60 protein-coding genes (2 of these 60 only partly in view) are annotated in these 54,232 nt (G+C 67.6%); 32 read left to right on the top strand and 28 right to left on the bottom strand.

What is annotated here, in order from left to right; genetic code table 11:
• The 5 genes in view from Q0Q48_RS03005 to Q0Q48_RS02985 are tightly spaced (at most 29 nt apart) and all read left to right on the top strand, a layout consistent with a single transcriptional unit that may run on beyond the window.
• Positions 1-1,088: the 3' portion of an aminotransferase class I/II-fold pyridoxal phosphate-dependent enzyme gene (locus Q0Q48_RS03005; RefSeq protein ID WP_295133705.1), read on the top strand. The gene continues 118 nt to the left of window position 1, outside the view; only the last 1,088 of its 1,206 coding nucleotides appear in the window; its start codon lies beyond the left edge, outside the window; it ends in the stop codon at positions 1,086-1,088.
• 15 nt (positions 1,089-1,103) lie between these two features.
• Positions 1,104-3,980 (top strand): DNA translocase FtsK, encoded by a 2,877-nt coding sequence (locus tag Q0Q48_RS03000; protein WP_295133702.1) that lies wholly within the window; start codon positions 1,104-1,106, stop codon positions 3,978-3,980.
• Between the two features lie 29 nt (positions 3,981-4,009).
• Positions 4,010-5,731 carry an MlaD family protein gene (locus Q0Q48_RS02995; RefSeq protein WP_295133699.1) on the top strand — a complete coding sequence of 574 codons (1,722 nt, stop codon included), beginning with the start codon at positions 4,010-4,012 and terminating at the stop codon, positions 5,729-5,731.
• A complete protein-coding gene (locus Q0Q48_RS02990; protein ID WP_295133696.1) occupies positions 5,728-6,321 on the top strand; it encodes a membrane integrity-associated transporter subunit PqiC in 594 nt (197 codons plus the stop codon). The genes Q0Q48_RS02995 and Q0Q48_RS02990 overlap by 4 nt, the downstream gene beginning before the upstream one ends.
• Positions 6,322-6,325: 4 nt before the next feature.
• A complete protein-coding gene (locus Q0Q48_RS02985) occupies positions 6,326-7,693 on the top strand; it encodes a paraquat-inducible protein A (protein WP_295133693.1) in 1,368 nt (455 codons plus the stop codon).
• On the opposite strand, the gene Q0Q48_RS02980 is transcribed toward Q0Q48_RS02985, so the two are convergent.
• Positions 7,680-8,405 (bottom strand): DUF2490 domain-containing protein, encoded by a 726-nt coding sequence (locus Q0Q48_RS02980; protein ID WP_295133690.1) that lies wholly within the window; start codon positions 8,403-8,405, stop codon positions 7,680-7,682. The genes Q0Q48_RS02985 and Q0Q48_RS02980 overlap by 14 nt on opposite strands.
• Before the next feature lie 70 nt (positions 8,406-8,475).
• On the opposite strand from Q0Q48_RS02980, the gene Q0Q48_RS02975 reads away from it, so the two are divergent.
• From Q0Q48_RS02975 to leuD (Q0Q48_RS02925), 11 genes are all read left to right on the top strand, one after another.
• Positions 8,476-9,357 carry a polysaccharide deacetylase gene (locus Q0Q48_RS02975; RefSeq protein WP_295133687.1) on the top strand — a complete coding sequence of 294 codons (882 nt, stop codon included), beginning with the start codon at positions 8,476-8,478 and terminating at the stop codon, positions 9,355-9,357.
• Positions 9,358-9,359: 2 nt separating this feature from the next.
• Positions 9,360-9,689 (top strand): hypothetical protein, encoded by a 330-nt coding sequence (locus tag Q0Q48_RS02970; protein ID WP_295133683.1) that lies wholly within the window; start codon positions 9,360-9,362, stop codon positions 9,687-9,689.
• Positions 9,682-10,677 (top strand): GTP-binding protein, encoded by a 996-nt coding sequence (locus Q0Q48_RS02965; protein ID WP_295133680.1) that lies wholly within the window; start codon positions 9,682-9,684, stop codon positions 10,675-10,677. The genes Q0Q48_RS02970 and Q0Q48_RS02965 overlap by 8 nt, the downstream gene beginning before the upstream one ends.
• A gap of 108 nt (positions 10,678-10,785) precedes the next feature.
• Positions 10,786-11,775, top strand: coding sequence for an ABC transporter substrate-binding protein (locus Q0Q48_RS02960; RefSeq protein WP_295133677.1), 990 nt, complete (start codon positions 10,786-10,788; stop codon positions 11,773-11,775).
• The gene (locus tag Q0Q48_RS02955; protein ID WP_295133673.1) at positions 11,772-12,632 is read left to right on the top strand and encodes an ABC transporter ATP-binding protein; all 861 of its coding nucleotides are present in this window, start codon (positions 11,772-11,774) and stop codon (positions 12,630-12,632) included. The genes Q0Q48_RS02960 and Q0Q48_RS02955 overlap by 4 nt, the downstream gene beginning before the upstream one ends.
• Positions 12,629-13,378 (top strand): ABC transporter permease, encoded by a 750-nt coding sequence (locus Q0Q48_RS02950; protein ID WP_295133670.1) that lies wholly within the window; start codon positions 12,629-12,631, stop codon positions 13,376-13,378. The genes Q0Q48_RS02955 and Q0Q48_RS02950 overlap by 4 nt, the downstream gene beginning before the upstream one ends.
• Positions 13,375-14,154, top strand: coding sequence for an ABC transporter permease subunit (locus Q0Q48_RS02945; RefSeq protein ID WP_295133667.1), 780 nt, complete (start codon positions 13,375-13,377; stop codon positions 14,152-14,154). The genes Q0Q48_RS02950 and Q0Q48_RS02945 overlap by 4 nt, the downstream gene beginning before the upstream one ends.
• Entirely contained in the window at positions 14,151-14,939 is a 789-nt protein-coding gene (locus tag Q0Q48_RS02940; protein ID WP_295133664.1) for a GntR family transcriptional regulator, read from the top strand. Before Q0Q48_RS02945 ends, Q0Q48_RS02940 begins: the two co-directional genes overlap by 4 nt.
• 14 nt (positions 14,940-14,953) lie before the next feature.
• Positions 14,954-15,823: an isocitrate lyase/PEP mutase family protein gene (locus Q0Q48_RS02935; protein ID WP_295133661.1), complete on the top strand. Its 870-nt coding sequence runs from the start codon at positions 14,954-14,956 to the stop codon at positions 15,821-15,823.
• Between the two features lie 32 nt (positions 15,824-15,855).
• Complete coding sequence (gene leuC, locus Q0Q48_RS02930; RefSeq protein WP_295133658.1) at positions 15,856-17,256, top strand: 3-isopropylmalate dehydratase large subunit; 1,401 nt, start codon at positions 15,856-15,858, stop codon at positions 17,254-17,256.
• Between the two features lie 12 nt (positions 17,257-17,268).
• Positions 17,269-17,871 carry a 3-isopropylmalate dehydratase small subunit gene (gene leuD / locus Q0Q48_RS02925; RefSeq protein ID WP_295133656.1) on the top strand — a complete coding sequence of 201 codons (603 nt, stop codon included), beginning with the start codon at positions 17,269-17,271 and terminating at the stop codon, positions 17,869-17,871.
• A gap of 9 nt (positions 17,872-17,880) precedes the next feature.
• On the opposite strand, the gene Q0Q48_RS02920 is transcribed toward leuD (Q0Q48_RS02925), so the two are convergent.
• From Q0Q48_RS02920 to Q0Q48_RS02885, 8 genes are all read right to left on the bottom strand, one after another.
• Positions 17,881-18,711, bottom strand: coding sequence for a hypothetical protein (locus Q0Q48_RS02920; RefSeq protein ID WP_295133653.1), 831 nt, complete (start codon positions 18,709-18,711; stop codon positions 17,881-17,883).
• 22 nt (positions 18,712-18,733) lie between these two features.
• Positions 18,734-19,375 carry an imidazole glycerol phosphate synthase subunit HisH gene (gene hisH / locus Q0Q48_RS02915; protein ID WP_295133650.1) on the bottom strand — a complete coding sequence of 214 codons (642 nt, stop codon included), beginning with the start codon at positions 19,373-19,375 and terminating at the stop codon, positions 18,734-18,736.
• A gap of 8 nt (positions 19,376-19,383) precedes the next feature.
• Entirely contained in the window at positions 19,384-20,013 is a 630-nt protein-coding gene (gene hisB / locus Q0Q48_RS02910) for an imidazoleglycerol-phosphate dehydratase HisB (protein ID WP_295133647.1), read from the bottom strand.
• Between the two features lie 8 nt (positions 20,014-20,021).
• The gene (locus Q0Q48_RS02905; RefSeq protein ID WP_295133644.1) at positions 20,022-20,930 is read right to left on the bottom strand and encodes a DMT family transporter; all 909 of its coding nucleotides are present in this window, start codon (positions 20,928-20,930) and stop codon (positions 20,022-20,024) included.
• Positions 20,931-21,136: 206 nt separating this feature from the next.
• Positions 21,137-22,408, bottom strand: a complete 1,272-nt coding sequence (locus Q0Q48_RS02900) for an acyl-CoA dehydrogenase family protein (protein WP_295133641.1) — start codon at positions 22,406-22,408, stop codon at positions 21,137-21,139.
• Between the two features lie 28 nt (positions 22,409-22,436).
• Positions 22,437-23,690, bottom strand: a complete 1,254-nt coding sequence (locus tag Q0Q48_RS02895) for a HAMP domain-containing sensor histidine kinase (RefSeq protein ID WP_295133639.1) — start codon at positions 23,688-23,690, stop codon at positions 22,437-22,439.
• 1 nt (position 23,691) lies between these two features.
• Entirely contained in the window at positions 23,692-24,384 is a 693-nt protein-coding gene (locus Q0Q48_RS02890) for a response regulator (RefSeq protein WP_295133636.1), read from the bottom strand.
• Positions 24,385-24,426: 42 nt separating this feature from the next.
• On the bottom strand, positions 24,427-24,894 hold the full coding sequence (locus Q0Q48_RS02885) for a Spy/CpxP family protein refolding chaperone (RefSeq protein ID WP_295133633.1): 468 nt from the start codon (positions 24,892-24,894) through the stop codon (positions 24,427-24,429).
• A gap of 105 nt (positions 24,895-24,999) precedes the next feature.
• On the opposite strand from Q0Q48_RS02885, the gene Q0Q48_RS02880 reads away from it, so the two are divergent.
• On the top strand, positions 25,000-25,548 hold the full coding sequence (locus Q0Q48_RS02880) for a GNAT family N-acetyltransferase (protein ID WP_295133631.1): 549 nt from the start codon (positions 25,000-25,002) through the stop codon (positions 25,546-25,548).
• Here Q0Q48_RS02880 and hisN read toward each other — a convergent pair.
• A complete protein-coding gene (gene hisN / locus Q0Q48_RS02875; RefSeq protein WP_295133628.1) occupies positions 25,515-26,285 on the bottom strand; it encodes a histidinol-phosphatase in 771 nt (256 codons plus the stop codon). The two genes, Q0Q48_RS02880 and hisN, sit on opposite strands and share 34 nt — an antisense overlap.
• Positions 26,286-26,816, bottom strand: a complete 531-nt coding sequence (locus Q0Q48_RS02870; RefSeq protein ID WP_295133623.1) for a cytochrome c family protein — start codon at positions 26,814-26,816, stop codon at positions 26,286-26,288.
• Between the two features lie 174 nt (positions 26,817-26,990).
• On the opposite strand from Q0Q48_RS02870, the gene Q0Q48_RS02865 reads away from it, so the two are divergent.
• The 3 genes from Q0Q48_RS02865 to Q0Q48_RS02855 are packed head-to-tail and all read left to right on the top strand — an operon-like array spanning position 26,991 to position 29,490.
• Positions 26,991-27,899, top strand: coding sequence for a prephenate dehydratase (locus tag Q0Q48_RS02865; RefSeq protein WP_295133620.1), 909 nt, complete (start codon positions 26,991-26,993; stop codon positions 27,897-27,899).
• An 8-nt stretch (positions 27,900-27,907) separates the two neighbouring features.
• The gene (gene rpe / locus Q0Q48_RS02860; protein WP_295133617.1) at positions 27,908-28,570 is read left to right on the top strand and encodes a ribulose-phosphate 3-epimerase; all 663 of its coding nucleotides are present in this window, start codon (positions 27,908-27,910) and stop codon (positions 28,568-28,570) included.
• On the top strand, positions 28,567-29,490 hold the full coding sequence (locus tag Q0Q48_RS02855) for a glutathione S-transferase family protein (RefSeq protein WP_295133614.1): 924 nt from the start codon (positions 28,567-28,569) through the stop codon (positions 29,488-29,490). Before rpe ends, Q0Q48_RS02855 begins: the two co-directional genes overlap by 4 nt.
• Here Q0Q48_RS02855 and Q0Q48_RS02850 read toward each other — a convergent pair.
• Positions 29,487-30,380 (bottom strand): sugar phosphate isomerase/epimerase, encoded by an 894-nt coding sequence (locus Q0Q48_RS02850; protein WP_295133611.1) that lies wholly within the window; start codon positions 30,378-30,380, stop codon positions 29,487-29,489. The genes Q0Q48_RS02855 and Q0Q48_RS02850 overlap by 4 nt on opposite strands.
• 63 nt (positions 30,381-30,443) lie before the next feature.
• On the opposite strand from Q0Q48_RS02850, the gene Q0Q48_RS02845 reads away from it, so the two are divergent.
• The gene (locus Q0Q48_RS02845) at positions 30,444-32,126 is read left to right on the top strand and encodes a helicase HerA-like domain-containing protein (protein ID WP_295133608.1); all 1,683 of its coding nucleotides are present in this window, start codon (positions 30,444-30,446) and stop codon (positions 32,124-32,126) included.
• A gap of 25 nt (positions 32,127-32,151) precedes the next feature.
• Here the strand turns inward: Q0Q48_RS02845 and leuB are convergent, their stop codons facing one another.
• The 9 genes from leuB to ffh form a co-directional block, all read right to left on the bottom strand.
• Complete coding sequence (gene leuB / locus Q0Q48_RS02840) at positions 32,152-33,270, bottom strand: 3-isopropylmalate dehydrogenase (protein ID WP_295133605.1); 1,119 nt, start codon at positions 33,268-33,270, stop codon at positions 32,152-32,154.
• 34 nt (positions 33,271-33,304) lie between these two features.
• Positions 33,305-33,919 carry a 3-isopropylmalate dehydratase small subunit gene (gene leuD, locus Q0Q48_RS02835; protein WP_295133602.1) on the bottom strand — a complete coding sequence of 205 codons (615 nt, stop codon included), beginning with the start codon at positions 33,917-33,919 and terminating at the stop codon, positions 33,305-33,307.
• A gap of 61 nt (positions 33,920-33,980) precedes the next feature.
• On the bottom strand, positions 33,981-34,475 hold the full coding sequence (locus Q0Q48_RS02830; protein ID WP_295133597.1) for an RDD family protein: 495 nt from the start codon (positions 34,473-34,475) through the stop codon (positions 33,981-33,983).
• A 123-nt stretch (positions 34,476-34,598) separates the two neighbouring features.
• Positions 34,599-36,044, bottom strand: coding sequence for a 3-isopropylmalate dehydratase large subunit (gene leuC, locus Q0Q48_RS02825; protein ID WP_295133595.1), 1,446 nt, complete (start codon positions 36,042-36,044; stop codon positions 34,599-34,601).
• A gap of 10 nt (positions 36,045-36,054) precedes the next feature.
• On the bottom strand, positions 36,055-36,540 hold the full coding sequence (gene rplS / locus Q0Q48_RS02820) for a 50S ribosomal protein L19 (RefSeq protein WP_295133594.1): 486 nt from the start codon (positions 36,538-36,540) through the stop codon (positions 36,055-36,057).
• A gap of 16 nt (positions 36,541-36,556) precedes the next feature.
• A complete protein-coding gene (gene trmD, locus Q0Q48_RS02815; RefSeq protein ID WP_295133592.1) occupies positions 36,557-37,276 on the bottom strand; it encodes a tRNA (guanosine(37)-N1)-methyltransferase TrmD in 720 nt (239 codons plus the stop codon).
• A gap of 1 nt (position 37,277) precedes the next feature.
• Positions 37,278-37,817, bottom strand: a complete 540-nt coding sequence (gene rimM, locus Q0Q48_RS02810) for a ribosome maturation factor RimM (RefSeq protein ID WP_295133589.1) — start codon at positions 37,815-37,817, stop codon at positions 37,278-37,280.
• Between the two features lie 16 nt (positions 37,818-37,833).
• Positions 37,834-38,208 (bottom strand): 30S ribosomal protein S16, encoded by a 375-nt coding sequence (gene rpsP / locus Q0Q48_RS02805; protein ID WP_295133586.1) that lies wholly within the window; start codon positions 38,206-38,208, stop codon positions 37,834-37,836.
• Positions 38,209-38,273: 65 nt separating this feature from the next.
• Positions 38,274-39,686: a signal recognition particle protein gene (gene ffh / locus Q0Q48_RS02800; RefSeq protein ID WP_295133583.1), complete on the bottom strand. Its 1,413-nt coding sequence runs from the start codon at positions 39,684-39,686 to the stop codon at positions 38,274-38,276.
• A 146-nt stretch (positions 39,687-39,832) separates the two neighbouring features.
• On the opposite strand from ffh, the gene Q0Q48_RS02795 reads away from it, so the two are divergent.
• Positions 39,833-40,489, top strand: coding sequence for a type II CAAX endopeptidase family protein (locus Q0Q48_RS02795; protein ID WP_295133580.1), 657 nt, complete (start codon positions 39,833-39,835; stop codon positions 40,487-40,489).
• Positions 40,490-40,498: 9 nt separating this feature from the next.
• Here Q0Q48_RS02795 and Q0Q48_RS02790 read toward each other — a convergent pair whose 3' ends face one another.
• Positions 40,499-41,101, bottom strand: a complete 603-nt coding sequence (locus Q0Q48_RS02790; RefSeq protein ID WP_295133577.1) for a 2-hydroxychromene-2-carboxylate isomerase — start codon at positions 41,099-41,101, stop codon at positions 40,499-40,501.
• A 71-nt stretch (positions 41,102-41,172) separates the two neighbouring features.
• Here Q0Q48_RS02790 and Q0Q48_RS02785 point away from each other — a divergent pair, with 71 nt between their 5' ends.
• Genes Q0Q48_RS02785 through Q0Q48_RS02770 form a run of 4 tightly spaced genes read left to right on the top strand, consistent with a single transcriptional unit; the run spans position 41,173 to position 44,758 of the window.
• Positions 41,173-42,072, top strand: a complete 900-nt coding sequence (locus Q0Q48_RS02785) for a hypothetical protein (RefSeq protein ID WP_295133574.1) — start codon at positions 41,173-41,175, stop codon at positions 42,070-42,072.
• A gap of 6 nt (positions 42,073-42,078) precedes the next feature.
• On the top strand, positions 42,079-42,927 hold the full coding sequence (gene dapF / locus Q0Q48_RS02780) for a diaminopimelate epimerase (RefSeq protein ID WP_295133571.1): 849 nt from the start codon (positions 42,079-42,081) through the stop codon (positions 42,925-42,927).
• The gene (gene ftsY, locus Q0Q48_RS02775) at positions 42,924-44,162 is read left to right on the top strand and encodes a signal recognition particle-docking protein FtsY (RefSeq protein WP_295133568.1); all 1,239 of its coding nucleotides are present in this window, start codon (positions 42,924-42,926) and stop codon (positions 44,160-44,162) included. Before dapF ends, ftsY begins: the two co-directional genes overlap by 4 nt.
• The gene (locus Q0Q48_RS02770; protein ID WP_295133565.1) at positions 44,159-44,758 is read left to right on the top strand and encodes a septation protein A; all 600 of its coding nucleotides are present in this window, start codon (positions 44,159-44,161) and stop codon (positions 44,756-44,758) included. Before ftsY ends, Q0Q48_RS02770 begins: the two co-directional genes overlap by 4 nt.
• A 15-nt stretch (positions 44,759-44,773) precedes the next feature.
• On the opposite strand, the gene Q0Q48_RS02765 is transcribed toward Q0Q48_RS02770, so the two are convergent.
• The 6 genes from Q0Q48_RS02765 to hemC are packed head-to-tail and all read right to left on the bottom strand — an operon-like array spanning position 44,774 to position 49,443.
• Positions 44,774-45,556 (bottom strand): DnaJ domain-containing protein, encoded by a 783-nt coding sequence (locus tag Q0Q48_RS02765; protein WP_295133562.1) that lies wholly within the window; start codon positions 45,554-45,556, stop codon positions 44,774-44,776.
• A gap of 36 nt (positions 45,557-45,592) precedes the next feature.
• Positions 45,593-46,192 (bottom strand): NUDIX hydrolase, encoded by a 600-nt coding sequence (locus tag Q0Q48_RS02760; protein WP_295133560.1) that lies wholly within the window; start codon positions 46,190-46,192, stop codon positions 45,593-45,595.
• Between the two features lie 9 nt (positions 46,193-46,201).
• The gene (locus tag Q0Q48_RS02755) at positions 46,202-47,407 is read right to left on the bottom strand and encodes a phosphoglycerate kinase (protein ID WP_295133557.1); all 1,206 of its coding nucleotides are present in this window, start codon (positions 47,405-47,407) and stop codon (positions 46,202-46,204) included.
• Between the two features lie 29 nt (positions 47,408-47,436).
• Positions 47,437-47,664 carry a sulfurtransferase TusA family protein gene (locus tag Q0Q48_RS02750; protein ID WP_295133554.1) on the bottom strand — a complete coding sequence of 76 codons (228 nt, stop codon included), beginning with the start codon at positions 47,662-47,664 and terminating at the stop codon, positions 47,437-47,439.
• Entirely contained in the window at positions 47,661-48,473 is an 813-nt protein-coding gene (locus tag Q0Q48_RS02745; RefSeq protein ID WP_295133551.1) for a M48 family metallopeptidase, read from the bottom strand. The genes Q0Q48_RS02750 and Q0Q48_RS02745 overlap by 4 nt, the downstream gene beginning before the upstream one ends.
• 43 nt (positions 48,474-48,516) lie before the next feature.
• A complete protein-coding gene (gene hemC / locus Q0Q48_RS02740; RefSeq protein WP_295133548.1) occupies positions 48,517-49,443 on the bottom strand; it encodes a hydroxymethylbilane synthase in 927 nt (308 codons plus the stop codon).
• A 122-nt stretch (positions 49,444-49,565) separates the two neighbouring features.
• Between hemC and Q0Q48_RS02735 the strand changes: the two genes are divergently transcribed.
• The 6 genes from Q0Q48_RS02735 to Q0Q48_RS02710 all read left to right on the top strand — a co-directional run.
• The gene (locus Q0Q48_RS02735) at positions 49,566-50,216 is read left to right on the top strand and encodes a 2OG-Fe(II) oxygenase family protein (protein WP_295133545.1); all 651 of its coding nucleotides are present in this window, start codon (positions 49,566-49,568) and stop codon (positions 50,214-50,216) included.
• 241 nt (positions 50,217-50,457) lie between these two features.
• On the top strand, positions 50,458-51,495 hold the full coding sequence (gene tsaD / locus Q0Q48_RS02730; protein ID WP_295133542.1) for a tRNA (adenosine(37)-N6)-threonylcarbamoyltransferase complex transferase subunit TsaD: 1,038 nt from the start codon (positions 50,458-50,460) through the stop codon (positions 51,493-51,495).
• Positions 51,496-51,504: 9 nt separating this feature from the next.
• Entirely contained in the window at positions 51,505-52,140 is a 636-nt protein-coding gene (locus tag Q0Q48_RS02725) for a TIGR02466 family protein (protein ID WP_295133539.1), read from the top strand.
• 24 nt (positions 52,141-52,164) lie between these two features.
• Complete coding sequence (locus Q0Q48_RS02720; protein ID WP_295133536.1) at positions 52,165-53,154, top strand: NAD(P)H-dependent glycerol-3-phosphate dehydrogenase; 990 nt, start codon at positions 52,165-52,167, stop codon at positions 53,152-53,154.
• A 16-nt stretch (positions 53,155-53,170) separates the two neighbouring features.
• Positions 53,171-53,575 carry an EVE domain-containing protein gene (locus tag Q0Q48_RS02715; protein ID WP_295133534.1) on the top strand — a complete coding sequence of 135 codons (405 nt, stop codon included), beginning with the start codon at positions 53,171-53,173 and terminating at the stop codon, positions 53,573-53,575.
• 13 nt (positions 53,576-53,588) lie between these two features.
• Positions 53,589-54,232, top strand: the 5' portion of a protein-coding gene (locus Q0Q48_RS02710) for a DMT family transporter (RefSeq protein WP_295133531.1). The gene runs 217 nt beyond the window's last position; only the first 644 of its 861 coding nucleotides appear in the window; its start codon is at positions 53,589-53,591; the stop codon falls past the right edge of the window.

Genomic DNA, 54,232 nt, shown 5'->3' with positions numbered 1-54,232 from the left:
AACCGCAGGGGGCGATGCCCGCCTTCGCCCGGCAGATCGTGATGGACGAAGTGGACGGCTGGAATCGCTATCCGCCCAACCAGGGCCTGCCCGACCTCAACCTCGCGATCTGCGAATGGCTGACACGGCGATACAAGCTGCCCCAGGGCCTGCTCGATCCGAACGTGCACGTCCACCCGACGGCCGGCAGCAAGGAAGGCGTCTACATCATCTCGACGGTGGCGACGCCGCAGGAGAAAGGCGGCGCCAAGCCGATCGTCGCGCTCCCCAATCCCTTCTACCAGGCCTATCTCGGCGGCGCCGTCCTTTCGGGCGGCGAGCCGCTGCTCGTGAACGCCGAGGCGTCGAACGGCTTCCTGCCGGACTATGAGAGCCTCGACGAGGCGACGTGGAAGCGCTTGTCGGTCGTCTATCTCTGCTCGCCGGCCAATCCGCAGGGTGCGATCGCCAGCAAGGAATACCTGCAGAAACTGCTGCGGCTCTGCCGCAAGTACGACGCCGTGCTGGCCGTCGACGAGTGCTATGCGGAGATCTACACCGGCGCCCCGCCGCCGGGTGCGCTCGAGGCCGCGCTCGAGATCGACGAGACCGGGCTCAAGGATCCGTTCCGCAATCTCGCGGTCTTCCATTCGCTGTCGAAGCGCTCGAACGCCGCGGGCCTGCGCTCGGGCTTCATGGCCGGCGATCCCAAGCTCGTCGCAATGGTGCTGCGCTGGCGCAGCTATGGTGGCCCGCAGATTCCGTTCGCCGTCCAGAAGGCGTCGGCCGCGCTGTGGCGCGAGGAGACGCACCCGGTCCAGACGCGCGAATGGTACGTGAAGAACTTTCGGGTCGCCGAGCAGATCCTGCACAACCGCTTCTCGTACTATACGCCGGGCGGTGGATTCTTCCTGTGGCTCGACGTCGGCGACGGCGAGGAGGCCACGCGCAAGCTGTGGGGCCAGGCGCACGTCAAGGTGCTGCCGGGTGCCTATGCCTGCCGCGAGACCAACGGCGTCAACATTTCCCAACGCTACATCCGCGTGGCGCTGGTGCACGACGAGAAGACCACACGCGAGGGGCTCCAGCGCCTCGCGGCAGTTCTATAGGGAGCGCAATCGCGCATGGCCATGCTGAGCGTCTCTTCAGCGTTGCAGCCCCGGACCTCCATCCTGCCGGAGGGCGGGCGCGACTTCCTGCGCCGCCGCATGATGGAGATCGTGGGCGTGGCGACCGCAGGCTTCGGCCTCGCGCTGATGATGGCGCTGTTCACCTACAACCCCGGCGATCCCTCGCTCAACCACGCCACGGCACGGGCGCCCAACAACCTGCTCGGCCTGCCCGGCGCCTACCTCTCGGACCTGCTGCTGCAGACCTTTGGCCTCGCCATCATCCTGGCTCCGGTCGCCTTCATCACCTGGGGCGTGCGCATGGTGCGCACCCACCATCTCGGCTTCTTCGGCCTGCGTCTGTCGCTGCTCCTGCTGGCGCTGCTGATGATGAGTGTGGCGTGCGTGGGCCTGGGCGACGTGGGAACGGCGGCCACCCATGCCGGGCCCGGCGGCCTCGTCGGCCTCGCCCTGGTCGGCCGCTTCCGCGAGCTGGTGCTCACCCATTCGAGCGGCGGCGCGCTGACCTTCATCGAGCCGGGTGCGGCCGCGCTCGCCTTCATCGCGATGGCCCCAGCGCTCGGCATGAACCGCACGGACCTGCCGCTGATCTTCCGCATCCTGCGCGCGCCCTTCCTGGGGGTCGTGTGGGGCATGCGCGCAGCCGTGGATCTGTGGCGCGGCAAGCCGCAGGCGACCGAGGAGGAGAGCGAGCCGCCAGCGCCCCACATCGGCTATGCCGAGATTCCGGGGGAGATCGACGCCAGCCAGTACGACCCGGCGCGCTTCGAGAATCGCTACGAGCAGATTCCCGAGGAAGGCACGGCGATGCCGGCACGCGAGTCGCTGATGGTCGATGCGCCCTACGCGCCGATCGAGCGCCCGGCCGACGACATCCCGGAAGCGCCCGATGGACATCGCTTGCATTCGCCGGTGCTGGACGAGGCCGCGCCGGCCCGCTTGCAGGAGCGCACGTTCCTGAGCCGCCTCGCCGGAGGCCTGCGGATCGAACCCTTCATGCGCCGCTCGGCGCCTGCTTCCGCGCCCGCCGCGGAACGGATCGAACCGGGCTTCGGACACCATGACGTCGCGCCGCCGCCGACGCAGTACCGGCAGCCCGTCGACGACGCGGAATTCGAGGTGGCGCCGGTCGCCGCCCCGCCGCCACGGCCGCCGGTCGCCGAGGACCGGTTCGACGAGCCGGCGGACGACCAGGTCGACGACAATCCCTTCACGCCCGACAATGCGCTCGACGTCGAGCAGCCGGTCGCGGCGCCGGCTCCGCCCGCGGTCAAGATCGTTCCACGGAAGTCGTCGGCAGCGCAGGGCAAGCGCGCGGCCAAGGCCGGCCAGCGCGAACTCGATCTCGGGGCCGAGTACCAGCTGCCGCCGCTCGACATCCTGTCGCTGCCCTCGCGGGTCAACGCCCAGCCCAAGATCGACGAGGAGGCGCTGGAGCAGAATGCGCGCCTGCTCGAGACGGTGCTCGACGATTTCGGCGTCAAGGGACAGATCGTGAAGGTGCGGCCCGGTCCGGTCGTCACGCTTTACGAACTCGAGCCCGCGCCCGGCACAAAGTCGAGCCGCGTCATCGGTCTGGCCGACGACATCGCCCGCTCGATGAGTGCGGTATCGGCGCGTGTCGCCACGGTGCCCGGCCGCAACGTCATCGGCATCGAACTGCCCAACGCCAGGCGCGAGACGGTGTTCCTGCGCGAGCTGCTGTCGACCAAGCACTACGAGGATGGCCGCCTCGCCCTGCCGCTGGCTCTGGGCAAGGACATCGGCGGCGATCCGGTCATCGCCGACCTCGCCCGCATGCCGCACCTGCTGATCGGCGGCACCACCGGCTCGGGCAAGTCGGTGGCGGTCAACACGATGATCCTGTCGCTGCTCTACCGGCTGCCGCCGGAGAAGTGCCGCTTCATCATGATCGACCCTAAGATGCTGGAACTCAGCGTCTACCAGGACATTCCCCATCTCCTGACGCCCGTCGTCACGGAGCCGCGCAAGGCCATCGTCGCGCTGAAGTGGGTGGTGCGCGAGATGGAGGACCGCTATCGCGCCATGAGTGCGGTCGCCGTCCGCAACATCGCCGGCTACAACGAGAAGCTGGCCGAGACGGCGCGCAAAGGCGGGGTGCTGACCCGCAAGGTCCAGACCGGCATCGATCCCGAGACGCGCAAGCCGACTTTCGAAGACGAAGAGATGGACCTGACGCCGCTGCCCTTCATCGTCGTCATCATCGACGAGATGGCCGACCTGATGCTGGTCGCGGGCAAGGAGATCGAGGCCACCGTGCAGCGCCTCGCGCAGATGGCACGCGCCGCCGGCATCCATGTGGTGATGGCGACGCAGCGGCCGTCGGTCGACGTCATCACCGGCACCATCAAGGCCAACTTCCCGACCCGCATCTCCTTCCAGGTGACGTCCAAGATCGACAGCCGCACCATCCTGGGCGAGCAGGGGGGCGAGCAGCTGTTGGGCCAGGGCGACATGCTGTACATGGCCGGCGGCGGCAAAATCGCCCGCGTCCATGGCCCGTTCGTCAGCGACGGCGAGGTCGAGGAGGTGGTTCGCCACCTGCGGGCCCAGGGTGCGCCGGCCTATATCGAGTCGGTCACCGACGATCCCGACGGGGAGGGCACGGGGGCCGGGTTGCCGGGCGATGCCGAGGAGGGCGAGAGCGATCAGCTCTACGACCAAGCCATTGCCCTGGTCGCGCGCGAGCGCAAGTGCAGCACGTCTTTCATCCAGCGTTACCTCCAGATCGGCTATAACAGGGCCGCCCGCATCGTCGAGCGCATGGAGCGCGAAGGCGTGGTCAGTGCCGCGAACCATGTCGGCAAGCGCGAGGTCCTGGCCCGCGACATCGACGACCGGGAACGCTAAACCCCTGAGACCGGGGCGAACGAGGAACGATGAGCGAGCAAGCCCCGCCTGGATCCGCCTCCAGGCCCCCCGTTGCGGGAGGCCCCGCCGCCACGGCGTCGGTCCGCCGCCGGCGACGCCTTCCCCTGGTCTGGATCGTTCCCATCCTGACGGCCCTGATCGCCGGCTGGCTCGCGTGGGACACCTTCTCCAAGCGCGGCCCCACCATCACGGTCTCCTTCGACTCGGCTTCCGGCCTGACGGCCGGCCAGTCGCAGCTCAAGTATCGCAACGTCGTCATGGGAACGGTCAAGACCATCACCATCCCGCCCGACCTGTCGAAGGTGCTGGTGACGATCGAGACGGTGAAGGAAGCCGAGCCCCTGCTCACCGACAAGACGATCTTCTGGGTGGTGAAGCCGCAGCTCTTCGCCGGCAATATCTCCGGCCTCGAAACCATCCTGTCCGGCTCCTACATCGGCATGCGGCCCTCGACCGATCGCGGCGTGGCAAAGCGCGAGTTCGTCGGCCAGGAGGATCCGCCGATCCTGCAGGCGTCGGTCAAGGGCACCACGTTCAGGCTCGATACGAACCGGCTGGGCTCGATCAGCCTCGGCGCCCCGATCTTCTTCCGCGACATCGAGGTCGGCACCGTGCTGGGCTGGGATCTCCACGACCTTGCCAGCCGCGTCGCCATCCATGCCTTCGTCCGCGCGCCGTTCGACCGCTACGTGCGCAACGACTCCAATTTTTGGAACGCCTCGGGCCTGTCGGTCTCGCTCGGCGCCAATGGCATCAACATCCAGATGGAATCGCTGCGCGCCATCCTGCTGGGCGGCATCGCCTTCGACACGGCGCACGATTCGACCGCCCCGATCAGCCCGCAGGGACAGCGCTTCAAGCTATACGCCAATATCGAGGAGGCCAAGTCGGCGGGCTTCGGCCAGCAGATCAAGCTGATCTCATATTTCCCGGGCTCCGTCGCCGGGGTGACGGAAGGCGCGGAGGTCAGGTTCCACGGCCTCAAGATCGGCGAGGTCACCCGCGTCGGGCTGGTCTATGACCCAAAGACCGACCGCGTCGTCGCGCCGGTCCATTACCGGGTCGAGGCGGGCAGGGTCAGCAACCTTGCCAAGGCGCAAGGAATGGAGCCGATCAACGTCGCCGAGGAGATGATCAAGCGTGGACTGCGAGCGACGCTGCAGGCGCCGAGCCTGATCAGTCCGCAGAAGATCATATCGCTGGAGGTCGTGCCCGGTGCCACGCCGGGCGAACTCACCGAGGAAGGCGGTCACTATGTCATTCCCGCCGCCGAGGTCGGTGGCTTCGACAGCATCACCGCGTCGGCCAGCGAGCTCCTGAGCAAGATCAACCGTATCGACTTCGACAAGATCGGCAACAGCCTGGTCGGCGCGTCCGTCGGCATCGACCAGTTGGTGAACGGACCGCAGATCAAGGCGACCCTGGCGGCTCTCGAGAAGGCGATGGTCGAGGTGCAGGACATCGCCCGGAAGATCGACGTCGAAGGAACGCCGGCTCTGAAACGCCTGCCCGACATCGCGCTGCAGCTGCAGGAGGCGATCACCAAGGCCAATCGTTTGATCGGCTCCGTCGACAAGGGCTATGGCGATACCTCGAAGTTCCATCGTGATCTCGACCGCCTGATGCCGCAACTCACTGACGCCGCGCGTTCCATCCGCGCCCTGGCCGACCTGCTGTCGCGTCACCCCGAGGCCCTGATCAAGGGCCGCACCAACACGGGCAAGGAATGACCAATACTCGCCGCCTCGGCCGCCGGCATTTCGGCCTCCTCGCCGTTCCGCTGCTCGCGGCGCCCGTCCTCCAGGCCTGCGGCGCCTCCCCGGAACCGGTCCTCTACACGCTGGCGGTGCGGCCGGGTCCGGTGCTGACCCGTGGCCCGCGGATCGTGCAGGTGCGCGACATCGGCCTGCCGGGCTATCTCGACCGCAAGGAAATCGTCCGCTCGACCGAGGACTTCAAGCTCGACGTGCGCTCCAACGCCTGGTGGGGCGAGCCGATGGGCGGGATGCTGTCGCGCACCATCGTCCTCGAACTGTCGCAGCGCCTGCCGGGCAGCCAAGTCTACAGCGAAGCCGGTTCGATCACGATGGACCCGTACGCCGCCGTCGGCATCGACATCCAGCGCTTCGACGCCGACAAGGCCGGCAACGTCGTCCTGCTGGCGCAGGTCGCGATCCAGTTCAACCGGCCGACCCGCACGGCGGCGCGTAATTTCTCGATCACCCGGCCCGTGCCGACGCCGGATACGCCGGGCCATGTCGCCGCCATGAGCGACGCGCTCGGCGAGCTGTCGGACGGCATCGCCACCCTGCTGCAGTAGCGCCATGTTGCGTGCCTTCGCCGTACGACGCGACCCAGGGCCTCCGGTGACGCCGCCGCAACTCCGCGAATGTCACGGCTGTGGCCTGTTCCAGGTCGTGCCGGCAATGGCGGCCAACATGCGATCCGACTGCCAGCGCTGCGGCACGCCGCTCCGGGCCACGCGTGCCGATCCGACGGGGCATTGCCTCGCGCTCACCTTCGCGTCGCTGGTGCTGTTCGCGATCCTGTGGCTCGCCATGCTGATGAAGGTCTCGACCGCCGGCATCGTGCACGAGACCACGCTGCTCTCCGGACCTGCCGAGCTGGTGCGCCATGGCTTGTGGCCTCTCGCCATCGCCGTCGCCTTCACGACCGCGGCGGCGCCGTTCATCAAGTTTGCCGGCACGCTCTATGTTCTGATCGGCTTGCGGCTGCCGACCCTGCCGCCCAACCTGCGCGGCGTCTTCCTGATCTCCCGTCGCATGGGCACCTGGGCGATGCTCGAGGTGCTGCTGCTGGGCGTGTTCGTCGCCTACACGAAGCTGGGCGACCTGGTGACGATCCACCTCGGACCGGCCGTCTATGCGCTGGGCATCCTCACCATCGTGATCGTGTGGGCCGAGCTGGCGCTCGATCCGCAGGCCGTGTGGGAGGAGATCGAGCGCCGCGGCCAGACGCATGCGCCGATGCCGCCGGCCGCGCCGCTGGAGTACCGGCCGGGCGCGGCAGGGTGCGAGGAGTGCCATCTGGTCTGCGTGCCGGCGGAGCATGACGGCCGCTGTCCACGCTGTGGGGCGCGCGTGCACGAGCGCAAGCCCGACAGTCTCAATCGCACGCTCGCTTTGGTGATGGCCGGCATCATCCTCTACATCCCGGCCAACATCTATCCTGTGCTGACCGTCATCCAGCTCGGCTCCGGCGAGCCCAGCACCATCATGGGCGGGGTCGAGGAGCTTGTTTCGTCCAGGATGTATCCGCTGGCGCTGCTGGTCTTCTTCGCCAGCGTGCTGGTGCCGCTGTTCAAGCTGGTCGGTCTCGTCAGCATGATCGGCGCGACCTCGCTCAGCGGCACGGCGGAGAAGGCCGGCCTCCTGCTGCGCCAGCGCACGAAGCTCTACTGGATCGTCGCCTGGATCGGCCGCTGGTCGATGGTCGACATCTTCATGGAATCGCTGCTGGGGGCGCTGGTCCAGTTCGGCCGCGCGGTCACGATCGATCCCGGCATGGGGGCGCTCGCCTTCTGCGCCGTGGTGATCGTCACCATCTTCGCGGCCGAGGCGTTCGATCCGCGCCTGATGTGGGACGCCGCCGCGCGCAATCCGCACCGGCAGGCCCTGCCCTCCGCAGCCAGCAGAAGCGGCGGCAGGGCCGCGATCGTCAATTCAGGCTGAAGGCGAGGTTCAGCTTGATATTGTGCTCGTTGCGGAAGCCGTTGGGCGTCCGGATCGTGTCGAGTTCGTACCCGAGCGATCCCTTGACCCAGGAGGTGAGCTGCCGGCCGAAGCCGATGTAGGCACGATTCTGCGCGAAGCCTGAGATCCTTGCCGGCCTGTCGGTGCTGACGTTGATGAACGCTTCGTCGGACAAAGCGAGCTCCCAGGGCGACCGCCAGAGCGGAATTCGCACGCCGGCCAGGGCTCGGGTGCGGACCAGCAGCCTGCCATCGTCGAAGAACAGCTCCTCCCAGCGCAGCCGCCCGGCAAACGGAAGCCCGTCGATGCGGGTACGGTAGAGGATGTCCTGGAAGGGACCACGCGACTGACGGGCACCTTGAAGGTAGCGGGTGAATTGCACGTAGCCCGCCGCGAGCGCCCAGTTGGGTGAGAGGATGTATTCGAAGCCAGGCCGGACCTGCAACGATCGTAGGCGGGTCATGTTCTGGTCGAAGCGAAACTGGGCGTCGAGATGGAACGACCATCTCCCGTCGATCTGATACTCGAGCCCGACCATGGGCGTTTCCCAGACGTTACCGCTTTGCGTCTGCGCAGCCGCGCGCTGCTGTTGGCGCCGCTGCGCCTGCGCGGACGTCGAGACGAGACAAAGGACCGTCAGCAGGACGGCGAGGCGCAGGGCGGGATTCGACACTTCGCCGACGATATCCATGCCGCCAGGGTGGGGCAATCGAGGCGCGATTCTTGCTGGGCCTCCGCCGTAAAAGCGAGGAGGAGCGACCATGGCCAAGGAAATTCTGTGCGGCTTCGGCGTCGACGTGGATGCGGTGGCGGGCTGGCTCGGTAGTTATGGCGGAGAGGATTCGCCCGACGACATCTCGCGCGGCCTGTTCGCGGGCGAGGTCGGTAGCCCGCGCCTGCTCAGGATGTTCGAGCGCCTGGGCATCAAGACGACCTGGTTCATTCCCGGCCATTCCATCGAGACCTTCCCAAAGGAGATGAAGGCGGTGGCCGATGCCGGCCATGAGATCGGCATCCATGGCTACAGCCACGAGAACCCGATCGCCATGACGCGCGAGCAGGAGACCGAGATCCTCGACAAGTGCATCGACCTGGTGACGCAACTCTCCGGCAAGCGGCCGACCGGCTACGTGGCGCCGTGGTGGGAATTCTCACCCGTCACCAACGAGCTGCTGCTGGAACGCGGCATCAAGTACGACCACTCGCTGATGCATCACGACCACCAGCCCTATTACGTGCGCGTGGGCGACGCCTGGACCAGGATCGACTATTCGAAGAAGCCGCGCGAATGGATGGTGCCGCTGCAGCGCGGCCACGAGACCGACCTGATCGAGATTCCGGCCAGCTGGTATCTCGATGACCTGCCGCCCATGATGTTCATCAAGAAGTCGCCCAACAGCCACGGCTTCGTGAACCCGCGCGACATCGAGGAGATGTGGCGCGACCAATTCGACTGGGTCTATCGCGAGTACGACCATGCGGTGTTCCCCATGACCATTCATCCCGACGTCTCGGGCCGGCCGCATGTGTTGATGATGCTGGAGCGGCTCTATCACTACATGGCGGGCCATCCCGGCGTGAAGTTCGTCACCATGAACGAGATGGCCGACGACTTCGCCAGGCGCTCGCCGCGCAACAAGTAGCGATGTGCGCGCTCTGCGGCGTGCTGGGCGGCGACGGCCACTGGACCGATGCGGCCCCGCGTCCCGGCGTGTTCACGCGCAATACCGACGGCTTGGCCCGGCGGCGCGAGCGCATGGCGAGAGTCGAGGCAGCCAATCGCATCCTCAAACTCTACGGCCTGTCACTTTCCGACTGGCAGGGCGCGTCGTTCGTGCTCTCGACGGCGACCGGCAGGACCGAGCTGGTCGACAATCTCGCCCATCTCTGGGCCACGGCCGAGAAACTCGCCGGGAGGCCCTGCGATCCGCTCGATCCCGCCGTGATCGCGCGCCTGCGGGACGGAAATGGATGACGTGCCGGCCTTCACGCCCGTCAACCTGATCACGGGCTTCCTGGGATCGGGCAAGACGACGTTGCTTCAACGGCTGCTGGACGATCCGGCGCTGGCCGACACGGCGGTGCTGATCAACGAGTTCGGCGAGGTCGGACTCGACCATCACCTGCTGGACCGGATCGACGACACCATGGTGCTGCTGCCGTCGGGCTGCCTGTGCTGCACGATCCGTGGCGAGTTGTCGACGGCGATCCGCGACCTGCACGGAAGGCGCGAGCGGGGCGAGGTGCCGTCCTTCCGGCGGCTGGCGGTCGAGAGCACGGGGCTCGCAGACCCCTTTCCCATCCTGTCGACCGTGCAGGCCGATCCGGTGCTGCGCCACCATTTCCGCTGGGGCAACGTCGTCACCACGATCGACGCGGTGAACGGAGGCTCTCAGCTCGATCGTCGCGTCGAAAGCGTGAAGCAGGCGGCCATCGCCGATCGGCTGGTCCTGACCAAGAGCGATCTCGTCACGGCCGCCGAGGCGGAGGCCCTGGTTTTGCGCCTACGCGCGATCAATCCATCGGCGCCACTGGTCCGCGCGGCCGAAGAGCCGATCGACGCCGATGCGCTGCTGGCGCACGATCTCTTCGCGACCGCGACCCGTGTGGAGGCGTCGCGTCGCTGGTTCGTCGAAGAGCCGGTGCAGCCGGCGCACGGCGCCGGCGTCCATGCGTTTGCACTCGCGCTCGACGAAGCCGTCGATTGGACGCGCTTCGGCCTGTGGCTGACCATGCTGCTCAACCGCCATGGCGAGAAGGTGCTGCGGGTGAAGGGCATGCTCGACGTCGAAGGCAGCGCGACGCCGGTCGCGATCCACGGCGTGCAGCATCTCGTGCATCCGCCGGTGCACATGGCCGCCTGGCCCGACGACGAACGCCGTTCACGACTGGTGTTCATCGTCGACGGCCTCGAACGTGCCGCGATCGAGGACTCCCTGCGGGCGTTTCTGCGCAGCGAATAGGGGCGCTGCCGCCGAATTGACTCGCTCCACCTCGAATGTCCTAATGTCATAACAATAGAAGAGCTGACGTCATGAGGCGTCGGCCACCATAATCCCCGGGAGGGAATGATGAGGGCTTTCAAGGCCGCCGTTCGTGCGTTCGCGTTTGCCAGTCTGGGCCTGCTGTCGGTCACGGCAGCGAGAGCCGAAGACATCGTCGTTACCCACTATGGTTCGCTTCTCTACGGCGTGCCCTATGCCATCGCGATGGAGAAGGGCTACTTCAAGGAAGCAGGCGTCGACGTGACGGGCATCCTGACCTCCAAGGGCGGCGGCACCAGCGTCCGCAACATGATGGCGGGCGACACGCTGTTCGCCGAGGTCGCGCTCCCGGCGGCGCTCAGCGCCATCAAGGAAGGCTTCAACATCAAGATCATCAGCGGCGGCACCAACGGCCGCAGCTCCTTCTGGGTCACGCGTCCGGGCGAGGCGATCGACAAACCGGCCGACCTCAAGGGCAAGCGCTTCGTCTATTCGCGGCCGAAGTCGGTCAGCGAGGCGATCACGCTCTCGGCGCTCAAGTCATGGGACATCACCGCGGCCGAGGTGAAGATGATCGCCATCGGCGATTTCGGCGCGGGCCTCACGGCGCTGGAGCACAGCAAGGTCGACGTCGCCATCATTCCCGAGCCGATCTACTCCCAGAAGGAGAAGGCCGGCACCAAGTACAAGACCTTGGGCTGGCTCGACGAGAAGCTGCCGGCCTATGCCCAGACGGTCGGCATCGCCACCGACGAGACGATCGCCAGGAACGGCGCGAAGCTGAAGGCGGTGATCGAGGCGCGACGCAAGGGCGTCGAGTTCCTGCACGCCAACCCCAAGGAAGCCGCCGAGATCGTCGCCAAGGCCTACAATCTGCCGCTCGACGTCACGACCAACGCCATCAATAACATCAAGAAGATGAACCCGACCTGGTGGAGCCGCGGCGAGCTCGCGATGCCGCTGATGCAGTCGATGGCCGACGCGCTGGGCTCGGTCGGCGCGCTGCAGCTCCCCGTCGACTGGAAGGCCGCGACCGACCCGCAGTTCGTGCCCGCTGCTGCGGCGAAGACACAATGATTGCCGGGGCGCCGCGACTGGCGGCGGTCGAAGACGAGGCCGCTCACAAGGTCCATGCGCGCCTCCAGGGCGTGACGCGCGTCTACCCGCCGCGCGCGGGCCATGGCGAGGTCCATGCCTTGGGGCCGATCTCCTTCGATCTCAGGGCCGGCGAATTCTTCAGCGTCGTCGGGCCATCGGGTTGCGGCAAGTCGACCCTGCTCGACGTGCTGGCGGGCCTTGCGGTACCGTCGGCCGGCACGGTCGAGTTCGAGGGAAAGCCGGTGCGTGGCGAGGTACCGGACGGTGTCGGTGTGGTGTTCCAGGAGGATGCCAGCTTCCCGTGGCTCACGGTCGAGGACAATGTGTCCTTCGGCCTGCGGCGCGCCGGTGTCGATGCGGCCGAGAGCAAGCGGCGCGTCGACTTCGCGCTGGGCTTCATGGGTTTGCGCGACTTCCGGCGGGCCTATCCCAGCCAGCTCTCCGGCGGCATGCGTCAGCGCGTCTGCATCGCGCGCACCCTGGTGATGCAGCCGCGCCTGATCCTGCTCGACGAGCCGTTCGGCGCGCTCGACCAGCAGACCCGCCTGCTGATGGGCGACGAACTGCTGCGCCTGTGGCGCGAAACCTCGGCCACCGTGCTGCTGATCACCCACGCGCTCGACGAGGCCAATCTCCTGTCGGATCGTATCGGCGTGATGTCGGCGCGGCCCGGCCGTTTCCTGGATATCGTCGAGACCGGCTGGCCGCGCGATCGCGATTCGCAGCTGGCGGAGCGATCCGATTTCGGTGCCGTCACGGCGCGCCTCTGGTCCTATCTGCGCGGCGAGTCGCTGCGCGCCCTCGGACAGGGCGCGCAGGCGACGGCGGCACGATGAGCAAGGCGGGCTGGATCCGCACCGTCGTGCTGGTGGGCGCCGTTGGTGCCCTCGAACTGGCGTGCCGGACAGGCGCGATCGCGCCCACCATGGTGATCGCGCCGTCGCAGATGGTGATGGCGCTGATCGAGACGCTGAAGTCGGACGAGATCGGCATGCACCTGCAGCACACGCTGTCGGCCGTGGCGATCGCCATGAGCATCGCCATCGTCGGCGGCTTCGTGATCGGCTTCGTCCTCAACTGGGTGCCGTTCCTGCGCCGCGCGTTCAGCCCGTTCCTGGCGGCCTATTACGCCATCCCGCACTTCGCCTTCTATCCGCTGCTGATCGTCATCTTCGGCCTGGGGCCGATTCCGCTGATCGTGCTGGCGACCTTGTTCGCCATGGTCGCGATGATCCTGGCCACGATGGCGGGTCTCGATCGCGTGCCGAGGGTGCTGCTCAGGACGGCGCGCATCCATCGCCTGTCGCTGATCGAGGAGATCTGGCGGGTCCGCCTGCCGGCGGCGGCGCCGCACATCCTGTCGGGCCTCAAGCTCGCCGTCGCCTATTCCTTCATCGGCGTGATCGCCGGCGAGTTCATCCTGTCGACCAGCGGCATCGGCCACGAGATCGCCTTCGCCTACGACAATTTCGACAATCGGCGCATGTACGCGCTGATCCTGTTCGTGCTGGGCATCGTCACCCTTTTCAACATGGCGGTCTTCGCCTGGGAGCGGCGCATGCTGCGCCGGCGCGGCGCGTGAGCGGCGGCCCGCTCTCGCTGCGCTCCTGGCGCGATCCCATCCTGGTCGCGATCTCGCTGGTCGCGCTGTGGCAGGTCCTGCATCAGATCGCGGGCGATTCGGCGGTGACGGCGCCGGCTCCGACCCTGGCCCATCTCTGGGAAATGATCGGGCAGGCGCGCTTCCTGCCGCACTTGCGCGAGACCGGCCTCGCCTTCCTGCAGGCGCTGGCCATCGCCTGCGGCGGCGGCGTGCTGATCGGCGTCGTGCTCGGCGGCCACAAGCTCACGGGCGAGGTCGCCGAACCGATCCTCGTGGCCCTCTATTCGGTGCCGAAGATCACGCTCTATCCGGTGATCCTCCTACTGTTCGGCCTCGGTATGCCGGCCAAGGTCGCCTTCGGCGCCCTGCACGGCATCATTCCGGTCGTGCTGTTCACCATGAACGCCGTGCGCAACGTCAACCGCACCTATCTTCGGGCCGGCCGCGCCATGCGCCTCACCCCGGTCCAGACCGGCTGGCACATCCTGATTCCCGCGACATTGCCCGAAATCTTCTCCGGCCTGCGCATCGGCTTCTCGCTCACCCTGCTTGGCACCATGCTGGGAGAGCTGTTCGCCTCCCAGCGCGGACTGGGCTTCCTGCTGATGACGGCGATCGACCTGCACGACGTGAAGACCATCCTGGCCATCGCCGTGCTGATCTCGGCCTTCGCCATCATCGCCAATGCCGCGCTGCTCGCCATAGATCGCCGCCTGCATCGCGGAGCGTCGCCGGAGGCTTCCGAGAAGTCATGAACAGGATCGCCGTCGCCCGCGAGATGGGCTCGCCTCTGCATCACCAGATCTACCTGGTGCTGGCCGACGGCATTTCGACCGGACGCTACGCCGAGGGCGAGCCTCTCCCGACCGAGGAGCAGCTCACCCGGATGTTCAGCGTCTCGCGCATCACGGTCCGCCGCGCCATGGCCAGCCTGCAGGATGCCGGGCTGATTGAACGCGGCGCCGGCCGGCGCACGATCGTGCGGCCCCAGATCGGCCGGCCGATGCACCTGGCCATGAATTCCGTCATCGAGAACATCGTGGCCTACGGCACCGAGACCGACGCCAGGGTCATCGAGTTCGGCTACGTCGAGGCGCGCGGCGTCGTGCGCGAGCAACTGTGGCAGGCCACGGAGAAGCCGGTGCAGCGGGCGGTGCGCGTGCGTTCGCACGAGGGCGTGCCGATCATGCACCTCACGAGCTATGTGCCCGAGGCGCTGGGCAGGACCTTTACCGCCGCCGACCTCGGCCGCGTCTCGCTGTTCCAGCTGCTGGCGCGGGCCGATGCCCATCTTGCCCGCGGCGAGCAGGTCGTGTCGGCGACCCTGGCCGATCCCACCGTCGCGTCACGTCTCGGCGTCAAGGTCGGTGCGGCGCTGATCGACATGCGTCGTCTGGTGTTCGACCAGAAGGGCCGTGCCGTCGAATATCTCGAGATGCTGGCCATCCCCGACCGCATGACCATGCGCATGGAACTCGGCTCCGGTCAGCTCGCATCCTCGACGACCCAACGGAAGCCGTCGCGAAACAACCGCAAGTGAGAGAGGAAGCCCCGATGTCCAACGCCGCCAATTTCCGCAACCTGTTGTCTTCCGGGAAGATGATCGTGGCGCCCGGCGCCATCGACTGCATCACCGGCCGTGCCATTGCCCAGGCGGGATTCTCCGCCGCCTACATGACCGGCGCCGGCACCTCGGCGACCCTGGGCTATCCCGACTACGGTCTCATCACCATGAGCGAGATGGTGGGCAATGCCGGCCGGATCGCCAATTCGATCGACATCCCGCTGATCAGCGACAGCGACACCGGCTTCGGCAACGAGTTGAACGTGTTCCGCACGGTTCAGGAGTTCGAACGTGCCGGCGTCGCGGCGATCCACATCGAGGACCAGGTATTCCCGAAGAAGTGCGGCCATCTCGACAACAAGGAGCTGGTCAGCCGCGAGGATTTCATCGCCAAGATCCGCGCCGCCTCGGCGGCCCGCAAGTCGAGGGACTTCTGCATCATCGCCCGTACCGATTCACGCGCCGTCGCCGGCCTCGACGAGGCTGTAGAGCGCGCCAACGCGGCGCTGGTCAATGGCGCCGACGTGGCCTTCGTAGAGGCGCCGCAGACCATGGAAGAGATCGAGTCCGTGCCGAAGCGGGTCAACGGCCCGTGCCTGCTGAACGTCGTGCGCGGCGGCAAGACACCGGAGATCGATCTCGATGTCGCCGAACGCATGGGCTACGCCATCGCCATCGTCCCCGGCCTGCTGCTGGGCGGCATCATCCAGACCTGCGACCGGCTGCTCGGCGACCTGAAGCAGGGCAAGTTCCCGCCGGTCACCGGCTCGCCCGGCAAGACCTTCGCTCGATTCGGCGCCGCCGAATGGGACGAGCGCCGCACAGCCTTCCGCGACCCGATCAAGGCCGCGGCCGAGTAATCAATCTCGTACGACTTTCATGGAGGAAGTGCATGGCCGCCGCGCGCACGATGTTCGAGAAGATCTGGCAGCGTCATGTGGTCGTCGATCGCGACGACGGCTATACGCTCCTCTACATCGACCGCCATCTGATGCATGACGGTTCGGCGGCAGGCTTCGCCAAGCTGCGCGAGCGCAACATGAAACTGCGCCGCCCCGACCGCGGCTTCGCGACGCCCGACCACTATGTCCGCAGCGACAGTCGTGCGATCGCCGACATCGCCGATCCGCACCACCGCAAGCTGGTCGAGCAGATTCGCACCAACACGGCGGAAAGCGGAGTCACGCTGTTCGATCTCGGCGACGAGCGTCAGGGGATCGCCCATGTCGTCGGCCCGGAGCAGGGCGTCACCCAGCCGGGTCTCACCCTGGTCTGCGGTGATTCGCATACCTCCACCCACGGCGCACTGGGCGCACTGGCCTTCGGCATCGGCTCGTCGGAAGTGGCGCACGTCATGGCCACGCAGTGCCTATGGCAGCGCAAGCCCAAGGCGATGCGGATCAGCGTCGACGGGACCCTGGGCGACGGCATCACGGCCAAGGACGTGATCCTCGCCATCATTGCCCGGATCGGCACCGCGGGCGCCGTCGGTCACGTCATCGAATATGCCGGCAGTGCGATCCGCGGCCTGTCGATCGAAGGGCGGCTGACGGTCTGCAACATGTCGATCGAGGCCGGCGGCCGGGCCGGCATGGTTGCGCCCGACGACACGACCATCGCCTATCTCAAGGGCCGGCCCTTCGCGCCCAAGGCGGCCGAATGGGACAAGGCCGTCGCTTTCTGGCGCACCGTGCCCAGCGACGAGGGCGCCATTTTCGACCGCGAGGTCAGCCTCGACGCCACGTCGATCACGCCCATGGTCACCTGGGGCACCAGTCCCGAGGATGCGCTGTCGATCACTGGCCGCATCCCCGAGCCCTCGACGGCGCCCGACACCGCCAAGAAGGAAAGCATGAAGCGGGCGCTGGACTACATGGGCCTGGTGCCGGGCACGCCGCTCGAGCAGGTGCCCGTCGATCGCGTCTTCATCGGCTCCTGTACCAACAGCCGCATCGAGGATCTGCGCGCCGCCGCCAAGGTCGCGAAGGGCCGCAAGGCCGTGATTCCGTCCTGGGTGGTCGCGGGCTCGGGCCTGGTGAAGAAGCAGGCGGAAGCCGAGGGGCTGGACAGGATCTTCGTCGAGGCGGGCTTCGAATGGCGCGAGCCCGGCTGCTCGATGTGCGTCGGCATGAATGGCGATACCGGCAAGCCGCAGCAGCGCATCGCCTCGACCTCGAACCGCAACTTCATCGGCCGTCAGGGACCCGGGGTGCGGACGCATCTCGTCAGCCCGGCGATGGCGGTGGCTGCCGCCGTTTCCGGCCATTTCGCCGACGTCCGCAAGCTGGCCTGAGGGAGGATCGTCATGGAAGCTTTCACCACACTCGATGCCGTCGCCATCCCGATCGACCAGCCCAACCTCGATACCGACCAGATCATCCCGGCGCGCTTCCTCGGCAAGCCCCGGGACCTGCAGGTCGGCGCCCTGTTCCACGACCTGCGCTACACGCCCGACAAGGCGCCGCGGCCGGAGTTCGTGACCAACATGCCGGCCTTCGCCGGTGCGAAGATCGTCGTGGCCGAACGCAACTTCGCCTGCGGTTCCTCGCGCGAGAACGCCGTCACGGTGATGGTCGACAACGGCCTGCGTGCCTTCATCGCCCCGAGCTTCGGCGATATCTTCTTCAACAACTGCTTCCAGAACGGCGCCTTGCCGATCCGGATCGACGCCGCGCGCGCGGCCGAACTGCGGCAGCTGCTGCACGCCTCGCCCGGCGCGCGAATCAGCATCGATCTCGCCGCCCAGACCGTGACCGGCCCGGACGGCAGGATCGACCGGTTCGAGATCGATTCCTTCCGCAAGGACTGCCTGCTGCAGGGCGCCGACGAGGTCAGCCTGACCCTGAGCTACGACAAGGACATCAAGGCCTTCGAGGCCAAACAGCGCCAGGAGATGAGCTGGCTGTAGCGCTGCGGACTACTTTGCCGGCCCGAAGCCCTGCAGCGTCCAGACGAGCGGGCCGGGATCGATGCGGACCTCGCCGGTCTGCGGCCGGTCGATGTCGACGATCAGCACGATGGCGAGCGTCCAGACGCCGAGCAGCAGCACGGACAGTCCCGGCTGGCGGCTGCCCACCAGGCCGAAACCGTAGCCCACCGCGCCGACGGCGAAGACCGAGACCGTCAGCAGCAGCCGCAGGATGTACGGTGGCACGTGCGTGTTGAAGTTGCGCCGGTTGGTCAGCGACAGGTCGATCATCTCGTTGAGCGAGGACAGGAGCAGCCCCGAGATTGGTGTGGGCGCCCGCTCCGCCACGCCGCGGGCGATGGTCCACATCTCGGACTGCAGGCGGTTCGAGCGCTCCAGCAGGCCTTCGTCGATTTTTACTGGATCCGAGCTGCCGGCCACGATCGCGATGCGCACCTCGGTGTACTCGCGCAGCAGTCGCTGCAGCGCCTCGCCCTCTGTGTTGGTGGTTCCGACCGTCGCCCGCAGCCAGGCGGTGCCGATGGCATTGGCCTCGGCGAGGACCGAGTCGCGGCGCTGCTGGTAGCGCTCCGAGGCCATGGAAAGGGAAACCCCGAGCAGGAACGCAAGCAGGCCCATCATGCCCGCCGTGGCGAAGTTGACGGAGGACTTCTCTCCGTCGGTTGGCGTGTGCCGGCGCGCGACGAACTTGCCGAACTGGACGCCGAATTCGAGCGACGCCAGCAGGAGCAGCAGGATGAAGAGACCGGCGAGGTGGAGGTCGCCTTTGGCAAGGCCCTGGAAAAAGCCGATCAGCCAGTCGAAGGGGCCGAGGGACATGCTTCGAAATTCCCGGCGGAGCTCAGGGTTTCCAGCGCAGGAAGTTGGCGATCAGCCGCAAGCCCGTCGCCTGGCTCTTCTCGGGATGGAACTGTGTGCCCGCGAGATTGTCGCGGCCGACGACGGCGGTGACCGGCCCGCCATAGTCGGTCCGCGCCAGCACCGTCTCCGGCTGGCTGGCCGCGAGCTGGAAGGAATGCACGAAGTAGGCATGGGCGCGCGGCGCGATGCCCTCTAGCAGGGCGTGCGGCCTGAGGTCGATCAGCTCGTTCCAGCCCATGTGCGGGATCTTGAGATGGTCCTTGCCGGGTTCGATGCGCACCACGTCGCCGGCGATCCAGTCGAGCCCGGCATGGATACCGTATTCGACGCCGCGCGTGGCCATGAGCTGCATGCCGACGCAGATGCCGAGGAACGGCTTGCCGCGCTCGATGACCTCGCGCTGCAGGGTATCGACCATGCCCGGTACGGCGTAGAGGCCGGCCCGGCAGTCGGCGAAGGCACCGACGCCCGGCAGCACGATGCGGTCGGCGGCGGCGACCTCGGCGGGTGACGAGGTCACCAGCACGCGCTCATGCGTGCCGGCCTCGCGTGCGGCCCGTTCGAAGGCCTTGGCGGCCGAGCGCAGGTTGCCCGACCCGTAATCGACGATGGCAACGGTCATGCTGGGACCTACAGCACGCCCTTGGTGCTGGGCACGGCCGTCGTCTGGCGCGGGTCGATCTCGACCGCGACGCGCAACGCCCGGGCGATGCCCTTGAAGCAGGTCTCGACGATATGGTGGTTGTTCTCGCCGTAGTGGTTCCACACGTGCAGCGTCAGGCCGCCGAGCTGGGCAAAGGCCTGGAACCACTCCTTGAACAGCTCGGTGTCCATCGTGCCGAGCTTGTCCCGGGTGAAGTTCACCTTCCAGATCAGGTAGGGCCGGTTCGACACGTCGAGTGCCACCTCGGTCAGCGTCTCGTCCATCGGGATGGTGGCGCTGCCGTAGCGGCGGATGCCCTTGCGGTCGCCCAATGCCTTGGACAGGCACTCGCCCAGCACGATGCCGGTGTCTTCCGTCGTGTGGTGATAGTCGATGTGCAGGTCGCCCTCGGCGCGCAGCGTGATGTCGATCAGGCTGTGGCGCGAGAGCTGCTCCAGCATATGGTCGAGGAAGCCGATGCCGGTCTTGATGTCGTAGACGCCGGTGCCGTCCAGGTTGATGGCGGCGGAGATGCGGGTTTCCTTGGTCGCACGGTCCACGGACGCACGTCGTCCGCCGCTGCCGGGCGTCGTCAGGAGGGTCGGGGTCGAAACCATGGGGAGGTTCATACAGGAACGCGGGCGGCCCGGTCGAGCGCCACACGCGTCAGAATGACGCCGGCCAGCACGATCAGCCCGCCCAGCACGCGGGCGCCGGTCAGGGGATCGCCGAAGAAGGCGGCCGACAGGCCGACCCCGGCGACGGGGATCAGGTACATGTAGACCATGACCCGGCTGACCCCCAGCCGGTCGAGCCCGGCCGTCAGGCCGAGGAAGGCGACGCCCACCGGGAAGATGGCGGTGTAGAGCCAGAAACTCGTCAGCTTCTCATCGAGCCGGGCGAACTCCGACAGCGAATCGAAGACGAGAGCGATGGGCACCAACACCAGCGATCCGAACAGCGTCGTCCAGGCCATGACCGGCAGCGCGCCCAGCCGCTGATTATAAGGCGCGCAGCGTTCGACATAGAGCGCCCAGGCGAAGGCCGAGAGCATCCAGAGAAGCGTGCCGTCCAGGCTGCCGAACGACAGGGTGACTCTGTCGAGGCTGTTGTTCACCACCAGCACGACGCCTGCGAAGGCCAGCGCGATGCCGGCCCAGCCCAGCGCCGGCAGCCGCCGCCCGCCGAACCAGGCGAGGATCGCGGAGAAGGCAGTGGTGGTGGTCATCACGATCGAGCCGACGCTCGGCGCCGTGCGCGTCATGGCCAGCCCCCAGCAGGCCTGGAACAGCGTGACGCCGATCAGCGACAGCAGGAACAGCGGCAGCCAGTCGCGCCGCGCCAGCCCAAGCGGCCGGCGCATCAGGGTCATGGCGGCAAACAGGAAGAGGCTGGCGACCAGGTAGCGCGAGCCGCTGTAGAGCAGCGGGCTCATGACCTGGAGCACGTCCTTGGCGAAAGGATAGCTCGATCCCATCAGCATCGCCGTGCCGAACATGACGAGGTCGCCGGTGTAACGGCGCTCAGCTTTCACGCGGTCCTCAGTCCTCTCCGCCCGCGTAGCGGGGGGAGAGGAAGGGGACCCGCGCGAAGCGCGGGGGAGGTGAGGTGGGTCTTCGACTTCTCATCCCGCATATCTCGCATGGACGCGGCACCACCTCACCTTCCCATTGCTATGCAATGGGCCCCTTCCTCTCCCCCACGTCATGGCGGAGAGGACATCTGAGGTGGATGATCGATTTACGACTTCGCTGCCGTCGCCGTCTTCTGCGCGCCCCAGAAGCCGAACAGGGCGCCGGCGACCCTGCGGATCTGGATTTCCTCGGAGCCCTCGGTGATGCGGTAGCGGCGGTGGTGGCGGTAGATGTGCTCGAACGGGGTGTGGCGCGAGTAGCCGACGCCGCCATGGACCTGCATGGCGCGGTCGGCGGCGTCGCAGACCAGCCGGTTGGCGCGGTAGTTCGACATCGCCACCCATTCGCTCACCTGCATGTGGTGCTGATGGTCGAGATGCCACGCCGTCTTGCGGACCAGGCCGCGCGTCATCTCGGCCTCGGTGTGCAGCTCCGCCAGCGGGAACTGGATCGCCTGGTTGGTCGCCAGCGCCTTGCCGAATACCTTGCGGTTCTTCGCGTAGGCCACCGACAGGTCGATGCAGTATTGCGCGGCGCCGAGGCTCGAGGCGGCCTGGCGAATGCGGTTCTCGTGCACGAAGGTCTGCGCCACGTCGAGGCCGCGGCCTTCCTCGCCCAGCATGGTCGAGCCCGGCACGGTGACGTTCGTGAGCGATACTTCGGCATGGTCGGACGGCATGTTGAACGTCCACCACATGTATTCGATCTTGAAGCCTGGGCTCTTCACCGGCACCAGGAACGCCGAGATGCCGCGCGCATCGCCGGCCTTGCCCGAGGTGCGCGCAAAGACGAGGTCGACGGTCGCGGTGTGCATGCCGGTGTTGAACCGCTTCATGCCGTTGATCACCCAGTCGGTGCCCTGCCTGGTCGCGGTCGTTTCCATGAAGGTGGCGTCGGAGCCGTGCAGCGGCTCGGTGAGACCGAAGCCGATGCGCTCGGTGCCCTTGAACATGCCCTCGATGTAGCGATCCTTCTGCTCCTGCGTGCCGAAGCGGTGCAGCAGCAGGGCCACCGGGAAGTTGCCGACGATCGAGCTCTCGTTCTGCAGGTCGTTGTGCAGGCCGAGACCCTTATGCGCGAGATGTTCGCGGATGATCGCCATCGCAAGGTTGGACCCGTCCTTGCCGCCCAGCGCCTTCGGGAGGCCGAAGCGCAGGTGGCCGGCCTTGTCGGCGCGCCGCTTCATCTCGGCCAGCAGTTCCTCCCACTCATGCCGCGGCTGGCCGTCATTGTCCCAGTCGGTGCGCGCATGCTCGCGGCGATGGTCGAAGAAGCGGATATTGTCGTTCTCGCGCTCCAGCGGCCGGATCTCGCGCTCGATGAACTCGTCAAGCTCGACCAGATAGGCCGCGATCTCCGCGGGAATGTTGAAATCCATGAGCTGCTCCTCCGTTTGGCGGAGGAGTTTACGCGGCCGGCAGGTCGACCCGGAAGCAGCTGCCGCCGCCTTCTGCCGCAAGGCAAACCGCGTCGCCGCCGTGGCGGCGCGCGATGTCGAGGACCAGGGCGAGGCCGAGGCCGCTGCCGCGACCGCTCTCGGCCGCGCCGGCCATGCGATAGAAGGGCTCGAAGATGCGCTGTCGCTCGGCCTCGGGCACGCCGGGCCCGCGGTCGGTGACCTCGAGCACGGCGCAGTCGGAGTCGCGCTTCACCGAAACCTCGATCGGCGTGCCGCCGCCGTAGCGCTGCGCGTTCTCGACGAGGTTGCGGACGAGGCGGCGCAGCAGCGTGCGGTCGCCGGAGACCGTCACCGGCTCGCCGTCCACCTCGACGTCGTAGTGCGAGGCTTCCTCGGCGGCCAGCGCCAGCAGGTCGACCGGTTCGCGCCGTTCGAGGGTGGGCAACGCCTCCAGCCGGCTGGCCAGCAGGATCTGCTCGATCAGCTGGTCGAGCTCGGCCACGTCGCGCTTCAGCGATTCGCGCGTCTTGGGATCGGCGGCGTCGCCCAGCAACGAGGCCGCGACCGAGATGCGCGTGAGCGGCGTGCGCAGCTCGTGGCTGGCGTTGGCCAGCAGCAGCCGGTGGGCGGCGACCAGCTCCTCGATGCGCTCGGCCGAGCGGTTGAAGCTCGCGGCCAGCGCGGCCAGCTCGTCGCGGCCCTCGACCTTCACGCGGGCACTGAGATCGCCGCCGCCCAGCCGGTCGACGCCGGCCTTGAGCCGTTCCAGCCGCCGGCTGAGACCGCGGACGACCGGGAAGGAGGCGATCGCGACGGCGACGGCGACGAGGCCCAGCGCCGCGGCAATCCAGAAGATCGGATTCGGCCGCTCGCGCACCTGGCGCGCGACCAGCCAGCGGCCATCCGGAAGTTGCAGAACGAAGTTCGGGCCACCGGGGGCGCGCCGCCAGCCGGTGCGGGCGCGCATGGGATCGAAGCGCGGCGGCGGCTTGCCGGCCATGGCGATCATGTCGCCGTCGGGCTCGTAGAGCGCGATGTCGAAACGCAGCTTGCGCTGCAGCCCCTCGATCGCGCGCTGCTGTTCAGGCCGCGGCGCGGTGGCGTCCGGCAGCAGCGCGCCGGTCAGCTCGGCGGCAACGTCGAGATACTGCGGCGTGCGATTGTCGTCGTCCGCCACCCGCCACAGCAGCACCGCCGCGCCGACGAAAACCGCCAGGATCACGAGGATGGTGACGTAGAACTGGAGGTAGAGGCGTTGCACGTCAGCGATCCTGGTCCCTGGCGAAGACGTAGCCGGTGCCGCGTAGCGTCAGGATGCGGCGCGGCTTCTTCGGATCGTCCTCGATGGCGGCGCGGATGCGGCTGATGTGGACGTCGACCGAGCGGTCGAAGGCTTCGAGCTTCTCGCCCTTCAGCACGTCCATCAGCGCGTCGCGCGACAGCACGCGGCCGGCGCGCTCGGCCAGCGCCAGCAGCAGCGCGAACTGGTAGGAGGTGATGCTGCGCTCCTCGCCGTCGACCCGCACGACACGGGCGCCCTTGTCGATCTCGAGGCGGCCGAAGCGCAGCACGTCCGACTTCGGCGCGGCCGTGCCCTTGCGGCGCAGGATGGCGCGCAGGCGGGCCTGCAGCTCGCGCGGTTCGAAGGGCTTGGCGAGATAGTCGTCGGCGCCCAGCTCGAGACCGACGACCCGGTCCATCGGCTCGCCGCGCGCGGTCAGCATCAGGATCGGAACGTCGCTGGTGCCGCGCAGGCGGCGGCACAGGTCGAGTCCGTCGGCATCGGGCAGCATGAGGTCGAGGATGACCGCGTCGAAGGTCTCGCGCTTGAGCTGCGCCTCGCCGTCGCGGCCGGTGTTGGCGACCGTCACGCGAAAGCCCGCCCCGCCGAGATAGTCCGAAACCATCCCGGCGAGGCGGTCGTCGTCGTCGATCATCAGGATGCGCTCGGCCATGGGCTCAGTATCCGACCGGCGCAGCCCCGATGTCATCCGCCGTCAGCCCTTCCGCGGGCCGTGCTTGTGGTCGTTCCAGGTCTTGAAGAAGGCCTGGCGCTGGCTGGCGTTCAGCACGTTGCCGGCATCGGTCAGCGCCTTGGTGAAGCGCTTCGAGCTCTCGTCCGCGATCTTCATCTGCTCGACACGGATCTGCTCGATCTTCGCCGGGTCGATGGTCGGGGCCTCGAGTGCCGCGCGCATCGCGGCGCGGTTCTCGGTGCGCTTGGCGTGCAGGGGCTTCATGTCAGCGAACGCGGCCTGCAGGATGCCGACGATCTGCTTCTTCTGGTCCTGGGTCGCATCGGTTCCGTTCAGCGCCTTATCGACGCGCTTCTCGATGCGCTCCTGGAACTTGGCCGGATCGACCGACCCGCCGTCCGCCCGGGCAAAGGCCGGCATGCCGGCAGTCGCCGCGAGGCTGCCCGCGAGGAGGGCGGCCATTACCGTCTTGATGCTGAGGTTCGTCATGTCTGTCTCCATCTGGTTCGGGTTGCTGTCCCCGTGAAACCAAGATGGAGCGTCCCGGTTTCCCGCCCATCTCGCGCCGGTAAAGTTGTGTAAAGTGCCCCGACCATGACGATCGTGACGACCGAGCGCCTTTCGCTCAGGCCCCTGCTGCCCGCCGATGCCGAAGATTACGCAGCGATGCGCTTTCATCCCGATGTGGCCCGGTGGCTGCCGCCCGCGCCGGGCCAGGTGCAGGAAGGCGATTTCGTGGCGGCGGCCCACGCCGCGATCGAGCGCTTCGCCGTTTCCTGGCAGGAACGCCGCTACGCGCCCTGGGGTGTGTTCCGCGGCGGGAGGCTGATCGGCCATGCCGGACTGAACTTCATCGAGCAGTTCGACGGGGTCGAGGTGCTGTGGTCGCTGCATCCAGAGGCCCAGGGCCAGGGCTATGCGACGGAAGCGGCGCGCGCCGCGCTGGCCTACGGTTTCGAGACGCTGGAACTCGACTATATCTTCGCGATCACGCTGGAGGAGAACCGCGCGTCACGGGCCGTGATGGAGCGGATCGGCCTCACCTACCGCAAGCGGGTCGACTACAAGGGCTTCACCGACATCGTCTGGTACGACGTCGACCGTGCGACCTATGCCGAGAGGATGCCCAGCGCAGCGCGGTGAACCGCGGGATCGCCGGCGGCGACGACGGCTCCGTTCGACTGCATGTCGAGCGCCTTGCCCTTCCAGTCGGTGATCGTGCCACCCGCGCCGGTGATGACCGGAATGAGCGCGGCATAGTCGTAGAGCTTGAGGTCGGCCTCGACGACCAGATCGACATGGCCGGCGGCCAGCAGGCCGTAGGCGTAGCAATCGCCACCCCAGCGGAAGAGCTTCACCTTCTCGGTGAGCGCCTGATGCGGTTTGGCATAGCCCTCGGCGAACATGCCGGGCGCGGTCGAATACATGTAGGCGCTGGCGAGGCCCGCACAGGCGCGCACCGAGATCGGCTTGCCGTTGAGGGTCGAGCGCTCGCCGTCGACGCCCAGCCAGCGCTCCTGCAGGATCGGCTGGTCGATGATGCCGAGCACCGGCTTGCCGCGGTGGAACAGGCCGATCAGCGTGCCGAACAGCGGCAGGCCCGTGATGAAGGCCTTGGTGCCGTCGATCGGGTCGAGCACCCAGACATACTCGGCGTCGGTTCGGACCGCGCCATGCTCCTCGCCGAACACGCCATGGTCGGGGACGTGGCGGCTGAGCAGCTCGCGCATCGCCGTCTCCGCTTCGCGGTCGGCGATGGTGACGGGGCTCAGGTCGGACTTGTCGTCGACCGTGACGCCGGTGCGGAAGTAGCGGGCCGCGATCGGCCGGGCGGCGTCGGCAAGCTGGTTGGCCAGCCCGACGAGGGTCGGCGGAACCACTTAGGGAAGCGGTGCGGGCGTGTCGGCCATGGTGCGGAGATACGCGATCACGTCGGCGCGATCCTGCTCCTTGGGAAGGCCGGCGAACGCCATCTTCGTGCCGCGCACATAGGCATTCGGCTTGAAGATCATATGGTCGATGTCCTCATAGCTCCAGTCGCCACCCTTGGCGCTCAGAGCCGAGGAGTAGCCGAAGCCGGCGTGGCTGGCCTTGGGCCGGTTGACCACGCCCCACAGGTTGGGGCCGACCTTGTTAGCGCCACCCTTGTCGACCGTGTGGCAGGAGAAGCACTGCTTCTGGAAGAGGGCCTTGCCCGCATCGACGTTGGCGCCGGCGAGCTTCGGACCGATCGGCGGAATATCGGCGGCGGCCGGGGCCGCAGCGGTCTGCGTCGGCGCATCGTCGGAGACGGCGAGCACCGGCTTGTCCAGCTTGTGCGGATGCACGACGGCATTGGAGACCTTGCCGACCACCATTGCGAAGAGGGCGGAAGCCAAAACGCAGCCTGCGATCGTGTTGAAACTGGCCATATCAAATCCCGAAGCGGCAAATTCTACGGACGCTGCTGTAGCACGCCCGCACGGCCGCCAGTAGTATTCCATGATGACCGGCAGATCGCGCGGCGGAACGTCGCAAGTGCCGGATATTACGAGGTTTTTCGCTTATCGGTGGGCCTCGGAACGGGACACGGGAGAGTTCGGCAAATGGCAAAAGGTCGGGGCGAGAAGCGGCTGGGCAAGGCCGTCGCCAGCAACATCATCGCCTTCCAGGGCGAACCCGGCGCCAATTCCGATATGGCCTGCCGGGCGGCCTTTCCCTACATGACGACCCTGCCGTGCCCGACCTTCGACGCCGCCATGGGCGCCGTCCAGGCCGGCAAGGCGGAACTGGCCATCATTCCGGTCGAGAACTCGATCGCCGGCCGCGTCGCGGACCTGCACAGTCTGTTGCCGCATACGAAGCTCAAGATCGTGGGTGAGCATTTCCAGCGGGTCGAGCATTGCCTGGTCGCCCTGCCGGGGGCGTCGCTGAAGTCCATCCGGACGGTCAAGAGCCACGTCCAGGCGCTGGCGCAGTGCCGCAACTTCCTCCGGAAGCACCGGCTGCAGCCGGTGGTTCACGCCGATACCGCCGGTGCCGCGCGCGAGATCGCCGACATCGGCGACGCCAGCGTCGGCGCCATCGCCTCCTCGCTGGCCGCCCGCATCTACGACCTCAAGGTGCTGGCCAGGAACATCGAGGACGCCGACCACAACACCACGCGCATGCTGGTCTTCTCGCGCGAGGAGGTCGATCCTGACTGGCGCACCGTGCAGTGCATGACGGCCTTCCTGTTCCGGGTGAAGAGCCGCCCGGCGGCGCTCTACAAGGCGCTGGGCGGGTTCGCGACCAACGGGGTCAACATGGTGAAGCTGGAAAGCTACCTGTCCGGCGCCCGCTTCGAGCAGGCGCTGTTCTACGCCGAGGTCGAGGGCCATCCCGAGCAGCGCAACGTGCTGCTGGCGCTGGAGGAACTGGGCTTCTTCTCCGAGGAACTGAAGATGCTGGGCTCCTTCCCGGCCAATCCCTTCCGGCGCAAGGGCTGGGAAGCCCCGACCCGCCCCGGTACCTGAGGCCTTTCATGTCGCAACAGCCCGTCCGCATCGCCCCCTCCATCCTGTCGGCGGATTTCGCCGCGCTCGGCCGCGAGGTCGAGGCGATCTCCGAAGCCGGCGCCGACTGGATCCATGTCGACGTCATGGACGGGCATTTCGTGCCCAACCTCACGATCGGCCCGATGGTGGTGAAGGCACTGCGCAAGCACAGCCGGCAGCCGTTCGACGTGCATCTCATGATCTCGCCGGTCGATCCGCTGGTGCCGGCCTATGTCGACGCCGGCGCCGACGTGATCTCGTTCCATCCCGAGGCGGGGCCGCACGTCCATCGCACGATCCAGCTCATCAAGGGTCTCGGACGGAAGGCCGGCGCGGTGCTCAATCCGGCGACGCCGCTTTCCGCCATCGAGCATGTGCTGGGCGATCTCGACCTCGTCCTGGTGATGAGCGTCAATCCGGGGTTCGGCGGACAGGCCTTCATCGAGAGCCAGCTCGCCAAGATCGCCGCCCTGCGCAAGGCGATCGACGCCCTGGGCAAGCCGATCGATCTCGAGGTCGACGGAGGCGTCAACGTCGAGACGGCGAAGCGCTGCATAAAGGCCGGCGCCGACGTCCTCGTTGCCGGCACCGCCGTGTTCACCGGCGGTCCCGAACGCTACGCCGCCAACATCGAGGCCCTGCGCTCATGAGCGACATGATCCTGCACCACTATCCGAACTCGCCCTTCTCGGAGAAGGTGCGCATCGCCTTCGGCCTCAAGAAGGCGGCGTGGAAGTCGGTCGTGATCCCCAACATGCTGCCCAAGCCCGACCTGATGCCGCTGACCGGCGGCTATCGCAAGACACCGGTGATGCAGGTCGGGGCCGACATCTACTGCGACACGCAGTTGATCATGCTCGAGATCGAGAAGCGCGCGCCGACTCCGCCGCTCTTGCCCAAGGGCAGGGAAGGCGAGGCGAGGGCGCTCGCCATGTGGATCGACCGAAACATCTTCTGGGCGGCGGTCGGCGTCGTCATGGGCGCTCTCGGCGACAAGTTGCCGGAGGCGTTTCTCAAGGATCGCAGCGCCTTCTCGGGCCGCTCCTTCGACGCGGCCGCGCTGAAGGCCGCCGCGCCGATGGCGCTGCAGCAGACCTACGCCCAGCTTGTGATGGCCGAGCAGATGCTGGCCGACGGAAGGCCTTATCTCCTCGGAGACGCAGCGTGCCTGGCCGACTGCGCGCTCTACAATCCCGTGTGGTTCATCAAGGAGCGGATGGGCGGTGGTAAGCCGGTCGCGCCGCTCGACCGGCTGCCTCTTATCACGGCGTGGTCGGAGCGCATGAAGGCCCTCGGGAGCGGAAAGCCGACGGAAATCGCTGCGGCCGATGCGCTGGGTATCGCGAAGGCCGCAACGCCCGAGGCTACCGGCGTCGTGGCAGACGATCCCAGCGGCCTGAAGGCGGGCCAGGTGGTCAGCGTCACGCCCGACGATACCGGCAAGGTGCCGGTGAGCGGTGCGCTGGTGGGACTGACGACCGACCGCGTCTCGATCCAGCGTCACGACGATCAGGTCGGCGACGTGGTGGTCCATTTCCCCCGCGCCGGCTTCGTCATCACGCCGGCTTAGACGACCTCGACGCCGATCTCGGCGGCGATGCGGCGGAGGGCCGTGACGGAGCGGGCCGTCGCGTTGCGGCCGTCCTGCGGGCAGTGCGTCTCGATGCTGGCGTGGATCTCCCGGACCGGGTTGCGGGTCTTGGCCGCCTCGGTCAGCAATCGCGTGAGTTCCCTGGCCCATGGAACGTCCCCGTCGCCCAGTGGCACGGTGCGTCTTGCCGAGATGTCGCGATCCTTGAGATGGATGAGGTCGACCAGAGGCGCCAGCGCGGCGATCTCGGCATCGGTCGGCGGGGCGCCCATCGACCAGGCATTGCCGATATCGACCAGAGGGCGCAGCTGTACCGGCGTCGCGTTGGGCGCCATGGCCTCTTCCATCGCGCTGAAGAAGCCGGCGAGTTCGCCAAGGGAGCCGATGTTGCAGACCGGTTCGTTCTCGATCTCGACGTTGATGGAATAGGAGAGGGCGAGATCGGCCAGCCGCTCGAGCGGTCCAAAAAGATCGGCCGGTTCATAGCCGGGATAGCGCAGGTGGCTGAAGACGCGGATCTTTTCGGCGCCGAAGACGGTGGCCATGTCGAAGGCGTGCACCAGCGGATCGTCGGCGGGGCACTTGGCCGGATCGAAGGCAAAGTCGACCGTGCCCTCCCCATGTCCCTTGCCGGGCGCCGGCCACTTCAGCAGCGGCGAGACGAAGGTCGGAACCGTGAGGCCGGCCTGCTCGATCCGGCGCGCGATCGCGCTGCCTTCCTTGAGCGACATGCCGAGCAGGTTCTTTCCACTCACCGTGCGCATGTCGAGGCGCCGCACCTCGTGTTCGCCGCAGAAGGAGATCATTTCGTCGAGGGAGGGGCCGATTTCGTCGCCGATCACGGCGAGGGCGAGACGGGGCAGGGACATGCGGCTAACCTACTATGGAGCGGCCGCCCTGGCTAAGTTGGCGGCCGATGCAAGGGAGACGGCATGAGCGACGACGCGATCTTCGTGGGAGCAAGCGAGGCCGACCAGTATCTCCTGCTGAAGTATGCCAACCGCCATGGCCTGGTGGCCGGTGCGACCGGCACGGGCAAGACCGTCACGCTACAGACCATCGCCGAGGGGTTCTCCGCCTATGGCGTGCCGGTCTTCATGGCCGACGTGAAGGGCGACCTGTCCGGAGTGAGCCAGCCCGGCGGCGACAATCCACGGGCGCTCGAGCGCGCGAAGCAGCTCGGCATCGACGGCTATGCCGGGCGCGCCTTCCCGACGATCTTCTGGGACCTGTTCGGCGAGAAGGGCCATCCGATCCGCACGACGGTGAGCGAAGTGGGGCCGGTGCTGATGGCCCGCCTGCTCCAGCTCAACGAAACGCAGGAAGGCGTGCTCAACATCGTCTTCAGGATCGCCGACCAGCAGGGCCTGCTGCTGCTCGACTTCAAGGACCTCCAGGCGCTGCTGCAATGGGTCGCCGAGAATGCCGGCACACTGACGACGGAATTCGGCAATGTCAGCAAGGCGTCGGTCGGTACCATCCAGCGCCAGCTCCTGACGCTCAGCCAGCAGGGCGGCGAGCGGTTCTTTGGCGAGCCGGCCCTCGTGCTGACCGACATGATGCGCTGCGATGCGTCGGGCCGCGGCATGATCAACATCCTGGCCGCGGACCGGCTGATGCAGAGCCCGCGCCTCTACGCGACCTTCCTGCTGTGGCTGCTGTCCGAACTCTTCGAATCGCTGCCCGAGGTGGGCGATCTCGACAAGCCGAAGTTCGTGTTCTTCTTCGACGAGGCGCATCTGCTATTCGATGACGCACCGAAGGCATTGCTGTCGCGCATCGAGCAGGTCGTGCGGCTGATCCGTTCGAAGGGCGTCGGCATCTACTTCATCACGCAGAATCCGCTCGACGTGCCGGAGTCGGTCCTCGGCCAGCTCGGCAACCGGGTGCAGCATGCGCTGCGCGCCTTCACGCCGCGCGACCAGAAGGCGGTGAAGGTGGCGGCCGAGACGTTCCGCCCGAACAAGGCCTTCAACGCCGCACAGGTCATCACCGAGCTTGGTGTGGGCGAGGCGCTGCTCTCGTTCCTCGACGCCAAGGGCGTGCCGTTCCCGGTCGAGCGCTGCTTCATCGCGCCGCCGCAGGGCCGCATCGGGCCGGCGACGGCGGAGGAGCGCGCGGCCGTGACGGCGGCGAGTCCGCTCGCCGGGAAGTACGACAGGGTCGTCGATCGCCAGTCGGCCTATGAAGTGCTGACCGGCCGTGTCGCTGCAACGCCGCCTGCTCAGGCGCCAACCGACGCCGCATCGCGCCGCCGCGGACAGTATGGATCGGTGCCGCCTACTGTGCCCGCCAAGACCGGGCCATGGGGACCTCGTTCGGAAGAGCCGCCACCTGAAGTCGAGCAGCCAATCCAGTCGGCGCCGCGGCCCGAGCCGCGCCTCAAGAAGGCCCAGCCCCAATCACCCGCGCCGGAACCGAAGAAGGTGCCGGCCGGCCGCCAGCGCGACTCCGTCGGCATCACGGTCGCCAAGGCGGCGGGGCGCAGCATGGCCACTATCGCCGCGCGCGAGGCGGCCAAGGCCGTGTTCGGCAAGGGCAAAGCGGCATCGATCGGCGCCACCGTCGGGGGCGCCGTGTTGCGCGGTGTGCTGGGTTCGATCCTGAGAGGCTGATCCGCCGGGTTCGGCGGCTTCCCGATCAGCTCAGGCGGTCGAGTTCCTTGACGATGGCGTCGCCCATCTCCTGGGTGCCGACCTTCTTCACGCCGTCGGTGTTGCCCACCAGGAGATCGCCGGTGCGGTAGCCCGCCTTCAGCACGTTCTCGACAGCCAGTTCGACCATGTCGGCGTCCTTGCCGAGGTCGAACGAATAGCGAAGCATCATCGCGTAGCTGAGCGTCTGGGCGATCGGATTGGCCAGGCCCTTGCCCGCGATGTCGGGCGCGCTGCCGTGGATCGGCTCATAGAGCGCCTTGCGGCGGCCGGTCGCGTCGGGTGCGCCGAGCGAGGCCGAGGGCAGGAGGCCGAGCGATCCCGTCAGCATCGAGGCTTCGTCCGACAGGATGTCGCCGAACAGGTTGTCGGTGACGATCACGTCGAATTCCTTCGGCGCGCGCAGCAGCTGCATGGCGAGCGCGTCGGCATACATGTGGCTCAGCTGGACGTCGGAGTACTTCTCCTTGTGCAGCTTCGTCGCCTCCTCGCGCCACAGCACGCCGGTGTGCATGACGTTGGCCTTCTCCGAGGAGAGCACCTTGTTCTTGCGCTTGCGGGCCAGCTCGAAGGCGACGGCGCAGACGCGGCGGATCTCCGGGGCCGTATAGCGCTGCGTGTCGAAGGCCTCGACCTCGCCGGCGGCGTTGGTGTGGCGGCCGCGCGGTTCACCGAAATAGACGCCGCTGGTCAGCTCGCGGATGATCATGATGTCGAGGCCCTTGACGATCTCGGGCTTCAACGACGAGGCGTCGACCAGCGCGTCGAACACCTTGGCCGGGCGCAGGTTGGCGAAGAGGTCCATTTCCTTGCGCAGGCGCAGCAGGCCGCGCTCGGGCTTCTTGCTGAAGTCGGCGGTATCCCACTTCGGGCCGCCGACCGAGCCGAACAGCACGGCATCGGCCTCCAGCGCGGACTTCATGGCGTCGTCGCTCAGCGGCACGCCGTGCTTGTCGAGGGCGGCGCCGCCGACGAGGTCTTCCTTGATGTCGAAGCCGATCGCACGCTTCTTGCCCATCCAGGCAATGATCTTGCGGACTTCGTTCATCACCTCGGGGCCGATGCCGTCGCCGGGCAGCACGAGCAGATTGCGATTTGACGCCATTGTCTTGCTTCTCTTCAGATCGTTTTCGGTGTGATCAGGCGGCGCTGTGCAGCCAGGGCTGGGACTCGCTCTGGCGGCGCTCGAAGTCGTCGATCTCCGACTTCTTCTCCATGGTGAGGCCGATATCGTCGAGGCCTTCGATCAGGCACTTCTTGCGGAACGGATCGATGTCGAAATGGACGGTGCCGCCGTCCGGACCCTTGATCTCCTGCTTCTCGAGATCGATCTCGATGATGGCGTTGGAGCCGCGGCTGGCATCGTCCATCAGCTTGTCGACGATCTCCTTCGGCACCTTGATCGGCAGGATGCCGTTCTTGAAGCAGTTGTTGTAGAAGATGTCCGCGAAATCCTCGGAGATGATGCAGCGGATGCCGAAGTCGAGCAGCGCCCAGGGCGCATGCTCGCGGCTCGAGCCGCAGCCGAAGTTGGGGCCCGCCACGATGATCTTGGCGTTCTGGTAGGCCGGCTGGTCGAGGACGAAGTCCTTCTTCTGGCCGTCCGCCGTCCAGCGCATCTCGTAGAACAGGCCTTCCTTCAGGCCCGTGCGCTTGATGGTCTTCAGGAACTGCTTCGGAATGATCATGTCGGTGTCGACATTGACCATGGGCAGCGGCGCAGCGACGCCGCTCAGCGTCGTGAATTTTTCCATGAGACCTCCCGGAAAGGCCGGAATAAACGGGCTTTCCGGGCCGGGGTCAAGCCGTCCGATTCTACCGGGTCTTGATCACCAGGGTACTGGCGATCATGTCGTGCAGGCCGCGCTTGCGGTCGGTGAAGGCCACCATGATGTAGCCGATGCAGAAGATCATCCCGGAGAGGATCTTGGCGAAATACCGCCCCGTGGCATTCAGGAAGCTGATCCTCTTGCCGTCGTTGCTGACCACCCGCAGTCCCATCGCCATCTTGCCGACCGTGGCGCCGCGCTCGGAACTCTCCATCAGGGCGAAATAGAGCCAGAAGACGAGGATCGACAGCAGGTTCACCGTCGGGTCGAAATTCTCCGGATGCTCGAAGTCCATGTATTTGAGCCCGAAGACGGCGGTCACGACGCCCAGGACGAGACTGACCAGGATGGCGTCGATGATGTAGGCCACGACGCGGATCCAGAAGCCGCCGTATCCGACCGGTGCGGTGCCCACCGGCTGGGCGTCCCAGACGGGCGGCGGAGGGGGGGCGGCGGAACCTGAATTGGGGACGCTGGCCATGTGTCTCTCCCACATTCGTTGGTGAAAGCGAATGCTACATTGGCCATGAGCGTTCCCGACTGCAAATAGAAACGGGCGATGCCCTGCGGCATCGCCCGTCTTTCATCCGTCATGAGACGGCGTTTACTGGAAGTCGCGAACGTCCGCGAGCGTGCCCCGGATGGCGGCGGCGGCGGCCATGGCCGGGCTCACCAGGTGGGTGCGCCCGCCGCGGCCCTGACGGCCCTCGAAGTTGCGGTTCGAGGTCGAGGCGCAGCGCTGGCCGGGCTCGATGCGATCGGCGTTCATCGCCAGGCACATTGAGCAGCCCTGCAGGCGCCATTCGAAGCCGGCCTCGAGGAAGATCTTGTCGAGACCTTCCTTCTCGGCCTGGGCCTTCACCAGGCCGGAGCCCGGCACGACCATGGCCGACACGGTCGAGGCGACCTTGCGGCCGCGCGCGATCTCGGCGGCGGCGCGCAGGTCCTCGATGCGGCCGTTGGTGCACGAGCCGATGAACACGCGGTCGATCGGCACGTCGACGAGGCGCGTTCCCGGCGTCAGGCCCATATAGGCCAGCGACCGGGTCCAGGCCTCGCGGCGGTTCTCGTCCGGCGCATTGGCCGGGTCGGGAACGACGTCGGTGATCGGCAGCGCGTCCTGCGGGCTGGTGCCCCAGGTCACCATCGGCGGAATGTCCGAGGCGTTGAGGTCGAGCTGCACGTCGAAGTGCGCGCCCTTGTCCGACGGCAGGCGGCGCCACTGGCTGAGCGCCAGGTCCCATGCCCCGCCCTTCGGCGCGTAGGGACGACCCTGGAGATACTGGAAGGTCGTCTCGTCGGGCGCGATCAGGCCGGCGCGGGCGCCCGCTTCGATCGACATGTTGCAGACCGTCATGCGGCCTTCCATCGTGAGCTCACGGATGGCGCGGCCGGCATACTCGATGACGTAGCCGGTGCCGCCGGCGGTGCCGAGCTTGCCGATGATGGCGAGGATCACGTCCTTGGCCGTGACGCCGAGCGGCAGGCTGCCCTCGACCGACACGCGCATGTTCTTGGCCGGCTTCTGGATCAACGTCTGCGTGGCGAGCACGTGCTCGACCTCGGAGGTGCCGATGCCGAAGGCCAGCGCGCCGAACGCGCCGTGCGTCGAGGTGTGGCTGTCGCCGCACACGATCGTCATGCCGGGCAGGGTCAGGCCCTGCTCGGGGCCGATCACGTGCACGATGCCGCGGCGCGGATCGTTCAGGCCGAAGTAGGGCACATGGAAGTCGGCGACGTTCTTCTCGAGCGTCTCGACCTGGACGCGCGACTCCTCGTCCTCGATGCCTTGGCTGAAGTCCGTCGTCGGCGTGTTGTGGTCGGCGACCGCAATGGTGGCGTCGGGGCGGCGCACCGGCCGTCCCGCCATGCGCAGGCCCTCGAAAGCCTGCGGGCTCGTCACCTCGTGAACGAGGTGACGGTCGATGTAGATGACACAGGTCCCGTCGTCCTGGCGATGGACGACGTGGCTGTCCCAGATCTTCTCGAACAGGGTCCGCGGTGGCGGCGGCGGGGCCGGCTCAGTGGCCGACTTCTTGCGGAACGCCATGCTGCGCCTGCTACTTCTTTCCGCCGCCCTTGGCGGCGCGGACGTTCTTCTCTTCCTTGGGCTTTTCCTTCTTGAGCTTCTCGCGGCGCGGACGCTTCAGAGCCTCCTCCGCCTGCTGGGCGAGCAGCTCGCGCTGGGCCTCCGTGTCCTCGGCAATGCGGCTCGCCTTGCCGCGCAGTTCGCGCAGGTAGTAGAGCTTGGCGCGGCGCACGACGCCCTTGCGGACGACCTCGATTTCCCAGATGGTCGGGCTGTAGAGCGGGAACACGCGCTCGACGCCTTCGTTGAAGCTGATCTTGCGCACTGTGAACGAGGAGTTCACGCCGGCGTTCTTGCGGCCGATGCACAGGCCTTCGTAGACCTGAAGGCGCTCGCGGTTACCTTCCTGCACCTTGACGTGCACCTTGAGCGTGTCGCCCGACTCGAAATACGGAACGGGCCGCTCTTCCTGCACCTTGTCGATCGTCGTCTGGCCGATCGCGTCGAGAATGTTCATCGCATCCATCCTTTCGTCACTTCTCATCGTTTCCAACTGCGGTCCGGCGACGGGCCCATAGATCGGGCCGCCGCCTCCGCGTGATCTCTTCCCGCTGCTTCATCCGCCACTCGGCGACCTTGCCGTGGTGACCCGAGAGCAGAACCTCCGGCACGCGCCGCTCGATTCCGTCGGGCCCCGCCCAGGTCGCGGGCCGGGTGTAGTGCGGGTACTCCAACAATCCGTCCTCGAAACTCTCCTCGTTCGCCGAGTCCGCCGCGCCCATCACCCCGGGCAGCAGCCGTACACAGCAATCCATCATCGCCATGGCCGCGATCTCGCCGCCCGAAAGCACGAAATCGCCGACCGATATCTCCTCCAGCGCCTGGGCCTCGATGACCCTCTCGTCGACGCCCTCGAACCGCCCGCACACCAGCAACACGCCCGGCCCCGCCGCCAGCTCCCGCCCGCGCGCCTGACTGAACGGCGCGCCCCTTGGCGAAAGCAGGACCTTCGGCACTCCCGGCATGGCGACCGCCTCGATCGCCGCCGACAGCACGTCGGGCTTCAACACCATGCCGGCGCCGCCCCCGAACGGTGCATCGTCCACCGTACGATGGCGGTCCCCGGCGAACCGCCTGATGTCGACGGCCTCCAGCGACCACACGCCTTCCTTCAACGCCCGGCCGGCCAGGCTCTCGCCCAGCGGGCCCGGAAACATCTCCGGGAAAAGCGTCAGCGCGGTCGCGCGCCACACGTTAGTCCTCCGCCTCCTTCGCCGGCCCACCCGTCAGCAATCCTGCCGGCGGATCGACCGTAACCTTGCCGCCCTCGACGTCGATCTCGGGCACCGCCGCGTCGGTGAAGGGCAGCATCACCGAATGCCTCGATGCGCTGCCTCCCGACACTTCCATCGTCCGTCCGGCGCCGAAATCGTGGAAGGCCATGACCTTCCCCCAATCCCGGCCCTCCCGGTCGAACGCGGCGAGCCCGATCAGGTCCGCCTCGTACCACTCCCGCTCGGCGGTCTCCGGCAGGCGGTCGCGCTCCACATAGAGCCGCAAACCGCGAACTGCCTCGGCCGCCGTGCGATCGGCTACGCCCTCGATCCGGGCCAGGACCGCGCCCTTTACGGAGCTCAGCGCCTCGACCCGGTACTCTTTCGTTCCCTTCTCGTCCGACAGCGCGCCGTAGGAGGCGATTGCCATCGGGTCCTCGGTGAAGCTCCTGATGCGCACCAGTCCGCGGACCCCGTGGGGCGCCGCAACGACGCCCAGCAGAACGCGACCCTTGCTCATCGAAGCAGCCACCCGATCAGGTGGCCGCGGCTTCCTCGGCGGCCGGCGCAGCGGCAGCGGCCGCAGCAGCCTCGGCCTTCATGCGCTCCTGCGCCTTGGCGCGCGGCTGGGACTTCTTGGTCTGCTCGCGGCGCTCGCGCGGCTTCATCAGCTCAGCCTGCGACAGGAACTTGGCGACGCGGTCGGACGGCTGCGCGCCGACCTTCAGCCAGTGCGCGATGCGCTCCTTGTCGAGCGTCAGGCGCTGGGCATGGTCGCGCGGCAGCAGCGGGTTGTAGGTGCCGAGCTTCTCGATGAAGCGGCCATCGCGCGGGCTGCGCGAATCGGCCACGACGATGTGGAAGAACGGACGCTTCTTGGCACCGTGCCGGGTCATGCGGATTGCGATCATTCTCTCAAGTCCTCTCTCTATCTTTCGATTTCGATACGTCTGATGTGTCTAACTTCGTCGAATATTCAGCGCGGAAAGCCGGGCGGGCCGCCCATGCCGCCCATACCACCCAGGCTGCGCATGAATCCCTTCTCGCCGAGCTTGTTCACCCGCTTCATCATCTTGAGCATGTCGGCGTGCTGCTTGAGCAGCTTGTTGACGTCCTGCACCTGCACGCCCGAACCCTTGGCGATGCGCTTCTTGCGCGAGGCGTGGATCAGGTCGGGGTTGCGCCGTTCCTTCGGCGTCATCGACAGGATGACGGCCTCCTGGCGCTTCAGCTGACCCTCGTCGATCTTGGCCTTGGACATCGCGGCCTTGGCCTGCATGGCGCCCGGCAGCATGCCCATCAGTCCGGACAGCCCGCCCATCTTGCGCAGCTGGCGCAGCTGGTTGAGCAGGTCGTCCATGTCGAACTGGCCCTTGCGGACCTTGGCGGCCAGCTTCTCGGCGTCTTCCTTGTCGATCGTCTCGGCGGCGCGCTCGACCAGCGAGACGATGTCGCCCATGCCGAGGATGCGCGAGGCGATGCGGTCGGGATGGAACGGCTCCAGCGCGTCGAACTTCTCGCCGACGCCGATCAGCTTGACCGGGCGGCCGGTGACGGCTCGCATCGAGAGCGCCGCGCCACCGCGCGCATCGCCGTCGACGCGGGTCAGCACGATGCCGGTGACGGCCAGCCGGTCGTTGAACGCCTTGGCCACGTTCACGGCGTCCTGGCCGGTCATGGCGTCGGCGACGAGCAGCGTCTCCTTGGGCTTGGCGAGGTCGCTGATGTCGGCGACCTCCTTCATCAGCTCTTCGTCGATCGAGAGCCGGCCCGCCGTGTCGAGGATGAGGACGTCGAAGCCCTCGCGCTTGGCCGTCTCGAGGGCGCGCCGGGTGATGGCGAGCGGCATCTCGAGCGGGACGATGGGCAGGGTCGGAACGCCGGTCTGCTCGCCCAGCACCTTGAGCTGGTGCTGCGCCGCCGGGCGGCGCGTGTCGAGCGAGGCCATCATGACCTTGCGCCGGGTCGAGAAGGTGCCGCCGAACATTTCGGCCGCCATGCCCTGCGGGCCCTGGCTCAGGCGATAGGCGATCTTGGCCGAGGAGGTGGTCTTGCCCGAGCCCTGCAGGCCGACCATCAGGATGACGACCGGCGGGATGGCGCCCAGGTCGAGGTCGGCGACGGTGCCGCCCAGCATCTCGACCAGGTGGTCGTTGACGATCTTGATGACCATCTGGCCCGGCGTGACCGAGCGGATGACATCGGCGCCGATCGCCTTGGGCCGGACCTCTTCGATGAACTGGCGGACGACCGGCAGGGCGACATCGGCTTCGAGCAGGGCGGTGCGGACCTCGCGCAGGGCCGCGTCGACATCGGCCTCGGAAAGCGCGCCGCGCCCCCTCAGCTTGTCGAATACGTCACCAAGACGCTTGCTAAGACCCTCGAACATCGTGCTCCCGTTCGCTCAAAGACGTATCGCGCCGATGCGCGAACCTTCGCGGATCAGCGGAGCTCCCCGAAGGGGGAACCTTGTAAATCGGCACGACCGATTGAGCCGGCGGGGTATAAAGCCTGCCGCATCAGGAGTCAAAACGCTTGGGCGAACCGGCTAACCCATTGAACGACAACGATTCGCCGCGCCTTCCGGGCTGGTCGGTGCTGACCTTCGTGGTCGTCGCGCCGCTGATCGGGCTGCTGGTTTTCTGGCTTTTGCCCGAACGAAGCAATCTTTTGGTACTCAGCGCCTTCTTCGGCATCTGCCTGCTGGGCCTCGTGATCTCGGTCGTGCCGCTCGGCCGGAAGGCACCGGCCGCCCTGGGTTTGCGGCCGGTCGGCTGGCGTCCGATCGTGTTCGCGGTGCTGGGCACCACGGTCCTGTCCTTCGTCGTCAGCCAGCTCGGCCCCCAGCCCGAGGGGGTACGGCAGGTCACCGAGGGCATCCAGGGTGTCCAGGCGCTCCAGACCCTGGCCGTCCTGGGCCTGCTGGCGCCGATCACGGAAGAACTGGTCTTCCGCGGCCTGCTCTATGGCTGGCTGGCCGGGCGCTGGAGCAACCTCGTCGCCTTCGTGCTGAGTTCGCTGGCCTTTGCCGCCGCCCATACCGAGCCCCTGCACATTCTCCTGGTGCTGCCGCTGGGCTTCTGGTTCGGCTGGCTACGCTGGCGCACCGGCTCGCTGATCCCGACGATCGTGGCGCACATCATCAACAACACGATCGCGGTGGCGGCGGCGGTATTTCTCGGCGGGGCCTAATCCGGAAGATCAGGACGCGAGCTTGCGCTCGACGAAATCGAGCCGGTCCTGGCCCCAGAAGATCTCGCCGTCGATGACGTAGGAGGGCGCGCCGAACACGCCCTGCGAAATCGCGTGCCTGGTGTAGGCCTCGCGCTTCTCGGCAATGCCCGGCGCCTCACTGGCCTTCAGGATCGCGGCGCCGTCGAGGCCGCAGCCGTCGATGATCGCCTGGAGCGTCGCGGTGTCGCCGGTGTTCTTCTCCTCGGCCCACAGGCCGGTCAGCACCGCGTGCGCGACCTTGATCGCGTCCGCCATGCGGCCCTCTTCGCGCAGCGCGATGACGCACTTGGCGGCCGGCACCTCGTTGGCCGGGAAGAATTTGGGCTCCAGCGTTGTCTTCACGCCGAGATGGTCGCGCCAGCGCTTCAGCTCCATCATGCGATAGGCCTGTCGCTGCGGGGCGCGCTTGGGCAGGGGCAGGCCGCCCGAAACCGCGAAGACCGAGCCGAAATCGACCGGCCAGATCGTGACCGTCGCGCCGTGCTTCTTCGCCATGGCGTCGAAGCGCGCGGTCCCGAGATAGGTCCACGGCGAATTCAGCGAAACGTAGTAGTCGACATGCTTGCCCATGAGTTCCCCCAGGGAGGCGTTCGTTGGCGCGGACTGTGGCGCAAAGCCTGTCGATACGCCATCTTCGTGGCGTGACCGAAACCGCTGCTTCCGAACGGGCCATTGCCATCACCGGCGGCGATGCCGCCTATTTCGACCTGATGCGCGACTGCATCGCCTCGCTGCAGGCGACGGAGGAGGGCCGCGGGCTGGCGCTGGGTGTCCTCGATTGCGGGCTGACGGAGGATCAGCGGGCCTGGTGTGTCGCGCGCGGCGCCACCCTGGTGGTGCCGCAATGGGACTTCGAGTTTCCCGGCCGCGAAACATTGAAGGATGGCTACAAGGCGCTGACGGCCCGGCCGTTCCTGCCGCGCTACTTTCCGGGCTTCGACCTCTATCTCTGGATCGACGGCGACTGCTGGGTGCAGCAGGGCGACGCGGTCGCCCTGTTCCTCGCCGCCGCGCGGACGGGGGCGCTGGCCGTCGCACCGGAGATCCACCGCTCGATGCGGCATTACCGCCATGCCTGGCAGGAATTCTCGTCGATAAACGGTGCCGCGTTCGAAGCCGCCTTCGGCCGGGAGGTGGCCGAACGTCTGATCCGCTACCCGCTGATCAATGCCGGCGTCTTCGCCCTCGCGGCCGATGCGCCCCACTGGCAGGGCTGGGCCGGGCTGCTGGGCGACGCCCTGCAGCGCTCCACCGACATGACCGACCAGGTCGCGCTCAACGTGCTGGTGTACGACCGGGGCTTCGCCTGCGAACCGCTGCCCAGCCGCTGCAACTGGCCCGTCCATCACGCCACGCCGGCCTGGGACGCCGGCCGCGGCCTGTTCGTCGAGCCGGCCATGCCCTACGAGCCGCTCGGCATCCTGCATCTCACGATCTACACCAAGCGCTTGCCGACGCTCGATGTGCGCGAGATCGGCGGGCCGCAGGCCGGCCAGGTCCAGGCACGCTCGTTGCGCTGGCCGGGCCGAACCGCCATATAGCGCCGCATGGCCGGAACGCCGTTCCTCAAGATGCACGGGCTGGGCAACGACTTCGTCGTGCTCGATGCGCGTAGCGCTGCCCTCGATCTCACGGTGCCGCGCCGGCGCGCCATCGCCGACCGCCGGCTGGGCGTCGGCTGCGACCAGCTCATCGTGCTGGAGCCGCCGACCGAGCGCGATGCCGACGTCTTCATGCGCATCTACAATCCCGACGGGTCGGAGGCCCAGGCCTGCGGCAATGCCACGCGCTGCGTCGCCTCGGTGGTGATGGATGAGCTCAAGGCCGACGACGCGACGATCCAGACGGTCGCCGGCCTGCTCGAGTCGCAGAAGGTCGGAAGCGGCGCCAACGGGCTGCCGGTGATCTCCGTCGACATGGGGCTGGTGCGCATGGACTGGCGTGAGATTCCTGTCGCGAGCGCCTGCGACACCAATCACATGCCGGTCGGTCTGGGCCCCTTGCAGGATCCGGTCGGCACCAATGTCGGCAATCCGCACGCGACCTTCTTCGTCGACGATCTCGCATCGATCCCGATCACCGAGCTGGGGCCCAGGCTCGAGCACGATCCGTTCTTTCCCGAGCGGGTCAATGTCGGCGTTGCGCAGATCATCGGGAAGAACAAGTTGAGGCTGAGTGTCTGGGAACGCGGCGCGGGCCTGACGCTTGCCTGCGGCTCGGGCGCCTGCGCGGCCGGCGTTGCCGCCGCGCGGCGGGGCCTGACGGATCGCAAGGTCGATGTCGTCGTCGAGCATGGCACGCTCACCATCGAGTGGCTGCGCGACGACCATGTGTCGATGACCGGCGGCATCGCGGTCGCCTACAGGGGCGAACTCGACCGTTCGTTGCTCGCATGAGTGATACCGGCGAGCCGCAGAAAAAGGGCTGGTTCAGCCGGTTTCTCCGGGGGACTCCGGCGGCCGAAACGCCCAGGCCGGCCGAGCCCGAGGCCGGGAAGCCCGAAGCGGTCGAGCCCGCCGTCGCCCCCGAGCCCGAAATGCCGGCCGCCCCGCCGCCGGTGGAATCGGCCCCTGAGCCGGTGGAGACCGCTCCGGAGCACGAGCCCGCCGCCGTCGAGACGGTGATCGTGGCCGAAGCGGTGGTCGAGACGGAACCCGAAGTCGAGACACAAACGGTCGAGACACAGGCGGTCGAGGCGCCCGCGGTCGAGAAGAAGGGCTGGCTGTCGCGTCTGCGCGAAGGCCTGTCCAAGTCGACGAAGAAGGTCGCCGAGAGCATCACCAGCCTCTTCACCAAGAAGAAGCTCGACCAGCAGACACTCGACGATCTGGAGGACGTGCTGATCCAGGCCGACCTCGGCGTGACCGTCGCCAGCCGGCTCGTCGGCAAGTTGAGCAAGGAACGCTTCGGCAAGGAAGTCACCGACGAGGAGGTGCGCGCGGCCTTCGCCGACGACATCGCCGAGATCCTGCAACCCGTCGCCGTGCCGCTCACCATCGACGCCGCGCGCAAGCCGCATGTCGTGCTGGTGGTCGGCGTGAACGGCAGCGGCAAGACCACGACCATCGCCAAGCTCGCCGGCCTCTACAAGGGCGAGGGCCGCTCGGTGATGCTCGCTGCGGGCGACACGTTCCGCGCCGCCGCCGTGGAGCAGCTCAAGGTCTGGGGCGACCGCGCCGGCGTGCCGGTGGTGTCGAAGCAGACGGGCGCCGATGCGGCGGGCCTCGCCTACGAGGCGCTGGAGCGGGCGCGCGCCGAGAAGACAGACGTGCTGCTGATCGATACGGCGGGCCGCCTGCACAACAAGACCAACCTGATGGAAGAGCTCGCCAAGATCGTGCGCGTCATCCGCAAGCTCGACCCCGAGGCGCCGCATTCCTGCCTGCTGGTGCTCGACGCCACCACGGGCCAGAACGCGCATGCCCAGGTCGAGACCTTCCGGACCATGTCGCCGGTCGACGCGCTGGTCCTCACCAAGCTCGACGGCAGTGCCAAGGGCGGCGTGCTGGTGGCGCTGGCTGAGAAGTTCAAGCTGCCGGTCGTCGCCATCGGCGTCGGCGAAGGCATCGACGATCTCCGGCCCTTCGAGGCAAGGGCCTTTGCACGCGGATTGATGGGATTGCCGGTATGAGCACGGAGCGGAGCGGCGACGACAACGGCATGCGCCGGCTCTACGCCACGGCGCTGGAACTGGGGCCGCTGGTCCTGTTCTTCGTCGCCAACGGGCGCTGGGGCATCTACTGGGGCACCGGCGTCTTCATCGTCGCCACCGCGATCGCGCTGCCCTGCTACCGCTGGCTGGAGAAACGCTGGCCGGTCATGCCGCTGGTCGGCGGCTTCTTCGTGCTGGTGTTCGGCGGCCTCACCATCTGGCTGCAGGACGATACCTTCATCAAGCTGAAGCCCACGATCGTGAACTGCCTGTTCGCCGTGATCCTGGGCGGTGGGCTCATCCTGTTCAAGAAGCCGCTGCTGAAGCCGCTGTTCGGCGCAGCCTTTCGGCTGACCGACGAGGGCTGGTACCAGCTCACGATGCGCTGGACGGTCTTCTTCCTCGTGCTGGCGATCGTCAACGAAGTGATGTGGCGCAACTTCCCGACCGATACGTGGATCGCCAGCAAGATGTTCCTCAGCTTTCCGCTGACGATGGTCTTCGCCTTCCTGCAGATCCCGCTGCTCAGGCGCTACTGGGACGGCGACGACAATCCCTTCGCCCGCGGCGGCTGAGGCGCGGCACGCCGCCTATATGATCTTCGCGTAGGCGAGCACGATCAGGCCGATCGAGAAGAGGGCGGCCAGCGTCGCCCAGTCGACGCTGGTGAGCGTGAAGCCTCCCCGGTTGCCATTGCCCGCCGGCCGTTGCCGCGTGGCCACGCGGTCTTTCCACTGCGTCACATGCTTCACGGTCTCGATGAAGCGGGCGGTCTCGGTGGGTCGCGGCGAGCCCAGGAACTTGATGGCCTGGTTGATCTCGAGGGCGACGTCGCGGCGATTCCGCCGCAGCGCCTCGACGGCGAACGCCTGCACGTCGGGATTGGATCCGAAATAGCGTTCGAGGAACTGATGCCTGAGGGTGTCGGCCAGCTCGTCTGCTTCCGGTGCCACCTTCGTCTCGACGAGCGTGACCTGGAAGGTGAGCGCCAGCGCCGAAGACAGTTCCGCGAGTTCCCGGCGAGCCCGCTCCGCCTCCGGATAGTATCTCGCGATGTAATACCAGGCCGCGTCGAGCTGCTCGTCCGCCATCTCCTGCCCGTCGTCGGTCGGGCGGGCATCGTCGTCGAAATCGTCGGATGACGCGCCGCGATTCTCGCGAAGCCGGTCGTACTCGGCGCGCGAATCGGCATTCCCCAGGATCTCGTAGGCCTCGATGATGCGCCGGGTCATCCGGTCGGCATCCACCTTGTCGCCGTCCTGCAGGTCCGGATGATGCTTCTTGAGCAGCGCCCGGTATACGGCTGCCAGCGCGCCCTGGTCGATCGAGGGCAGGACGCCGAGTATCGTGTAGTAGTCGGTTTCGCTGTTCATCCGGCCCTCTCGGGTCGCCGCTCGACTCCCGGACGACTAGACGCCGGCCGGCTTGCGCGGTGGCCACATGCGGGCGAGGTCGCCGGTGGGATTGGAGTAGGTCGAGAAGTCGGCCTTGTCGCGTGATTCGTGGAAGTGTGCGAGCGCCCAGACCACGGTCGGGAAGGCGAGCTGGTCCCACGGTATGTCGGCCCAGTCGACCAACGCCACTTCCTCGCTTTCGACGCCACAGGCGATCTCGGGCGTGACCAGCCGGGCGCGGTACATGATCTGCACCTGGCCGATGCGGGCGACGCTGTACATGGCGAGCAGCCGGTCGATCTCGATGGTGGCGCAGGCCTCTTCCAGCGCCTCGCGCTGGGCCGCCTGCTCGGTGGTTTCGCCCAGTTCCATGTAGCCGGCCGGCAGGGTCCAGAAACCCTTGCGCGGCTCGATGGCGCGCTTGGCCAGCAGGATCTTGTCTTCCCACGTGCAGACGGCGCCGGCGACGACCTTGGGGTTCTGGTAGTGGATGAACTCGCAGCGGCCGCAGACCAGCCGCTCGCGATTGTCGCCGTCGGGGACCCGCTTCTCGAAATGTTCGGGCGGATCCCACGGCAGGCGCGGGCGATCGGGTTGGGTCGGCGGGGCGCTCATGCGCCGACGCTACGCCGCCCGTATCAGCGCCGCAACGCCCGGCAGGGTCTTGCCTTCCATCCATTCGAGGAAGGCGCCGCCTGCCGTCGAGACATAGGAGAATTTCTCCTCGACACCGGCCGCGGCGAGGGCCGCCACCGTGTCGCCGCCGCCGGCCACCGACAGGAGCTTGCCCATGCCGGTGAGCCGCGCCACGTCATGGGCGATTGCCACCGTACCCGTGTCGAACGGCTTGATCTCGAAGGCGCCGAGCGGCCCGTTCCATACGACCGTCGAGCACTCGGCCAGCTCCTGCTGGTAGAGCGCGATCGACTTCGGTCCGACATCAAGGATCATCTTGTCGTCGGGGCACGCGTCCGCGTCGACCACGACATGCGGGGAGTCGGCCTTGAACTCGTCCGCCGCCATGACGTCGACCGGCAGCAGCACCTTGCATTTCGCGGCCTTGGCCTTTTCCAGGATCTCGAGCGCGGTGGCGGCGAGATCCTTCTCGCACAGCGACTTGCCGACCCTGATCCCCTGCGCATGCATGAAGGTGTTCGCCATGCCGCCGCCGATGATCAGCTTGTCGACCTTGCCGACCAGGTTGCCCAGCAGGTCGAGCTTGGTCGAGACCTTGGCGCCGCCGACGATGGCGCAGACCGGACGCTTCGGGTTGCCCAGCGCCTTGTCGAGCGCCTCGAGCTCCTCCTGCATCAGGCGGCCCGCCAATGCCGGCAGGCGATTAGCGAGGCCCTCGGTCGAGGCATGCGCGCGGTGCGCGGTCGAGAAGGCATCGTTCACGTAGACGTCGCCCAGCAGCGAGAGCTTGTCGATGAAGCCCGCCTCGTTCTTCTCCTCCTCCTTGTGGAAGCGGAGGTTCTCGAGCAGCAGCACGTCGCCCGGCTTCATGTTGCGCACGGCATCCTCGGCCAGTGGGCCGACGCAATCCTCGGCGAAGGCGACCGGCTTGCCGAGCGCCTTCTCCAGCGGCTCGACCAGGGGCCGCAGCGTCATCTCCGGCACGCGCTTGCCGTCGGGGCGGCCGAAATGGCTGAGCACGATCACCTTCGCGCCCTTGGAGGCCAGCTCCTTGATCGTGGGCGCCGCGCGCTCGATGCGCGTCGCGTCGGTCACCACGCCCTTCTTCATCGGCACGTTGAGGTCGACGCGCACCAGCACCCGCTTGCCGGACACGTCGGCGGAATCGATGGTCTTGAAGGTCGTCTGCGGCATGATCTCTCTCTTGTCTGTCGGACGGGCGTCTAGCGTTTCCGAATCACGAATACCAGCACCTCGCCCTCGCGGGTCGAGGAGACCAGCTCGTGTCCGGTCTGCCGGCAGAAGGCGGGGAAGTCGGCCTCCGCGGCGGGATCGGTCGCGCGCACTGTGAGCAGCCCGCCGGGCGCCAGTTCGCGCAGCTTGCGATTGGCGCGCAGCACGGGAAGGGGGCAGAGCAACCCGGTGGCATCGTATTCCAGCGTATCGGTCATCGCGGTTTGTAATATTGCATGGCTTCCGGCAGCCAGCGCCTGATGTCGGCAATGCGCGTGGTGTCGGCAGGATGCGTGCTGAGCCATTCCGCCTGCCGCTTGCCGGAACTCGCGGCGCGCATGCGCTCCCACAGGGCGACCGCCTCGCGCGGGTCGTAGCCGGCCATCGCCATCAGCACCAGGCCGATGCGGTCGGCCTCGGATTCCTGGGCGCGCGACATCGGCAGGATGTAGCCCACCGTCGCGCCGGCGCCGACCGCGGCCATCATTGCCGGCAGATAGGTGCGGCTGCGGCCGCTCACCGTCGCCGACAGGGCCACGGCCGCGGCGGCGGTGCCGACCGACGCCACCATCTGGTCGCTCATGCGCTCGGCGCCATGGCGCGCCAGCGCATGCGCCACCTCGTGGGCGACCACCACAGCCATTCCGGTCTCGGTCTTCGTGATCGGCAGCAGGCCCGTATAGACCACGACCTTGCCGCCGGGCAGGCAGAAGGCATTGGGCTCGTTCTTGTCGACCGTCTTGAATTCCCAGCGGAAGCGCGGCGCGCGCCACAGTTCCTGCGGCGGATGCTCGGCGGCATTGGCGATGCGCCGGCCGACCTTGTCGACCATGGCGTTGACCTGGGCGTCGCGCGACAGCGGTTCCTTGTTCAACACCTCGCGATAGGCCTGCAGGCCCATCTCGCGCTCCTCGTTCTCGCTCACCAGCATCACCTGCGAGCGGCCCGAGACGGGCGCCGTCTCGCACGCGGCGAGCAGGGACACGAAGCCGCACGCGACCAGCAGGAAACGCAGGATGGGGTGCATGGATCGAAGTCTAGGGGCCGCTTCGCCGCCGGTCGAGTGTGCGTCAGTCGGCGAAGAAGCCCGGTCCGCCGCGGCGTTTCAGCTCCTCGCCCGCATCGCGCCCGAGCGCGGCGGCGTCGGCGATCGCGCCGCGCCGTTCCGTTGCGATCACTTCCGATCCGTCGGGCCGCGCGATCAGGCCCCGCAGATGCAGTTCGCCGCCCGTCAGGATCGCGTGTCCCGCGATCGGCGTGCGGCAGGATCCGTCGAGCACGACCAGCATCGCATGCTCGGCGCGCACGCAGACGCCGGTGGCCTCGTGATCGATCACGGCGAGCCAGCCGCGCGTTTGCGCGTCGTCCGTGCGCGCTTCGATGCACACGGCACCCTGGCCGACCGCTGGCAGCATCTCGGCTTCCGGGATGGCCGTGCCGACGCCGGTCTTGCCCAGCCGCTTCAACCCGGCCAGTGCCAGGATCGTCGCCTGTACGGTGCCGTCGGCGCGCCTGGCGAGGCGGGTGTCGACGTTGCCGCGCAGCGTGACGATGCGCAGGTCGGGCCGGCGATGCAGCAGCAGCGCCTTGCGACGCAGCGCCGACGTGCCGACGATGGCGCCCTGCGGCAATTCGTCGATGCGTTCGAGGTCGCCCGCGATCAGCACGTCGCGCGCATCCTCACGCGGCAGGAACGCCGAGATTGCGAGGCCGGGCGGCTGCGCCGTCGGCATGTCCTTCATGCTGTGCACTGCGGCGTCGATGCGCCCGCGCAGCAGGGCTTCCTCGATCTCCTTGACGAAAAGTCCCTTGCCGCCGGCTTCGGAGAGCGGCCGGTCCTGGATCACGTCGCCCGTTGTCCGGATGGTCACGATCTCGATCGCGCCGGGTGCCGCGAGCGCGGGCACCGCCTTGGCCAGGGCGTCGCGCACCAGGCCGGTCTGGGTGAGGGCGAGAGGGCTGCCGCGGGTGCCGAGCCGAAGGAGGGGGGCCGTCATGCGCGCTGCTCTAGCGCAGGGCGCCGCGTCACGCCAGAAGGCGTGGTGCCGAGAAGTTGTGTTCGGCGGTAGTTGCGGGGGCAGGGACCCACAGGCAAAAAGGCGGCGAACAGAGGCCGAGTATGAGTCAAGATCTCGAGATCGTACCGTTGTTTGCTACGCCGATCGTCGTTCACGAGGTGCCGGCCGCGGCCGCGTTGAATGCCGACCTGCGACGGGTCATCGAGGCGCGCGAGAAGTCCCACCCCGGCACACAGGCTTCCAACGAAGGCGGCTGGCAGTCGACCTGGGATATGGAGCGTTGGGGCGGCGTGCCGGCGCTGAAGCTGCTGGCCATCGCCCGCAACACCGCCAATCGCGTGACGATCGACCGGTCGGGCAATGCAGGCGGCGGCCCCCATCCTGGCGTCTTCGCGGTGACGTGGCGCGCTAACATGTGGGCGAACATCAACCGCAGCGGCCACGGCAACCTGCCCCACACGCATCCCGGCGCCTTCTGGTCCGGGGTCTACTATGTCGACGACGGCGGCATCGCCGCCGATCCGTCGCTGGGCGGGGCGCTCGAATTCCTCGATCCGCGCGGGGCCGGCCCGGTGATGTATGCACCGCATCTCGGCTTCGCGATGAAGGGCGGCCTATCGGGCGGCGCCAACGAGGTCCTGCAGCCGAAGGCCGGCCGCATGGTCCTGTTCCCGTCATGGCTGCTCCACCAGGTCCGCCACTATCGCGGCACGGCCGAACGCATCTCGATCGCGTTCAACCTGAACCTCTAACTCCCGGACGATGCAGGGCAATCGCGTTTGCCCTCAAAAGATCGCGGTAGCTGGCGTCTCGAATGAAGCGAAAGGTCCCTCACTGCGTTCGGGATGACAATTTTGTTGGGATTTGCGCAGTGCGCCGATCGGCAAACAGTGTCATCCCGAACGCAGTGAGGGACCTTTACCGCATATGCGATTGCCCTATCGGACGATACGTCGTCTGGCGCCCCGGGGTGCGGGCCGCTAGAAGTCGCGCATGCGCGTGCTGGGAATCGAAACGAGCTGCGACGAGACCGCCGTTGCCGTGGTCGAGGGCGCGGCGGGGACGCAGCCGGTCGGCCGGATCCTGTCCAATACGGTCTACAGCCAGCTGACCGAGCATCGCCGGTTCGGCGGTGTTGTGCCGGAGATCGCCGCGCGGGCCCATCTGGAGCGCATCGACGGGCTGGTCGCCCAGGCGCTGGACGAGGCGGGCCTCGGGCTGGCCGATCTCGATGCCATCGCGGCGACCGGCGGGCCGGGGCTGATCGGCGGCGTGATGGTCGGCGTGATGACGGCCAAGGCGCTGGCCTTTGCCCACGACAAACCCTTCATCGCGGTCAACCATCTCGAAGGTCATGCGCTCTCCGTGCGGCTGACGGAGCCCGTCGAGTTTCCCTACCTGCTGCTGCTGGTGTCGGGCGGCCATTGCCAGCTGCTCACCGTTCGCGGCCCGGGCGACTTCACGCGGCTGGGCACCACCATCGACGATGCCGCCGGCGAATGCTTCGACAAGACCGCCAAGTTGCTCGGTCTCGGTTTCCCGGGTGGACCCGCCGTCGAGCGGGCGGCTGAAGGCGGCGACCCGAAACGCTTCGCGCTGCCGCGGCCGATGTGGCGCAAGCCCGGCTGCGACTTCTCCTTTTCCGGCCTCAAGACCGCGGTGCGCCAGACGGTCGAGAAGCTGCCCGCCGACGATCCGCGCGCGGTCGCCGATCTCTGCGCCTCGTTCCAGCGCACGGTGGGCGACGTCTTCGCCGACCGCTGCGCCAACGCGCTGGCGCTGGCGCCGTCGTCGACGCTGGTGGTGGCTGGCGGCGTCGCAGCCAATGTCTATCTGCGCGGGCGACTGGATGAGGTCGCGGCGGCGCACGGCGCGAAGCTCGTCGCCCCGCCGGTCAGGCTCTGCACCGACAACGGCGCCATGATCGCCTGGGCCGGCGTCGAACGGCTGCGTCTGGGCCGGGTCGATGCGCTCGATTTCCGTCCCCGGCCGCGCTGGCCGCTCGATCCCGCCGCCGCCAATCGGATGTAGAGTGCCGTCATGAGCCAGGCCCAGCCCGTCTTCGAAACCGTCGCTGCCTTCGCGACGCCGATCCTGATCGCCGATCTTCCCGACGGTCCGCAGCTCAATGCCGCGCTGATCCCGGTCCTGGCGAAGCGCGAGGCCGAACAGGAGAACGAGCCGCACAGCACGCTCGGCGGCTGGCAATCGACCTGGGACCTCGACAAGTGGGCGGGCGTTCCGGCGATCAGGCTGCTGGCGATCGCACGCAACATCGCCAACCGCAGTACGAGCGATCGCGAAGGCAACGCGGTCACGATCGCCTGGAAGGCCAACATCTGGGCCAACATCAACCGCGGCGGCCACGGCAACGAGTTCCATTCCCATCCCGGCAGCTACTGGTCGGGCGTCTACTATGTCGACGATGGCGGCATCCCGGCCGATCCGTCGCTGGGTGGCGAACTCGAGTTCATGGATCCGCGCGGCCCGGCGCCGGCGATGTACGCGCCCTATCTCGCCTTCAGCCTGCCGGGCGGCCTGTCGGTCGGCACCAACCAGACCATCTCGCCGCGGGCCGGGCGGCTGGTGATGTTCCCGTCGTGGGTGCTGCACCAGGTACGGCCCTATCGCGGCACGGCGCAGCGCATCTCCATCGCCTTCAATCTCAGCCTGTGACGGGGATCGCGTGAGGGGGATCGCGTGACGGACATCGCCCATATCGGCGTCGTGGGCGGCGGCGCCTGGGGGACGGCACTGGCCTGTCTCGGCCGCCGCGCCGGTCGCCGGGTGACCCTGTGGTCGCGCGACCGCAGTGTATCGGCCGCGATCGCGCATGACCGCCGCAATGAGATCTACCTGCCGGGACAATCGCTCGACGCCGGCATCGAAGCGGCAACGGACCTCGTCGAGCTTGCCGGTTGCGATGCGATCCTCCTCGTCTGTCCGGCCCAGGCGCTGCGCACCGTGGCGCACGACTTGCCGGGCATTGGCCCCGTCGTGATCTGTGCCAAGGGCATCGAGGCCACGACGGGCCTGCTGATGCCCGAGGTGCTGGCCGAGGTGCTGCCGGGCCGCGCCATCGCCATGCTCTCGGGCCCGAGCTTCGCCGAGGAAGCCGTGCAGGGGCTTCCCACCGCCGTCAGCATCGCCACCGCCGATGCCGCACTCGGGCGCGACCTCGCGGCCTCGCTGGCTGCCGGCATGTTCCGGCCCTACTGGACCGACGACGTGGTGGGCGTGTCGCTGGGCGGCGCCGTGAAGAACGTGCTGGCCATCGCGGCCGGCATCGTCGAAGGGCGCGGCCTCGGCCACAACGCGGCCGCCGCGCTGATCACCCGCGGCTTCGCCGAGATGGCGCGACTGGGCCTTGCTCTCGGCGCCAATCTCGAAACCCTCACGGGCCTGAGCGGGCTCGGCGATCTGGTGCTCACCTGCCAGGGGCCGCTGTCGCGCAATCGCTCGCTCGGCGCCGCGCTCGGCAAGGGCGTGTCATACGAAAGCTACATGCGGGGCCGGCGGCAGGTGGTCGAAGGCGCGGCGACGGCGCCGGCGGTTCTCGAACGCGCCGCGACGCTCGGCATCGAGATGCCGATATGCAGCGCCGTCGATGCTATCCTGCATCGCGGCGCGGACCTCGACGAATCGATCCGCGCCCTGCTGGCGCGGCCGCTGCGGCGCGAAGGCAAATAAGGGCGGGAGAAACGACATGGCGTACTGGCTCATCAAGTCCGAGCCTTCGGTCTATTCCTGGGCGCAGTTCGTGAAAGACGGGCAGACCTCCTGGACGGGGGTGCGCAATGCCCAGGCCGCAATAAACCTCAAGGCGATGAAGCCCGGCGACCGCTGCTTCTTCTACCATTCCAACGAGGGCAAGGAGATCGTCGGCATCGCCGAGGTCGTGAAGGCCGCCTACCCCGATCCCACCGACAAGGCGGGCAAGGCCGTCACCGTCGACGTGAAGCCGGTCGCGCCGGTGAAGACGCCGGTGACCCTGGCCGCGATCAAGGCCGATCCCAGGCTCGCGGATTTCGGCCTGGTGCGCCAGTCGCGCCTCTCCGTCGTGCCGGTCTCGGCCGAGCAGTGGAAGATGATCGAGAAGATGGCGAAGTAACAGAAGCACCATCATGGTCGACAATACCCGCGGCATCGTCGCGATGCTGGCGTCGGTCGTCGTCTTCATCTTCAACGATGCGCTGATCAAGCTCGCCGCCGAGACCGTGCCGTCGGTGCAGGCGATCGGCGTGCGCGGACTGTTCGCCACGCTCTGGTGCGCGCTGGCCCTGCTGGCGACGGGCGCCTGGCGCAAGATGGTCTATGCGGTCCATCCCAGGGTCCTGCTGCGTGGCGGGCTGGAGGCAGGGGCGGCCATCGTCTACCTGATCGCGTTGTTCCAAATCCCCTTCGCGATCGCCACGGCGGTCAACCTGTCGACGCCGCTGATCCTGACGGTGCTCGCCGTCCTCATCCTGAAAGAGAATGTGCGCTGGCGACGCTGGACCGCGGTCGGTGTTGGTTTCGCGGGCGTGCTGCTGGTCATCCAGCCGCGGCCCGGCGACATCAACGGCTGGACCTGGGTGGCCCTCACCGGCACCTGCCTCGGCGCCTTCCGCGACATCATCGCCCGTTACCTGCCGCCGGCCGTGCCCACACTCGTGGTTTCCTTCACCACAGCGATCACCGTCGCCCTCGTGGGCTGCGCCTGGGCCTTGGTCGAGGGCTGGCAGCCGATCGATGCCCGCGCCCTGGGCTACATCGCGGCCTCCTCGCT

Source organism: uncultured Reyranella sp., assembly GCF_945957355.1.
Lineage (GTDB): Bacteria > Pseudomonadota > Alphaproteobacteria > Reyranellales > Reyranellaceae > Reyranella.
Note: the sequence above shows the minus strand (reverse complement) of the source record. Positions and strands in the feature narration are given on the sequence as shown.

Excerpts from the sequence above, each read along its gene's own strand:
- Q0Q48_RS03000 (WP_295133702.1), top strand. The coding sequence starts at position 1,104 with ATGGCCATGCTGAGCGTCTCTTCAGCGTTGCAGCCCCGGACCTCCATC.
- Q0Q48_RS02995 (WP_295133699.1), top strand. The coding sequence starts at position 4,010 with ATGAGCGAGCAAGCCCCGCCTGGATCCGCCTCCAGGCCCCCCGTTGCG.
- Q0Q48_RS02990 (WP_295133696.1), top strand. The coding sequence starts at position 5,728 with ATGACCAATACTCGCCGCCTCGGCCGCCGGCATTTCGGCCTCCTCGCC.
- Q0Q48_RS02985 (WP_295133693.1), top strand. The coding sequence starts at position 6,326 with ATGTTGCGTGCCTTCGCCGTACGACGCGACCCAGGGCCTCCGGTGACG.
- Q0Q48_RS02980 (WP_295133690.1), bottom strand. The coding sequence starts at position 8,405 with ATGGATATCGTCGGCGAAGTGTCGAATCCCGCCCTGCGCCTCGCCGTC.
- Q0Q48_RS02975 (WP_295133687.1), top strand. The coding sequence starts at position 8,476 with ATGGCCAAGGAAATTCTGTGCGGCTTCGGCGTCGACGTGGATGCGGTG.
- Q0Q48_RS02970 (WP_295133683.1), top strand. The coding sequence starts at position 9,360 with ATGTGCGCGCTCTGCGGCGTGCTGGGCGGCGACGGCCACTGGACCGAT.
- Q0Q48_RS02965 (WP_295133680.1), top strand. The coding sequence starts at position 9,682 with ATGGATGACGTGCCGGCCTTCACGCCCGTCAACCTGATCACGGGCTTC.
- Q0Q48_RS02960 (WP_295133677.1), top strand. The coding sequence starts at position 10,786 with ATGAGGGCTTTCAAGGCCGCCGTTCGTGCGTTCGCGTTTGCCAGTCTG.
- Q0Q48_RS02955 (WP_295133673.1), top strand. The coding sequence starts at position 11,772 with ATGATTGCCGGGGCGCCGCGACTGGCGGCGGTCGAAGACGAGGCCGCT.
- Q0Q48_RS02950 (WP_295133670.1), top strand. The coding sequence starts at position 12,629 with ATGAGCAAGGCGGGCTGGATCCGCACCGTCGTGCTGGTGGGCGCCGTT.
- Q0Q48_RS02940 (WP_295133664.1), top strand. The coding sequence starts at position 14,151 with ATGAACAGGATCGCCGTCGCCCGCGAGATGGGCTCGCCTCTGCATCAC.
- Q0Q48_RS02935 (WP_295133661.1), top strand. The coding sequence starts at position 14,954 with ATGTCCAACGCCGCCAATTTCCGCAACCTGTTGTCTTCCGGGAAGATG.
- leuC (WP_295133658.1), top strand. The coding sequence starts at position 15,856 with ATGGCCGCCGCGCGCACGATGTTCGAGAAGATCTGGCAGCGTCATGTG.
- leuD (WP_295133656.1), top strand. The coding sequence starts at position 17,269 with ATGGAAGCTTTCACCACACTCGATGCCGTCGCCATCCCGATCGACCAG.
- Q0Q48_RS02920 (WP_295133653.1), bottom strand. The coding sequence starts at position 18,711 with ATGTCCCTCGGCCCCTTCGACTGGCTGATCGGCTTTTTCCAGGGCCTT.
- hisH (WP_295133650.1), bottom strand. The coding sequence starts at position 19,375 with ATGACCGTTGCCATCGTCGATTACGGGTCGGGCAACCTGCGCTCGGCC.
- hisB (WP_295133647.1), bottom strand. The coding sequence starts at position 20,013 with ATGGTTTCGACCCCGACCCTCCTGACGACGCCCGGCAGCGGCGGACGA.
- Q0Q48_RS02900 (WP_295133641.1), bottom strand. The coding sequence starts at position 22,408 with ATGGATTTCAACATTCCCGCGGAGATCGCGGCCTATCTGGTCGAGCTT.
- Q0Q48_RS02890 (WP_295133636.1), bottom strand. The coding sequence starts at position 24,384 with ATGGCCGAGCGCATCCTGATGATCGACGACGACGACCGCCTCGCCGGG.
- Q0Q48_RS02885 (WP_295133633.1), bottom strand. The coding sequence starts at position 24,894 with ATGACGAACCTCAGCATCAAGACGGTAATGGCCGCCCTCCTCGCGGGC.
- Q0Q48_RS02880 (WP_295133631.1), top strand. The coding sequence starts at position 25,000 with ATGACGATCGTGACGACCGAGCGCCTTTCGCTCAGGCCCCTGCTGCCC.
- Q0Q48_RS02870 (WP_295133623.1), bottom strand. The coding sequence starts at position 26,816 with ATGGCCAGTTTCAACACGATCGCAGGCTGCGTTTTGGCTTCCGCCCTC.
- Q0Q48_RS02865 (WP_295133620.1), top strand. The coding sequence starts at position 26,991 with ATGGCAAAAGGTCGGGGCGAGAAGCGGCTGGGCAAGGCCGTCGCCAGC.
- rpe (WP_295133617.1), top strand. The coding sequence starts at position 27,908 with ATGTCGCAACAGCCCGTCCGCATCGCCCCCTCCATCCTGTCGGCGGAT.
- Q0Q48_RS02855 (WP_295133614.1), top strand. The coding sequence starts at position 28,567 with ATGAGCGACATGATCCTGCACCACTATCCGAACTCGCCCTTCTCGGAG.
- Q0Q48_RS02850 (WP_295133611.1), bottom strand. The coding sequence starts at position 30,380 with ATGTCCCTGCCCCGTCTCGCCCTCGCCGTGATCGGCGACGAAATCGGC.
- Q0Q48_RS02845 (WP_295133608.1), top strand. The coding sequence starts at position 30,444 with ATGAGCGACGACGCGATCTTCGTGGGAGCAAGCGAGGCCGACCAGTAT.
- leuB (WP_295133605.1), bottom strand. The coding sequence starts at position 33,270 with ATGGCGTCAAATCGCAATCTGCTCGTGCTGCCCGGCGACGGCATCGGC.
- leuD (WP_295133602.1), bottom strand. The coding sequence starts at position 33,919 with ATGGAAAAATTCACGACGCTGAGCGGCGTCGCTGCGCCGCTGCCCATG.
- Q0Q48_RS02830 (WP_295133597.1), bottom strand. The coding sequence starts at position 34,475 with ATGGCCAGCGTCCCCAATTCAGGTTCCGCCGCCCCCCCTCCGCCGCCC.
- leuC (WP_295133595.1), bottom strand. The coding sequence starts at position 36,044 with ATGGCGTTCCGCAAGAAGTCGGCCACTGAGCCGGCCCCGCCGCCGCCA.
- rplS (WP_295133594.1), bottom strand. The coding sequence starts at position 36,540 with ATGAACATTCTCGACGCGATCGGCCAGACGACGATCGACAAGGTGCAG.
- rimM (WP_295133589.1), bottom strand. The coding sequence starts at position 37,817 with ATGAGCAAGGGTCGCGTTCTGCTGGGCGTCGTTGCGGCGCCCCACGGG.
- rpsP (WP_295133586.1), bottom strand. The coding sequence starts at position 38,208 with ATGATCGCAATCCGCATGACCCGGCACGGTGCCAAGAAGCGTCCGTTC.
- ffh (WP_295133583.1), bottom strand. The coding sequence starts at position 39,686 with ATGTTCGAGGGTCTTAGCAAGCGTCTTGGTGACGTATTCGACAAGCTG.
- Q0Q48_RS02790 (WP_295133577.1), bottom strand. The coding sequence starts at position 41,101 with ATGGGCAAGCATGTCGACTACTACGTTTCGCTGAATTCGCCGTGGACC.
- dapF (WP_295133571.1), top strand. The coding sequence starts at position 42,079 with ATGGCCGGAACGCCGTTCCTCAAGATGCACGGGCTGGGCAACGACTTC.
- ftsY (WP_295133568.1), top strand. The coding sequence starts at position 42,924 with ATGAGTGATACCGGCGAGCCGCAGAAAAAGGGCTGGTTCAGCCGGTTT.
- Q0Q48_RS02770 (WP_295133565.1), top strand. The coding sequence starts at position 44,159 with ATGAGCACGGAGCGGAGCGGCGACGACAACGGCATGCGCCGGCTCTAC.
- Q0Q48_RS02765 (WP_295133562.1), bottom strand. The coding sequence starts at position 45,556 with ATGAACAGCGAAACCGACTACTACACGATACTCGGCGTCCTGCCCTCG.
- Q0Q48_RS02760 (WP_295133560.1), bottom strand. The coding sequence starts at position 46,192 with ATGAGCGCCCCGCCGACCCAACCCGATCGCCCGCGCCTGCCGTGGGAT.
- Q0Q48_RS02755 (WP_295133557.1), bottom strand. The coding sequence starts at position 47,407 with ATGCCGCAGACGACCTTCAAGACCATCGATTCCGCCGACGTGTCCGGC.
- Q0Q48_RS02750 (WP_295133554.1), bottom strand. The coding sequence starts at position 47,664 with ATGACCGATACGCTGGAATACGATGCCACCGGGTTGCTCTGCCCCCTT.
- Q0Q48_RS02745 (WP_295133551.1), bottom strand. The coding sequence starts at position 48,473 with ATGCACCCCATCCTGCGTTTCCTGCTGGTCGCGTGCGGCTTCGTGTCC.
- hemC (WP_295133548.1), bottom strand. The coding sequence starts at position 49,443 with ATGACGGCCCCCCTCCTTCGGCTCGGCACCCGCGGCAGCCCTCTCGCC.
- Q0Q48_RS02735 (WP_295133545.1), top strand. The coding sequence starts at position 49,566 with ATGAGTCAAGATCTCGAGATCGTACCGTTGTTTGCTACGCCGATCGTC.
- tsaD (WP_295133542.1), top strand. The coding sequence starts at position 50,458 with ATGCGCGTGCTGGGAATCGAAACGAGCTGCGACGAGACCGCCGTTGCC.
- Q0Q48_RS02725 (WP_295133539.1), top strand. The coding sequence starts at position 51,505 with ATGAGCCAGGCCCAGCCCGTCTTCGAAACCGTCGCTGCCTTCGCGACG.
- Q0Q48_RS02715 (WP_295133534.1), top strand. The coding sequence starts at position 53,171 with ATGGCGTACTGGCTCATCAAGTCCGAGCCTTCGGTCTATTCCTGGGCG.